The sequence below is a fragment of the Peribacillus sp. NPDC056705 genome (genome assembly GCF_043656335.1).
This window is the reverse complement of the sequence record NZ_JBHTYI010000006.1, coordinates 149,174-206,844: the sequence shown is the minus strand read 5'-3', so window position 1 is coordinate 206,844 and position 57,671 is coordinate 149,174. Positions and strand designations below refer to the sequence as shown.

57 protein-coding genes, 1 pseudogene, 2 riboswitches and 1 other annotated feature (1 of these 61 cut by a window edge) are annotated in these 57,671 nt (G+C 41.6%); of the genes and pseudogenes, 38 read left to right on the top strand and 20 right to left on the bottom strand.

Going from position 1 to position 57,671, the window contains the following annotated elements; genetic code table 11:
- From ACFRAK_RS10895 to ACFRAK_RS10885, 3 genes are all read right to left on the bottom strand, one after another.
- Positions 1-548, bottom strand: the beginning of a protein-coding gene (locus ACFRAK_RS10895) for a PAS domain S-box protein (protein ID WP_387601688.1). 1,084 nt of this gene lie to the left of the window's left edge; 548 of the gene's 1,632 nt are visible here — the first part of the coding sequence; the start codon lies at positions 546-548; its stop codon lies beyond the left edge, outside the window.
- Positions 549-663: 115 nt separating this feature from the next.
- Positions 664-1,320 carry a TVP38/TMEM64 family protein gene (locus ACFRAK_RS10890; RefSeq protein ID WP_387601691.1) on the bottom strand — a complete coding sequence of 219 codons (657 nt, stop codon included), beginning with the start codon at positions 1,318-1,320 and terminating at the stop codon, positions 664-666.
- A 121-nt stretch (positions 1,321-1,441) separates the two neighbouring features.
- The gene (locus tag ACFRAK_RS10885; RefSeq protein WP_076372803.1) at positions 1,442-1,927 is read right to left on the bottom strand and encodes a QueT transporter family protein; all 486 of its coding nucleotides are present in this window, start codon (positions 1,925-1,927) and stop codon (positions 1,442-1,444) included.
- A gap of 6 nt (positions 1,928-1,933) precedes the next feature.
- Positions 1,934-1,978: riboswitch (PreQ1 riboswitch) on the bottom strand.
- Between the two features lie 168 nt (positions 1,979-2,146).
- Between ACFRAK_RS10885 and ACFRAK_RS10880 the strand changes: the two genes are divergently transcribed.
- Both ACFRAK_RS10880 and ACFRAK_RS10875 read left to right on the top strand, forming a co-directional pair.
- On the top strand, positions 2,147-2,662 hold the full coding sequence (locus ACFRAK_RS10880) for a YbaK/EbsC family protein (protein ID WP_394571732.1): 516 nt from the start codon (positions 2,147-2,149) through the stop codon (positions 2,660-2,662).
- A gap of 141 nt (positions 2,663-2,803) precedes the next feature.
- Complete coding sequence (locus ACFRAK_RS10875) at positions 2,804-3,616, top strand: hypothetical protein (protein ID WP_387601698.1); 813 nt, start codon at positions 2,804-2,806, stop codon at positions 3,614-3,616.
- Between the two features lie 76 nt (positions 3,617-3,692).
- Here ACFRAK_RS10875 and ACFRAK_RS10870 read toward each other — a convergent pair whose 3' ends face one another.
- A complete protein-coding gene (locus ACFRAK_RS10870; RefSeq protein WP_076372809.1) occupies positions 3,693-3,989 on the bottom strand; it encodes a DUF3892 domain-containing protein in 297 nt (98 codons plus the stop codon).
- A 290-nt stretch (positions 3,990-4,279) separates the two neighbouring features.
- Here ACFRAK_RS10870 and adhP point away from each other — a divergent pair, with 290 nt between their 5' ends.
- Positions 4,280-5,293, top strand: a complete 1,014-nt coding sequence (adhP, locus tag ACFRAK_RS10865) for an alcohol dehydrogenase AdhP (RefSeq protein ID WP_192208130.1) — start codon at positions 4,280-4,282, stop codon at positions 5,291-5,293.
- A 42-nt stretch (positions 5,294-5,335) separates the two neighbouring features.
- On the opposite strand, the gene ACFRAK_RS10860 is transcribed toward adhP, so the two are convergent.
- Genes ACFRAK_RS10860 through ACFRAK_RS10850 form a run of 3 tightly spaced genes read right to left on the bottom strand, consistent with a single transcriptional unit; the run spans position 5,336 to position 9,547 of the window.
- A complete protein-coding gene (locus ACFRAK_RS10860) occupies positions 5,336-6,766 on the bottom strand; it encodes a sigma-54-dependent transcriptional regulator (protein WP_387704852.1) in 1,431 nt (476 codons plus the stop codon).
- 4 nt (positions 6,767-6,770) lie between these two features.
- Positions 6,771-8,387 carry a GAF domain-containing sensor histidine kinase gene (locus ACFRAK_RS10855; protein ID WP_394571731.1) on the bottom strand — a complete coding sequence of 539 codons (1,617 nt, stop codon included), beginning with the start codon at positions 8,385-8,387 and terminating at the stop codon, positions 6,771-6,773.
- Between the two features lie 11 nt (positions 8,388-8,398).
- Positions 8,399-9,547 (bottom strand): iron-containing alcohol dehydrogenase, encoded by a 1,149-nt coding sequence (locus ACFRAK_RS10850; RefSeq protein ID WP_387601706.1) that lies wholly within the window; start codon positions 9,545-9,547, stop codon positions 8,399-8,401.
- Between the two features lie 271 nt (positions 9,548-9,818).
- Here ACFRAK_RS10850 and ACFRAK_RS10845 point away from each other — a divergent pair.
- The 8 genes and pseudogenes from ACFRAK_RS10845 (at position 9,819) to ACFRAK_RS10810 (ending at position 15,902) form a co-directional block, all read left to right on the top strand.
- Positions 9,819-11,221, top strand: a pseudogene (locus ACFRAK_RS10845) (M28 family peptidase).
- Positions 11,222-11,455: 234 nt separating this feature from the next.
- Positions 11,456-11,881, top strand: coding sequence for a YwqH-like family protein (locus ACFRAK_RS10840; protein WP_394571730.1), 426 nt, complete (start codon positions 11,456-11,458; stop codon positions 11,879-11,881).
- The gene (locus ACFRAK_RS10835) at positions 11,881-12,171 is read left to right on the top strand and encodes a YwqI/YxiC family protein (protein ID WP_394571729.1); all 291 of its coding nucleotides are present in this window, start codon (positions 11,881-11,883) and stop codon (positions 12,169-12,171) included. The genes ACFRAK_RS10840 and ACFRAK_RS10835 overlap by 1 nt, the downstream gene beginning before the upstream one ends.
- Positions 12,168-14,093, top strand: coding sequence for a ribonuclease YeeF family protein (locus ACFRAK_RS10830; RefSeq protein ID WP_394571728.1), 1,926 nt, complete (start codon positions 12,168-12,170; stop codon positions 14,091-14,093). The genes ACFRAK_RS10835 and ACFRAK_RS10830 overlap by 4 nt, the downstream gene beginning before the upstream one ends.
- An 18-nt stretch (positions 14,094-14,111) precedes the next feature.
- On the top strand, positions 14,112-14,498 hold the full coding sequence (locus ACFRAK_RS10825; RefSeq protein ID WP_387601717.1) for a hypothetical protein: 387 nt from the start codon (positions 14,112-14,114) through the stop codon (positions 14,496-14,498).
- A gap of 340 nt (positions 14,499-14,838) precedes the next feature.
- Positions 14,839-15,081: an Imm59 family immunity protein gene (locus tag ACFRAK_RS10820; protein ID WP_387601720.1), complete on the top strand. Its 243-nt coding sequence runs from the start codon at positions 14,839-14,841 to the stop codon at positions 15,079-15,081.
- 273 nt (positions 15,082-15,354) lie between these two features.
- Positions 15,355-15,546, top strand: coding sequence for a hypothetical protein (locus ACFRAK_RS10815; protein ID WP_387705278.1), 192 nt, complete (start codon positions 15,355-15,357; stop codon positions 15,544-15,546).
- 164 nt (positions 15,547-15,710) lie between these two features.
- Positions 15,711-15,902, top strand: a complete 192-nt coding sequence (locus ACFRAK_RS10810) for a hypothetical protein (RefSeq protein ID WP_260286492.1) — start codon at positions 15,711-15,713, stop codon at positions 15,900-15,902.
- A 241-nt stretch (positions 15,903-16,143) separates the two neighbouring features.
- On the opposite strand, the gene ACFRAK_RS10805 is transcribed toward ACFRAK_RS10810, so the two are convergent.
- Both ACFRAK_RS10805 and ACFRAK_RS10800 read right to left on the bottom strand, forming a co-directional pair.
- The gene (locus tag ACFRAK_RS10805) at positions 16,144-17,400 is read right to left on the bottom strand and encodes a DUF445 domain-containing protein (protein WP_387601726.1); all 1,257 of its coding nucleotides are present in this window, start codon (positions 17,398-17,400) and stop codon (positions 16,144-16,146) included.
- 297 nt (positions 17,401-17,697) lie between these two features.
- On the bottom strand, positions 17,698-18,669 hold the full coding sequence (locus ACFRAK_RS10800) for a bile acid:sodium symporter family protein (RefSeq protein ID WP_387705280.1): 972 nt from the start codon (positions 18,667-18,669) through the stop codon (positions 17,698-17,700).
- Positions 18,670-19,021: 352 nt separating this feature from the next.
- Between ACFRAK_RS10800 and ACFRAK_RS10795 the strand changes: the two genes are divergently transcribed.
- The 4 genes from ACFRAK_RS10795 to ACFRAK_RS10780 all read left to right on the top strand — a co-directional run bounded on the left by ACFRAK_RS10795 (position 19,022) and on the right by ACFRAK_RS10780 (position 22,955).
- Entirely contained in the window at positions 19,022-19,699 is a 678-nt protein-coding gene (locus tag ACFRAK_RS10795; protein WP_076370693.1) for a response regulator transcription factor, read from the top strand.
- Entirely contained in the window at positions 19,696-21,075 is a 1,380-nt protein-coding gene (locus ACFRAK_RS10790) for a HAMP domain-containing sensor histidine kinase (RefSeq protein ID WP_387601732.1), read from the top strand. Before ACFRAK_RS10795 ends, ACFRAK_RS10790 begins: the two co-directional genes overlap by 4 nt.
- A gap of 99 nt (positions 21,076-21,174) precedes the next feature.
- Positions 21,175-22,281 (top strand): ABC transporter permease, encoded by a 1,107-nt coding sequence (locus ACFRAK_RS10785; protein WP_394571727.1) that lies wholly within the window; start codon positions 21,175-21,177, stop codon positions 22,279-22,281.
- Positions 22,278-22,955: an ABC transporter ATP-binding protein gene (locus ACFRAK_RS10780; protein WP_387601737.1), complete on the top strand. Its 678-nt coding sequence runs from the start codon at positions 22,278-22,280 to the stop codon at positions 22,953-22,955. The genes ACFRAK_RS10785 and ACFRAK_RS10780 overlap by 4 nt, the downstream gene beginning before the upstream one ends.
- Before the next feature lie 91 nt (positions 22,956-23,046).
- Here the strand turns inward: ACFRAK_RS10780 and bioC are convergent, their stop codons facing one another.
- From bioC to bioF, 3 genes are read right to left on the bottom strand one after another with little or no spacing between them, the layout of a single operon-like run.
- Positions 23,047-23,925, bottom strand: coding sequence for a malonyl-ACP O-methyltransferase BioC (bioC, locus tag ACFRAK_RS10775; protein WP_394571726.1), 879 nt, complete (start codon positions 23,923-23,925; stop codon positions 23,047-23,049).
- The gene (locus ACFRAK_RS10770; RefSeq protein WP_387601742.1) at positions 23,918-24,664 is read right to left on the bottom strand and encodes an alpha/beta fold hydrolase; all 747 of its coding nucleotides are present in this window, start codon (positions 24,662-24,664) and stop codon (positions 23,918-23,920) included. Before ACFRAK_RS10770 ends, bioC begins: the two co-directional genes overlap by 8 nt.
- On the bottom strand, positions 24,661-25,860 hold the full coding sequence (bioF, locus tag ACFRAK_RS10765; RefSeq protein ID WP_394571725.1) for an 8-amino-7-oxononanoate synthase: 1,200 nt from the start codon (positions 25,858-25,860) through the stop codon (positions 24,661-24,663). The genes ACFRAK_RS10770 and bioF overlap by 4 nt, the downstream gene beginning before the upstream one ends.
- Before the next feature lie 470 nt (positions 25,861-26,330).
- Here bioF and ACFRAK_RS10760 point away from each other — a divergent pair, with 470 nt between their 5' ends.
- The 15 genes from ACFRAK_RS10760 (at position 26,331) to ACFRAK_RS10690 (ending at position 39,233) form a co-directional block, all read left to right on the top strand.
- Positions 26,331-27,170 (top strand): YitT family protein, encoded by an 840-nt coding sequence (locus ACFRAK_RS10760; RefSeq protein WP_192207686.1) that lies wholly within the window; start codon positions 26,331-26,333, stop codon positions 27,168-27,170.
- Between the two features lie 164 nt (positions 27,171-27,334).
- Entirely contained in the window at positions 27,335-27,520 is a 186-nt protein-coding gene (locus ACFRAK_RS10755; RefSeq protein ID WP_192207687.1) for a hypothetical protein, read from the top strand.
- Positions 27,521-27,879: 359 nt separating this feature from the next.
- Complete coding sequence (locus ACFRAK_RS10750; RefSeq protein WP_387705284.1) at positions 27,880-29,169, top strand: ABC transporter substrate-binding protein; 1,290 nt, start codon at positions 27,880-27,882, stop codon at positions 29,167-29,169.
- Between the two features lie 167 nt (positions 29,170-29,336).
- Positions 29,337-30,197, top strand: a complete 861-nt coding sequence (locus ACFRAK_RS10745; RefSeq protein ID WP_076370709.1) for a carbohydrate ABC transporter permease — start codon at positions 29,337-29,339, stop codon at positions 30,195-30,197.
- Positions 30,197-31,015, top strand: coding sequence for a carbohydrate ABC transporter permease (locus ACFRAK_RS10740; protein WP_192207690.1), 819 nt, complete (start codon positions 30,197-30,199; stop codon positions 31,013-31,015). Before ACFRAK_RS10745 ends, ACFRAK_RS10740 begins: the two co-directional genes overlap by 1 nt.
- 57 nt (positions 31,016-31,072) lie before the next feature.
- On the top strand, positions 31,073-32,116 hold the full coding sequence (locus ACFRAK_RS10735) for a LacI family DNA-binding transcriptional regulator (RefSeq protein WP_387705300.1): 1,044 nt from the start codon (positions 31,073-31,075) through the stop codon (positions 32,114-32,116).
- Positions 32,117-32,332: 216 nt separating this feature from the next.
- On the top strand, positions 32,333-33,061 hold the full coding sequence (locus ACFRAK_RS10730; RefSeq protein WP_260286504.1) for a ThuA domain-containing protein: 729 nt from the start codon (positions 32,333-32,335) through the stop codon (positions 33,059-33,061).
- Positions 33,062-33,074: 13 nt separating this feature from the next.
- Positions 33,075-34,097: a Gfo/Idh/MocA family protein gene (locus ACFRAK_RS10725; protein ID WP_387601755.1), complete on the top strand. Its 1,023-nt coding sequence runs from the start codon at positions 33,075-33,077 to the stop codon at positions 34,095-34,097.
- Between the two features lie 17 nt (positions 34,098-34,114).
- A complete protein-coding gene (locus tag ACFRAK_RS10720; RefSeq protein WP_034305944.1) occupies positions 34,115-35,155 on the top strand; it encodes a Gfo/Idh/MocA family protein in 1,041 nt (346 codons plus the stop codon).
- A 21-nt stretch (positions 35,156-35,176) separates the two neighbouring features.
- Positions 35,177-36,145 (top strand): sugar phosphate isomerase/epimerase family protein, encoded by a 969-nt coding sequence (locus ACFRAK_RS10715; protein WP_387601758.1) that lies wholly within the window; start codon positions 35,177-35,179, stop codon positions 36,143-36,145.
- Between the two features lie 412 nt (positions 36,146-36,557).
- Positions 36,558-36,878 (top strand): PadR family transcriptional regulator, encoded by a 321-nt coding sequence (locus tag ACFRAK_RS10710; RefSeq protein ID WP_033796096.1) that lies wholly within the window; start codon positions 36,558-36,560, stop codon positions 36,876-36,878.
- 71 nt (positions 36,879-36,949) lie between these two features.
- Entirely contained in the window at positions 36,950-37,303 is a 354-nt protein-coding gene (locus ACFRAK_RS10705; RefSeq protein WP_260286508.1) for a DUF1048 domain-containing protein, read from the top strand.
- A 198-nt stretch (positions 37,304-37,501) separates the two neighbouring features.
- The gene (locus ACFRAK_RS10700; RefSeq protein WP_387601763.1) at positions 37,502-38,263 is read left to right on the top strand and encodes an ABC transporter ATP-binding protein; all 762 of its coding nucleotides are present in this window, start codon (positions 37,502-37,504) and stop codon (positions 38,261-38,263) included.
- Positions 38,264-39,013, top strand: coding sequence for an ABC transporter permease (locus ACFRAK_RS10695; RefSeq protein ID WP_394571724.1), 750 nt, complete (start codon positions 38,264-38,266; stop codon positions 39,011-39,013).
- 13 nt (positions 39,014-39,026) lie between these two features.
- Entirely contained in the window at positions 39,027-39,233 is a 207-nt protein-coding gene (locus ACFRAK_RS10690; protein ID WP_394571745.1) for a carboxymuconolactone decarboxylase family protein, read from the top strand.
- A 211-nt stretch (positions 39,234-39,444) separates the two neighbouring features.
- On the opposite strand, the gene rluF is transcribed toward ACFRAK_RS10690, so the two are convergent.
- The 4 genes from rluF to brnQ all read right to left on the bottom strand — a co-directional run bounded on the left by rluF (position 39,445) and on the right by brnQ (position 43,724).
- Positions 39,445-40,152 (bottom strand): 23S rRNA pseudouridine(2604) synthase RluF, encoded by a 708-nt coding sequence (rluF, locus tag ACFRAK_RS10685; protein WP_394571723.1) that lies wholly within the window; start codon positions 40,150-40,152, stop codon positions 39,445-39,447.
- Between the two features lie 114 nt (positions 40,153-40,266).
- On the bottom strand, positions 40,267-41,166 hold the full coding sequence (locus tag ACFRAK_RS10680; protein WP_394571722.1) for a DMT family transporter: 900 nt from the start codon (positions 41,164-41,166) through the stop codon (positions 40,267-40,269).
- Positions 41,167-41,338: 172 nt separating this feature from the next.
- Entirely contained in the window at positions 41,339-42,271 is a 933-nt protein-coding gene (locus tag ACFRAK_RS10675) for an aldo/keto reductase (RefSeq protein WP_394571721.1), read from the bottom strand.
- Between the two features lie 121 nt (positions 42,272-42,392).
- Positions 42,393-43,724 carry a branched-chain amino acid transport system II carrier protein gene (gene brnQ, locus ACFRAK_RS10670; protein WP_394571720.1) on the bottom strand — a complete coding sequence of 444 codons (1,332 nt, stop codon included), beginning with the start codon at positions 43,722-43,724 and terminating at the stop codon, positions 42,393-42,395.
- Between the two features lie 99 nt (positions 43,725-43,823).
- Positions 43,824-44,070 (bottom strand) — a binding site (T-box leader).
- Positions 44,071-44,276: 206 nt separating this feature from the next.
- Between brnQ and ACFRAK_RS10665 the strand changes: the two genes are divergently transcribed.
- The 7 genes from ACFRAK_RS10665 (at position 44,277) to hmpA (ending at position 55,001) form a co-directional block, all read left to right on the top strand.
- Entirely contained in the window at positions 44,277-44,450 is a 174-nt protein-coding gene (locus ACFRAK_RS10665) for a hypothetical protein (RefSeq protein WP_164468807.1), read from the top strand.
- Positions 44,451-44,924: 474 nt separating this feature from the next.
- Positions 44,925-47,666 (top strand): GTPase domain-containing protein, encoded by a 2,742-nt coding sequence (locus tag ACFRAK_RS10660; protein WP_387601781.1) that lies wholly within the window; start codon positions 44,925-44,927, stop codon positions 47,664-47,666.
- 95 nt (positions 47,667-47,761) lie between these two features.
- A riboswitch (SAM riboswitch) is annotated at positions 47,762-47,867 on the top strand.
- Between the two features lie 116 nt (positions 47,868-47,983).
- Positions 47,984-49,096, top strand: coding sequence for a sugar ABC transporter substrate-binding protein (locus ACFRAK_RS10655; protein ID WP_394571719.1), 1,113 nt, complete (start codon positions 47,984-47,986; stop codon positions 49,094-49,096).
- Positions 49,097-49,152: 56 nt separating this feature from the next.
- Positions 49,153-50,655, top strand: coding sequence for a sugar ABC transporter ATP-binding protein (locus ACFRAK_RS10650; protein WP_394571718.1), 1,503 nt, complete (start codon positions 49,153-49,155; stop codon positions 50,653-50,655).
- A gap of 1 nt (position 50,656) precedes the next feature.
- Positions 50,657-51,661, top strand: a complete 1,005-nt coding sequence (locus ACFRAK_RS10645; RefSeq protein WP_387601790.1) for an ABC transporter permease — start codon at positions 50,657-50,659, stop codon at positions 51,659-51,661.
- Between the two features lie 848 nt (positions 51,662-52,509).
- Positions 52,510-53,493: a ketoacyl-ACP synthase III gene (locus tag ACFRAK_RS10640; protein ID WP_387601793.1), complete on the top strand. Its 984-nt coding sequence runs from the start codon at positions 52,510-52,512 to the stop codon at positions 53,491-53,493.
- Between the two features lie 287 nt (positions 53,494-53,780).
- Entirely contained in the window at positions 53,781-55,001 is a 1,221-nt protein-coding gene (gene hmpA / locus ACFRAK_RS10635; protein WP_394571717.1) for an NO-inducible flavohemoprotein, read from the top strand.
- 326 nt (positions 55,002-55,327) lie between these two features.
- On the opposite strand, the gene ACFRAK_RS10625 is transcribed toward hmpA, so the two are convergent.
- Complete coding sequence (locus tag ACFRAK_RS10625) at positions 55,328-55,609, bottom strand: hypothetical protein (protein ID WP_394571716.1); 282 nt, start codon at positions 55,607-55,609, stop codon at positions 55,328-55,330.
- Between the two features lie 198 nt (positions 55,610-55,807).
- On the bottom strand, positions 55,808-55,906 hold the full coding sequence (locus tag ACFRAK_RS10620; RefSeq protein ID WP_387602112.1) for a hypothetical protein: 99 nt from the start codon (positions 55,904-55,906) through the stop codon (positions 55,808-55,810).
- Positions 55,907-56,153: 247 nt separating this feature from the next.
- Between ACFRAK_RS10620 and ACFRAK_RS10615 the strand changes: the two genes are divergently transcribed.
- Complete coding sequence (locus ACFRAK_RS10615) at positions 56,154-56,831, top strand: hypothetical protein (RefSeq protein WP_387601805.1); 678 nt, start codon at positions 56,154-56,156, stop codon at positions 56,829-56,831.
- Here the strand turns inward: ACFRAK_RS10615 and ACFRAK_RS10610 are convergent.
- Positions 56,828-57,181 carry a hypothetical protein gene (locus tag ACFRAK_RS10610; protein WP_387601808.1) on the bottom strand — a complete coding sequence of 118 codons (354 nt, stop codon included), beginning with the start codon at positions 57,179-57,181 and terminating at the stop codon, positions 56,828-56,830. The genes ACFRAK_RS10615 and ACFRAK_RS10610 overlap by 4 nt on opposite strands.
- Positions 57,182-57,246: 65 nt before the next feature.
- A partial coding sequence (locus ACFRAK_RS10605) for a hypothetical protein (protein ID WP_394571715.1) occupies positions 57,247-57,671 on the bottom strand: 425 nt, incomplete at its 5' end.

Here is a 57,671-nt window from a genome sequence, read left to right as displayed (position 1 = left end):
ACGACTAAGCCTTTTCGTGAACCATCCTCATTGAACAGAGGAACCTTGATCGTATCAAAGGTCTTGTGATTGCCATCGGGAAGAGGGACGATTTCCTCACACCTTGTGATTTCTCCTTTTACCCAAGTTTCTTCATCGGATACTTCACAGTAGATCAACGACTCTTTATAAAATTCTGAGTATTCCGCGAGCTCGCTGTCTCTTTTTCCCTTATAGTCCACATGCTCCAATTGAAATAATTGCAGGCCGAAGGTATTGGATTCAAGCCAACGGCCATCACCATCCTTAAAGTTAACGAAATCCACCATTGAATTGATGAGTGTACGCCGACGTTGCTCAGCTTCTTTTAATTGCTTGAATTCTTCCCTTTTAGCTAAATAAAGATATAAAACCAAGCCTATTGATAAAAGGAAAACAAATCCTTCCGCTCTTTGAAGTTGAATGAAGACCTCTTTGTTTTGGATATTTGTAGTTAAAAAATAGTCGAACACGACTAGTGTTAGAATCCCGGATAGGATATATATTGCTAAAATGGAGCGTTTGGACATGGAGATTCTCCCTGATTTTAAGACATTTCTAAGGTAAAATTACATACACATTTTAACAAACTATCGGAAAAAAATATATGCAGATTCCTAAATAAAAAAACAGGGGCCAAAGTGGTCACCTGTTTTTTCTGAAAAAGGTTTGTTTCCTTTTCTTTTTTGCACGCTTATAGATAATGAAAAATAGTAAGAGGACGAGTGCGAGTGCTGCTAGCGTATATTGGTTCATTTCAACAGATAATAGTCCATATGGAATGAGCGAAAGGAAGAAAAAGTAAATAAGGTTGCCAAGTGCCGTCGCTAATAAAAAATCCTTGAAAGTGACGGTGCTGACACCAGCTACCAAGTTAATTAAGCTTGTTGGGATCAGAGGGAAAATCCTGCCTGTAAAAACGTACATGAAGCCATGCTCCACTACGGTTTCTTGCCATTTTTCGCTAATTTTCTTTATGAGAAGTTCCTGAAACCAGTTTCTTGCTGCATAAAAAATGAAACCTGAGGCAACAACGCTTGTAAACCAACTCCATAGATATCCATATATGAATCCGAATATCGCGACATTGATGGTCAGGAGCAAAATTAAGGGGATGATTGTAAAAGAATTTTGTACAAACATCAATACGAATGTCACAATAAATGTAAGCAAAAGGTTTTCCTTCAAAATCCCAATAACAGAATCCAGATCACTTTTCCAAACCAAAGTGAATAACTCTGCATTATAGAAAATAAATATTGCGATTACCAATAGACCGATTATGGTCAGGATTTTTTTCAAAGGGCCACCACCATTCTTACTAGTAGTTTATCATTTTCGAGTTCATTGGTGAAAAAAGAGCTGCCGCATCATTGCAGACAGCTCTTTTCCATTATAGTGGGTTCCCGACACGAAGATTCCATTAAAGCCACTTTTCAAACTGAATTCTTTTGTTCATTCCATAAATGATTGGCGCTCCAATCAAGAGGACAACGAATTCACCGACAGCCGTGGTCATCCAGCTTAACCAGAATGGGAAGCCCAGGGCAAGATTCAGCTCAATTGCAATTAAAAACATTGTGAACGTGAAAAAGATAATCGTGGCGATCATCCGTCCTTTAATGCCTTTTATGAACCGAGAAACAAAAATGACAAGCAATAAGGCGAGCAGAGATTGCCCCACCCCGAAAATCAAGTCATATGGCACCATCGGCGAAAAGAGCAGATTCGATATGAAGACTCCGCCGACGATACCGTAGATATACTTTTTATTGAATACAATCAGATGATTCAATATTTCCGGTACACGAAATTGGAACATCTGAAATGAAATTGGTTGGAATACCAATGAGACCGCCACATACAAGGCAGCCAATAACCCGCTTATTACGAGTGTACGAACATTCATTTTACTCTCTCCCTAGTTTTTTATCGTGGGATGGTTACGAACCACGTTTAGGCATTTGCCCGATGTTTAATAGTATCCCATGTAAGCTTGTTTCGTCAATTTGTAAAGAATGGTTTTAATTTATAAGTTTCCAAGCAGGGGAAGTGGCTCAAGGATTTTGATTTATTGCAATGATGGATGATATTATTTCAATATGTACTTCAAAGGAGTGAATATAGGATGTCGATCGAAAGTGTCAAAAGCCATTTTAAACAATGGGACCGGGAAGGCGATGTAATGGAGTTCGAAACATCGAGTGCTACAGTGATTGAAGCAGCGGAAACCATCGGTGTTATCCCAGCGCGGATTGCTAAGACTCTTTCCTTTAAGGGAGAAGGTGAAAAAGCCATTTTGGTTGTTGCCGCAGGGGACTCGAAAGTGGATAATAAGAAATTTCGTCAGACGTTCGGTTTCAAAGCACGTATGCTTTCACCTGAAGAAGTGCTTGCACAGACCGGCCATGCCATCGGAGGGGTTTGCCCGTTTGGTTTGGCAAATGATCTAGCTGTTTTTCTTGATGTATCGATGAAACGCTTTGATACATTGTTCCCGGCATGCGGCAGTGCGAACTCTGCAATAGAACTTAAACTCGCTGAGTTGTTTGAATATTCAGGTGCTAAGGATTGGGTGGATGTATGCAAAGGTTGGGAAGAGAAGGGAAATGAGGAAACGCCGATAGGCAATGCATGCAGTTAATGGCCTTTGATGGTTTCAAAAAATCCACATGAATGGTATTGAGTCCACTACGGTGGACTTTATTTTAGTGGCGGCCGCATACATTTTCTATGGTTTAAGCGGAAAATCGGGCGGAAAGTGTTCCTGAGCGGAGGTTGAAAGATGTTAAATGAAAGCAAAAGAAAAAGCAATAACAGCTATCTTAGTCTTAAAACTCTTTATGAAGAGAATATAACGGTTAAGAGCATTGCCCAGGAGCTTGAGTTTTGCCATAAAAACGATCTGGCGGTGGATATCCAGAAAGCATTGGAAAAAAAGAACTTTGATATATTGGCAGTGCAAGATCAGGGGGAAATCATCGGGTATATCGAAAGGGAAGAACTCGGTGATGGAAGCATTTCTGAATATTTGAGAAACTTTTCACCAAGGGAAATGGTTTCGGATTCAACCCCTTTGATCCAGCTTCTCCAGATTTTTAAGAATAAAACAAGGGTGTTCGTATTAGAGAATAATTCGATTAAAAAGTTGATTACCCATGCCGACCTTCAAAAGCCTCCGATCAGGATGCTGATATTCGGATACATTACTTTATTGGAAATGAGGATGAGCGATATCATCCAGGATAGATTCGGCGATGGCAGCTGGTATCCAATGATCAGCGAAGACCGTTTAGAAAAGGCAACCGAATTATATAGAAGGAGAATCGATAAAAACGAGGATATCAATATAATCGAGTGCCTGCAAATCAGTGATAAATTCGATATCATACATAAAGATAAAGATTTGAGGCGCTTCTTCCAAATCCCTTCGAAAAGTAAAGGGAAGAAGGATGCAAATGCCATCCGGAAATTACGGGATAAGATTTCCCATGCTAATGAATTGGGTCTGGACATGTCATGGATGGAAATCATCGAGGTTGTCGAGTCCTGTGGCCGACTGCTCGAAATCTCTGAATCCTATCAGTATGAAAAATAAGGATCCAGCTAATCATGCTGGTTCTTTTTTAGCGCATCCAAATAGAAAAAACTGCCCATATCAGGCAGTCTCCCCCTTAAAACTCCGGCAGTTGATCCAGATTATTTTCTTTTATCCCATCGGGCTCACTCCGCAATATGTCACGTCCATATTTATGAAAGACGTCAACATTGGCCAGGTTGCCTGCTTTGGCTTCCGAAAGGGCTGTGGGGTAGTCGAGTTCGCGGCCGGAGTTCGTCTTGATGGCGATAATATTGTCCTCTTCATTTTTCCTTACAGCGATGATTTCTTCTTTTCCTGCTGAATCAGCTTGGTTTGCTTGCGGTGTTCCCTGCTGTTTATATGATTCATAGGCTTTTTCAAATTGGTCCATGTTTTAGACACCTCCTATTTATAGGGTGAGCCATTTTTTCTGCAATATACAAACCGGATTTCGTCCAACTTGAGCCGTTAATTCGTCCAAATGGGCCGATTTTTCGGCACTTTATTAAAGTGAATGCTGTCTTTTTTGCTTTTTTTCAGTGGCATGGCACTTGCATCTTGTGTAAGTAGCAGGTGTAAGTAGTAGCAAGAAATAATATCCACTGGATTAAGGGAGGAAAATGAATCATGAATGTAAAACAAGGGGCAAGCACTGTAAATGAAAAACAAAAGGTCAAGACAATGAAAGCGGCGGTCGTCAATGAATTTAACCAAAAACTTGAGATTAAAGAAGTTCCCATCCCCGAGTTGGAATATGGTGAGATATTAGTGAAAATTAAAGCCTGTGGCGTATGTCATACCGATTTGCATGCGGTACATGGTGATTGGCCGGTAAAACCCAAGCTTCCGCTTATCCCCGGACATGAGGGTGTGGGCATTATAGAAAAGGTGGCAGAAGGCGTAACTTCCTTGAAAGTAGGTGACCGTGTTGGGATCCCATGGCTTTATTCGGCCTGTGGCGATTGTGAATATTGTCTGACCGGAAGGGAAACGCTTTGCTTGGATCAATTGAATGCAGGCTATTCGGTGGACGGAGGGTATGCGGAATATTGTAAAGCACCCGCCAAATATGTGGTGAAGGTTCCAGAAGGGCTTGACTTTGCGGAGATTTCACCAATTTTCTGTGCAGGTGTTACGACTTATAAAGCGCTAAAGGTGTCAGAAGCAAAACCAGGCGATTGGGTAGCGGTTTATGGAATTGGCGGATTGGGACATGTTGCCCTGCAATATGCAAAAGCGATGGGCTTTAATGTAATTGCTGTCGATATTCAAGATGATAAGCTGGATCTGGCAACTGAACTTGGGGCGGATTATACGGTTAATGGGCTTAAGACCGATCCTGTTCAGGCTATAAAGGATAAAGTTGGCGGTGTGCAGGCATCCATTTCTGTAGCGGTTACGAAAAAAGCTTTCGAACAGGCTTACAGTTCAGTCAAGAGGGGCGGGACACTTGTCGTAGTCGGATTGCCGAATGATGAACTCCCAATCCCGATTTTTGATACAGTGCTAAATGGGGTAACTGTAAAAGGGTCAATCGTCGGCACGAGAAAAGATTTACAGGAAGCCGTTCAATTTGCTGCTGAGGGTAAAGTCAGAACGAATATAGAGACGAGGAAACTTGATGAAATAAATGATGTGTTTTCAATGATGGAAAAGGGGGAAATCAACGGACGCATCGTATTGACGCTAGAATAGGAACAGAGGAGGATGTCCTGGAACGGGGCATCCTCCTTTTTATTATGTCTGGTTCTTCTCATTTAATATATAACGTAATTTCCGTATGGATATCTGCAAGCGTTTGGCTGCCTCATTCCGGTTGCCGTAAGTTTTTTGCAGTGCCTGCATGACGAGTTCCTTTCCAATTGTAGATTGAAGCTGTTTGATTTCCGTAAGTATTTCTTCAAGCATCAGTTCATCCTTTTCATTAAAGTCGGCCACTAGCCTTTTTCGCCATTCTTCAAGAAGGTTTTCAGTTGACTGAGTCCCATTAGTGGACACGTTTTTGTCAGGCGTGATCTGGCTGTTAGTGAGAGAGATATCATTGGCGGATATTACCGACTTATGGTCTGCAAGAGTTAATGTGCGCATGACCACATTAGATAGTTCGCGTATGTTGCCTGGCCAGTTGTATTGCTGTAATTTTTCGATGGCCTCATTGGAAAAAGAGATATCTCCATGACCATTCCTCTCAATCAAGTGACGGACAAGCAAGGGAATATCCTCTTTTCGATTCCTTAAAGGCGGGATATCGAGAGTCACGACATTCAGCCGGTAAAATAGGTCTTCCCGGAATTTATTTTTGTCCACTGCCTGCTGTAGGTTTTCATTGGAGGCTGCCACTAACCGGGCGTTCGTCCGTAATGCCCCGCTGCTGCCAACCCGCATGAATTCCCTCGTTTCCAAAACTCGAAGCAATTTGACCTGGATGGCGGGACTCGCATCCGCAATTTCATCAAGAAAAAGCGTCCCGTTCCCGGCAATTTCGAAAAAACCCTTTCGCAGCTGGGTCGCTCCGGTGAAAGCGCCCTTTTCATGACCAAATAATTCGCTCTCAAGCAGGGATTCAGAGATCGCTCCACAATTGATGCCGATAAAAGGTTCATGGTTTCGGGGGCTGGCAATGTGAATGAAGCGTGAAAGCACTTCTTTACCGCTTCCGGTTTCTCCTTCGATTAATACATTGACGGATTTTTGGGCGACCTTGAAAGCCGTTTCAATCAAATTCTTCATTAAAGGACTTTCGCCGACGATGAATCCTGAATCCTCTGCCAGTTTATGGATGAAATGCTGATTCAAATCTTCATTTTCATTTAAAAGGTTGTCAATCTGCCTTTCCAGTACTTCAATGTCCACAAAGGGTTTTTCCATATAATCACTCGCGCCAAGTTTCATTGCATCAACAGCGGTCTTGACGGTGCTGTATCCGGTCATGATCAGTACCTTGCAACGCGGCTGCAGCTGTTTTAAATGCTGCAGGAGGGAAAGTCCATCACAATCCGGAAGTTTCAGGTCTATCATTGCGACATCAAAACGCTGCTGATTCCAATCCATTTCATGAAAATCCTTCCCACTATTCACAACTTGTACGAGATAACCTTTCATCGTAAAAAGGCGGGAAAGAAAAGTCCCAACCTCTTTCTCATCGTCTACCACAAGTAAATGAACCACATTATCATCCCCTTTCCTCTTCTGCTTGTAAGGGAAGCCTCAGGAAAAAAGTGCTTCCTTGTCCTGGTGTGCTCAAAACGTCGATATTCCCACCATGGTCTTTGGCGATGCCAAGGCTTACAGACAGCCCCAAACCGGTACCTTTTTCACGGTCTTTAGTCGTATGGAAGGGATGGAATATGAAGGGCAGGCGTTCTTTTTCAATCCCGGTTCCGTTATCAGTCACCCGAACCACCATGAACTTGTTATCTGTATAGGTAGTGATCGCAATCAATTTTTCCGTTTGGGCGGACTCATCCAATGCGTCCTTGGCATTCAATAGCAAGTTGATGATGATCTGTTCTATCTGCGGCTGGCTGCCCTTTATGTAAGGAAGGTCTTCCTGAAGGGTAAGATGGAGGGATATCTGCTTCTTCCCAAGTTGGAACTTCAAAAGGTTCAAAACCTGGTTAATGGCTTCGTTAATAGAGTAATAGTGGAATCTATACTCATCTTGCCTTGAAAAGGTAAGCAGGCTTTTCACTATTTGCCTGCATCGATCTCCGCAAACCTTAATATCGTTTAACAGCATATGATCCAGATTATCCTGTGGGGTTTTACGTAATAAAATTTGCGAGTTACCAAGAATGGCCGTTAATGGGCTATTCAATTCATGGGCAATCCCAGCTGCCATTTCACCGATCGCCCCAAGTTTACCGGCGTGTAATAGCTGGACTTCCATCTGTCTTCTTTCGGTGACATTTTTATAATAAGCAATGACCCCATATACTTGATGTTCCTTATTCTGAATCGGGTAGGCATGCATTTCCAGGATGGTATCATGCTGAAGGAGAATTTCCTGAAACCCTGGCTTATTACATGAAAAGGTATCTTGAATCAGATTTTGGGATTTATCAATTAAAGGAATCTGGTCGGAAAAGCCCCTGGCTGAATCATTGGATTGATAGACCGCTCCTTTCTGATCAAAGACGATGATCATGTCTTCGACTGCTTTGAATGTATCCTCCCACTCCTGTTTGGAATGAAGAACTTCCTTATAAAGCTGGGCATTCTCCAAAGTTAACGCAAGCTGATTGGATAGTTGTTCAAGAAATTCGAGTTCATCTTTATGCCATGTTTTCTTTTTCTTCCTGCCAAAAGTCCAAATTCCGATTTTTTTACTTTTTCCGTATAAAGGGACCAATAGAAGTGATTCGATCTCAAGGGATAATAGACGTTCCTTTTCTCGGAAGTCCGGTAACTGTTTAACTTCCACCTCAATGGGCTGTTTTTCTTTCAAGGCAGACGAGAAATCCTGAAAAGGGTGTAACAAATTTTTGGCATCCATTTCAAGTTCACAGTGACCATTAGGGCAGATATGAAGAAGGGCAGGTTCTTCCTCATACAATATGACAAAATGACTGTCATCGAAGGTAATGAGCTGCTTAAGTTTTGTGATAACATTTCGGAGAATCTCGTGGATGTCGATGTCCATATTCATATTTTTAGTGATGTCATTCATGATTTCAAGCTGCATATTCTTCTTCTTCAGCTGATCCACTGTTTTCTTAAGTTCCGTGTAATACGTTTTCTTTGAAGATTTAACACCTGTCATTAAGTCTATCAATTCAATTTTGTTCATGCTTTCACCTCTTAAAGGGCTGTAAGAAGCAGCTGATTAATCTGTTCTAATGACATATCACGAGGATTGGTGATCATGCAGGCATCCTCAAGAGCGGTCATCCCTATGGGGTCTATCATTTCTTTCGTAATGCCGACATCACTTAAACTCTTGGGAGCCCCTATATCCTGGGATAATTCCCTTACGAAGTGTATGGCTGCCATTCCTGCTTGCTGCTCGGTCAATGTCCGTGTATCGATGCCCATGATGTCTGCAATCTCGCTGAATCGCCTTGGTGAGGAAATTCGATTGAAATCCATGACATGGGGAAGGAGTATCGCATTGATTTCACCATGCGGAAGGAGGTATTTGCCGCCTAAGGCATGTGAAATGGCATGGGCGGCTCCCAAAATGGCGTTGGAAAAAGCCAGTCCAGCCTGAAGGCTTGCCATCGCCATCGCTTTTTTTGCTTCCTCATTATGCCTGGATGCAACAGAGGGGCGTAAGTGGCGGGAAACGATGGAAAGCGCGTTTTTGGCTTGTACATCTGTCAAAGGCGTCGCTGCGATTGAAACATAGGATTCAATGGCGTGGGTTAAAACATCCATTCCCGTAGCTGCGGTCAAATCCGGTCCCAAGGTGGTTAAGGTACCAGGGTCGACTATTGCAATATCGGGGACGAGTGATTTTGAAATGATTGTCATTTTTTTCTCGCGGAATGAATCGACGATCACCGAAAACTGAGATACTTCCGAACCCGATCCTGCAGTGGTCATGATCATCACCATGGGCGGGAGGGGTGAGTGGACTTTATCAACACCTTCATAATCACTGATGATGCCGCCATTCGTTACTAAAAGGGCTACCCCTTTGGCGACATCCAAAGCACTGCCTCCTCCCAAACCAATGATGGCATCACATTCTTGTTCTTTAAATGCCAAACAGCCGGCCTCGATCTCCCTATCCTTCGGATTGGTCGTCATTTCAATGAAGGTAGCAAAAGCAAGGCCTGCATCTTGGCAGGATGTAATGACTATATCTAACCAGCCAGCATTGGCCACCCCTGAGTCGCTGACTATCAAGGCCTTTTTGGCACCCAAACGCAAGCAGGCCTCGCCAGCTTGTTCAATTGAACCTTTTCCAAAAATCACTTCCGGCATCACGAATTTAGTTATCGACATCTTTGCGCCTTCTCCCTGTAAAAATTCTATCTCTTCTGTATTATTTTCCCGAAAAAGAGCGAAAATCCTGTTTGGGTTTCAGGTATTTTTATATAATCTGACAAAATATCGAATGAAAAGGAACTTTTGGCACGGGTCATACATCCTGTTAATTCCTTTAATTTGTAAATTTGTTACTTTAGACATGCATGAATAGGGATAAACCTACCTAGTTAGTATTTTCTGTATATTGTAAAATAATGGTGAAATCTATTAAACTGGGAGGCAATCTATGAAAAAACAATTTCTATCGGTAACCTTAATCGCAGCATTGACACTCGGGACAGCCGGGACAACTACCGCTTTAGCAACGCCACATCCATCGCCGGTGCTATCTGCTCCATCCACGGACAAGCAAATCATCAAAAAAATCGATGCCGATCGAATCTACAAGAATATTGAATACCTCTCACAAACACCTCGGGTCGCCGGTACCGATTCTGAGTATAAAGCTGTCCAATTCATCAAAAAGCAATTCAAATCTTATGGCTATAATGCCGATATCGAAGAGTTCAATTTTTTAGCTTATACAGACCCAAATCTGGTCGAACTTTCCGTTGCCGGATTTGATGGGGGAATCCAAGCGAACCATTTAACCTATTCTGTTAATGGGGACCTATCCGGTGAATTGGTATATGCCGGTTTAGGAACGAAAGAAGAGTTGGAGGAAACCGACGTTTCAGGGAAGATTGCCCTTATACAAAGAGGGAGCCTCACTTTTGCAGAGAAAGTATTGAATGCAGCAGAAAAAGGGGCAGCGGGAGTCATCCTATTCAATAATGCAGATGGGGAATTAAACGGGACACTCGGAGAGGATAATGACAAGTATATTCCATCTGTCACGATAACCAAAAAGGATGGAGAAACCCTGCTTGAAAAATTGAATGCCGGAGTTAAATTGACAGCATCATTAAAAATCGAAGGAGCTTATTCCGGAGAAAAACCTCTTATAATGTAGTGGCAACGAAAAAAGCAACAAAGAACCATAAAGCAAAAAAGAGCGATATCATTTATATTACTGGACATCATGATTCCGTCGCGGGGGCACCCGGCGCGAATGATGATGCATCAGGAACATCCGTCACCCTTGAACTTGCACGTGTTCTGAAGAATCTTCCTACAGATACGGAAATTCGCTTCGTCACCTTTGGGGCCGAGGAAAATGGATTGCTAGGTTCACGGCATTATGTGAACAATCTCCCTGATGATGATATCAAGCGAACCATTGCCAACTTCAATCTGGATATGGTGGGAAGCAGGGATGCCGGGGATTTGGTCATTTTGACTAATGATGGAGAAATGAACCTTGTAACCGATCTGGCCCAGGCATCAAGTACAAGACTGAATGGAGAGCCGACTCCATATGGACAAGGCGGGCGAAGTGACCATGTATCGTTTGCTGAAGCCGGGATTCCCGCTGCTTTATTCATCCACAGTCCATCAGAACCATGGTATCATACTCCTGATGATACCATTGATAAAATCTCAAAAGAAAAGCTTCAAGATGTTGCTGAAATTGTCGGCACCGCTGTCTATGACCAAGCTAAAATCGAAGCTGAAAAACCTGATCTCAATCATAAAAAAGGGAAAAAGGTGAAAGTTCCGCAATTATTTGACGAAAAGGAATTCAAATAATGCAGTAAATATTTAGAGGGTGCAGCCTGCACTCTCTTTTTATATTTAAAAATGGAAAACAGGGGTAAAAGGTCTAATCTGGAAATGGTGTCTATGGGAGAGATTTCCTAAATACCTAGCATAAATAGCTTATTTATCCCTATTTAACTCTAAGACTATAATCCTTATAATGGAAAATATGAAAAATATGACAGTCTACATAATGAGAATAGTATGTTTGAGGTGATTTTTTTAGTGTATGCAAATTCATTGAGTGAAATTCACTCTGCCCTCTCCAGTAAAATGTCCGATGTGAATGAAAATATCAATCGTTTGGAGCAGGCAAAAAGACAAATCAAAGAAGAACAGAATGCTTGTCTGGGGGAAATTGCTAAAATTAAAAATCCGGATTTGGGTAAAAGCTGGACGGGAAACCGTGCAGAAGACTTTCAAGATGCCCGCATTGATGCATACAAGGCAATGTCAACGATCATTCATGATGATTATGACCACTATCAAGAGAAAATCGCCGGTAAAATCATGATGCTTAATATAGAAAAAAAGGCTCTGAGTGCAGCAAGCACCATAGCCCATGAAGCCGATGTACTTTTAGATAAAGGGGAAGCCGTCATAGGTCAATTGGAAAGTAAAATATCATATTTAAAAGGGTGGTTGTTTTAATGACGACAATCAAACTGAATCATCCTGCCGTAACGAAGCAAGTCGATCAGGTGAAGACCGCACTTGGAACAGTCACGCTTGGAAATTTGCCGGCAGGCGAACTTGGCAGCAATAAATTGGAATTCACCTCGAAATGGATTGACCGGGAAACGAACCTGGAGAAGGTCTTCGAGCAATATATCAAAATCGTCCAGAAAAATGTGGAAGATACCCGTGCCAACATTGACTTATTAAAAGAACAGGATGAAGCCATTGCCCATGTGTCTTCACATGGGTATCCTACGCTATGAAAATATATGAAGCCAAGACATTGACGGCCGCAACCAAGTCGCGTGCCAAGCAATATGAAGAACTAAAGAAGGAAGTCACAGCCCTGAAAAAGGAATTTCAGGGCATCGTCGGCTTGGACAATGAGTTTCAAGGAGCCGGTGCCGCTGCCATCAAAAGCTTCTATGAAGCGCAAATCGAGGTGGCGGACGCCTGGATGGAACTATTCACGACCCAAATCAGTTTTTTGGAAGGCATTCCGGCCAGTATGGAAGAGGCGGACCTCTCCGGAAATACGGTGGTCGAGGTTCCCTTTTTAGATGGGGAAGTCTCGAACGGCATCAACCAAGCGAAGTCGCTTGTCGATGAACAAGCGAACGATCTTCAAAGAATCCTCGGCAGCATTGACGATATCCTGCCTCTTGATAGGTTCGACCAAAAGGACTTTAATGAAAAAATCACGCTGGCCGGACAAAGGCTGGATGATACCGTGACAAAGGTCGAGAATGTCGACCGGCAATTGGTCGAGGAATATGATGTGTCCGTCGGGCAGGAAAACGTCGCCGTTAGCCTCTTCCGCGCCTTGCTTGATGCCACCAGACAGGACGGCAACGTTTCGCCGCTGACGTTCAACCAATCGGCATTCAAGAATAGTGGCGTCTATCAAGTGAAGGATGAGGTCGCCGGTCAGATGAAAGACTATCAGACCTTCAAAAAGCAGCAAGCCGAAGCCCGAAAAATCGAACAAGAAATGGAAGAACTCGAAAACCGCCCATGGTACGAAAAAGCCTGGGATACGACAAAAACCTTTACAGGGGAATTCACGGGATATTATGATTCAATCAGGGCCTCAACCGGAGTCGATCCAGTAACCGGACGCAAGCTGTCCGATGCCGAACGAATCGCAGCCGGCGCCATGGCAGCAGCTGGGTTCATCCCCGTCGTCGGCTGGGCCGGCCGGGCCATCAAAGGCGGCAGCGCCATCTACAAAACCGCCAAAGGACTCAACGCAGCAGACCACGCGCTCGATGCCTATAAAACGACAAAAGGCTTTAGCCTCCTACAGAAAACCGAATACGGGATATACGGACTCCTCGCCGCCAACGGCCTCTTTGAGGGAGTCACCGGCAAAGACATGTTCGGCAACCAGCTGACCGAGGAACAGCGCCAGAACGGCCTGTTGATGGCACTTGGAATTGGCGGTGTGGCTGGTGCGGCTAAGTATGTGGATAGTCGACAGCTTAAAAATGTTAGTGAACAAACAACTAATGGTAGAAAAGTTAAAACCCAATTTGACTCAAAAAAATTAAAGGACCTACAAGGCTTTAATAGTAAAATAGATGATGTACTCAAAAATGTGGGCATGTCCTCATCAGAGTTTAAAGAATTAAAATTAAAATCGCATGATGAGTTAACGGATTTGGAAGTAGAAAAATTAAAAACAATTAGAGAAGCTGTTCCACCTATTACAAGGACAACTATTTTACAGAAAACCATTCCTGGGCAGGATATAGAAAAATACTTAGATGGCACATATTCTGAAATTGGAGGCTACGTTGCAAAAGCCGAAGATGTACATGATATAAAACTTTATGACGATTTCGTTGAAAGTTTGAGGCTAGATTATACGGATTGGAATGGGAAAAGACCATTTCCAGATGGAGGAAGTACCTACGGTGTTATAAAATTTAAGACAGATGAAGTGGATTCAATTTTTGTTCCATATGGTGAGAAATTTGATGGAATAAACACAGATGGACCCCCTTGTACACTAAATGGCTTCACAGGATCTAGAAATGATAGAGTTGTACCGGAATTTAAGTTTGATGGTAGATACTTACCTGAAAATGGAGCAGAACTATATAAGGTTGAAAATGGGCAAGAAGTATTGGTTGGAAGATATCATGCGGATTATAAAAGATTTATAGATATAACAAAAATGTAGATTTAGATGGAGGAAACTATGATAAGAAAAGGTAAGTATGCAATGTATAATGGTGACGAGTATAGCTTTAGGCTACTGGAAGATAAATCAATAAGATTAATAAGTAATAAACAATCTGACCTATCTCATGGTTTTAAACATTTAGATGAGAATATTTATATAAAAAATGTTTCTGTAGAAGAAGTAGAAAATTTATTTAAGATAAATTCAAAGGCAAAATATAAAGGTGAGTTATTTTCTGTGTCTGAAGATGGAAAAACAGGTAAAGTGCTGTTGGATACAACCAACACTGAACTTGCAAAGAAAATGGAATTTGAAAGAACAGATAAATATATGTATTCCAAATATGTAGACTGGGATGAAGTTGAGATAATTGAGGAGAGGAAGCCCTATTCATTAGATTAACTTATTCGCTTCAACCGCCTATAATATTTATTGAGCTGTTCCCCTAATATGCACAATAGAAAAAGCCCCTTATAAGGGGCTTTTTTATATCTTATAACTTATATAATTTATTTTTTTATCCACTTTGCAACCAGCTAACCGAGGAACAGCGCCAGAACGGCCTGTTGATGGCACTCGGAATCGGCGGTGTGGCTGGTGCGGCTAAGGTCAGGAGGGGGAATTCAATATGAACTTCCTTTACCTGTAGAATGGCTTAAAGGATTAGGGATGTTAAAAGAAATTAAGTAATTACTTCAAAGATATATTTTTCTAATTATTTAAATTAAAGGAGAATAAACAAATGAAACAATTGGAAGCAAAAGAAATAATCGAGCAAGAGAAATTAAAACGTTACAATTGGTTTAATGAACATCCACAAAGAGAAAATGAGGTAGGAATTACAGTTGATGGTGATCAATGGGCAGTTTATGTAACTGATGAAAGGGCTAGTGTGGTTACAGGTTCTATTACAAAATTTAATAATGAAAGTGATGCTTTAGACAACTTTATAAAAAGATTAAGAACAGAAAAATTATTGTTTTAGTCTCCAAAAATAAGTAATGAAGCGTTTAAGATGAGGTTACCTAGTGCCGATTATAACCATCTCTCAAACCTAAAACACCAACCAAGCACATTTAAATTAATCAAGGAGTACTGAAGGTGACAAAATAGTACTTAAATAAAAAGTAGGTGGAATCAATGGCAGGCAGAAGAATGGTAGACAGATGGGAAGACGATAGTAAAAGTTTTTTGAGATTTAATCTAAAACAAAGAGTGTTACCAAGTCTGTATGGCGGTATTATCGGAGACATGCTTGGTGTCCCAGTTGAATTTTAAAAAAGAGGCATCTGAAGAAAGTGAAACTGGAAAAGTATTGCTGGATACAACAAACACTGAACTTGCTAAAAAGATGGGGGTTGAACGAACCGATAAATATATGTACTCCAAATCTGTGGAATGGGATGAAGTGGAGATAATCGAGGAGAGGAATCCCTATTCATTAGATTAATTTCCTCATTTAAAGCGCCTTTAAAGTCCATTAGTTCTTTACATAAAGTAAAAGTGATTATTCGTTCGAAAAGCGGGTATAAAGTATTGAGCGGTCTTACATTTAATATCTAGCACTAAGTTTTCTTTATGTTGAATAAGGAGAATTTGGTGGGAGGTGATTAAATGAGGAAAGCCTATGGTATAAAAAGTTTAATAATTTACCTTGAGTCGGTAAATTATCCAATTACCGAAGAGGAAATCAATGATCTAATATTAAATAAAAAGATACCCCATCTCAGACCCATCGATAATTTGCTGATTTTTAATTTAGATCATATTGATGGCTGGCTTAGTGATCAGCAATTCAAACCTTAGTTAATTGAAGCCCTGCTTTAAGTGGGGCTTTGATGAATATGTTGTACAAAATGAAAAGCTAGCCAAGGTGTTTCTTGAAAACCTTGGCTACTTTTTGGTTATCTCTTCATTTTCGAAAAAAGAGGTTCCTGCATATTGGTGGCAAACTAATTGTATAAGGAATATAAAGGCAGCGAATCAGCCCCAATTGATTTAGTAATGACAGTATTCTTCCGTTACAATATCGGCGAAGGTGCCTGAATTATAACAGCTTAAGCAGAGCCTGTGCACCTGTCAGGATAAGCCCTATTATAAAACCACAGACCGCTCCGTTCACACGAATCCATTGTAAGTCTTTTCCTACACCATTTTCCATCATATCAATCAGTGTTTCATTGTCTAGCTTATCTAAATTTTCCTGTACAAGCTTACCGATCTGCGTATGATTTTTTTCAATGAGAACAGTAATTTGTTTCTGTATCCATTGATCGATGTTCGTGCTATTCTCTTTTATGTTGTCCAGTACGTGCTGAATCATTGGAGTCAGGTAAGTATCCATGAAATGTTCACCTTCTACGAAATCTAACGCATCTTGTTGAATTTGTTGTAGACTTCCCATTATTGTCGCTTCAGGTTCCCATTTTGTCAGAAGTTGTTTTTTCCATTTTTCAACTCCTTCTAACAGTTCCCGGTTATGGTTAATGCCTTGTATCTCATTTCGGATATATAAGATTAAAGCCTCTCTATTTGGTTCTTTCTCGTTTTGTAAATTATTTACGACACTTAACAAAAGGTTTTGTATGATATTCCCAAGTTTCTCTTCGTTAAGCAGACTTTGAATGGATTTGACCGCAAACTGAAGCATGCCATCCAGTTCAATCTTGCTTAGTACATCCATGGAAACAGTGCCAAGTCGACGGCTGGTTTGTTTTTTCCTTAACCAATCTTCCGCTTTTTTCAAAACATGATCCAGAGCCTTCTTATCGAATTGTTCATTAAGTAACTCTGAACTTACTAGATGAAGAATCTTGCCCATGTCTATGTTAGAAAGTGATGATTCAATTTTTTTTGCAACGAAAGGTGTAATCTTTTCTATATCTATATAACAAATCAATTGCTTGATAAGTTTAATCAGGACTTTTCTAAAAGTATCACTTTGTACCTCTTTTACTAAAATGGGAATCAATTTTTCTGTAAAAGGAACATGTTTTACTTTGTCTTGAATACTTTCCTTAGAAAGCCAGTCATTTTTTAGCATCGAAACAAGTGCATTTGTCATTCTTTTACGATTGTTGGGCAAAAGCGCTGTATGGGGGATCGGTAATCCAAGGGGGTGCCTGAATAATGCAGTGACTGCAAACCAATCTGCCAGACCACCAACTAATCCTGCCTCAAACCCTCCATGTAATAAATCCAGTGGCAACGTACCTTGAAATGGAGTGGTTGCAATATAACCCGCTCCCATGATCATTAATGAATATTTAGCAATTTTTCTTGAAGATTTTATTTTTGGTGACATTATATTCCTCATCCTTAAAATGATATCAATTACTATAACCCGAATCATTAGCAAATTCCATAACTTACTTTTATCTAGTAGTATAGCAGGTAGTTCAAAAAAATACTCCCAACAAGGGCAATCAGTTCATCTATCGGGAAATGGGAAATCGCCCTTTAAATATGAAAGATTAAAATATTCCGTAAGAATCGAACCCACAATCATTGATATTTTCCTTTGAATTTCAAAGGCGGGGATGGTTGATTCACATAAAAAAAGCCGATTATTCAATCGGCTTTTTTTATTCATCCAACAATATTATGATACGTCTGTTTTTATCGAATTATTTGTCCCTGCATTTTTTTTATCTTTCATGCGACTGAAAATAAAGGCCAGAACGGAACCTGATATATTATGCCAAACACTGAAAATGGCACTAGGTACAGCGGCCAAAGGCGAGAAGTGGGCCGTTGCTATAGCTACACCTAAACCGGAATTCTGCATACCAACCTCCATGGCAACAGCTTTCTGTTTAGCTAAATCCATCCCGCATAATCGAGCAAAGAAAAAGCCGAGAAGAAAACCAAGAACATTATGAAGAACGACAACCGCAAAAATAAGCAAACCTGTTTTAGCCAGCTGAGCTTGGCTGCCAGCCACTACGGCAGATACGATCAGAACGATAGAAATGACAGATACTAGAGGAAGAGCCTTTGCCCCAGCTTCTGCCTGTTTACCGAAAAACTTTTTAACGATGAATCCAAGCAACAAAGGGATGATTACCACTTGAATGATGGAGATGAATAATGATCCAATACTGATATCGACCCATTTACTTGCCAAGAGCAAAATAAGCAGGGGGGTTACGATAGGCGCTAGAATAGTGGAAACAGAAGCAATGGCAACTGCAAGCGCAACATTTCCTCTCGCAAGAAACACCATGACATTGGATGCTGTTCCACTAGGGCAGCATCCAACCAAAATAACCCCAACGGCCACTTCTTTCGGTAAATCGAACCCTATTGCTAATGCAAATGCCAGTAATGGCATAATGATAAAATGTCCTGCTACCCCTAATGCCACTTCTTTTGGACGCCGAAAAACTTCTCTAAAATCCGATGCTGATAGTGTAAGTCCCATGCCAAACATGACAATTCCTAATAATGGAACAATATAGGCTCCAATCCATTTAAAATGATCAGGCAAGATATAAGCGATAATGGCAAATATAATGACCCAAATGGTAAACGTTTTACCAGCAAAAGTGCTGATTTTCTCTACTACTCCCATAGTGACCCTCCTAGATGTTTTAAAATAAAACAATTATAGTTTATATTCAGAATATTTTAAACCTTTTTTTTAAATCCCTTGTGGGTATTTTCATTATGGACAGTCATATTTAAAACGATGATTTTTGGAACTATAATTCTCTTCCGCTGAAATAGTATGAATATGACATTTACTATAGAAATAGGGACCTCTGTCCGATTTTTTACTTTATCCTTTAATAAAAAATAAGAGGGTGCTGTATATTAGTGGCAAACTAGTCAATAAGGAACTGGAGATTGAATTAGTATTTGTTGTTTTACAGCATCAATTATTGCTATTGTAAGTTTATAAAAGAAGTGGAGATGTGGTTTCTTTGATACATATATTAATCGCGGATGATGATCGGCATATTCGGGAGTTGCTTAAATTTCACTTGGAAAAGGAAGGATACATGGTATCGGAAGCAAAGGACGGGAATGAGGCTTCCTTGATACTGGAGAAGGAACGGATCCATCTGGCGGTTGTCGATATTATGATGCCGTTTAAAAACGGACTGGATCTTTGTAAGGAAATCCGGGATCAATATGATCTGCCGGTCATTTTATTGACAGCTAAAGATCAACTTATCGATAAGGAAAAGGGGTATTTTGCGGGTACGGATGATTACCTCGTGAAGCCATTCGAGCCACGGGAACTTCTATTCCGGATAAAAGCGCTATTGCGAAGGTACCGTATGGTGAATTCTGAATCAATCTCATTGAATCAAACGGTCATTGACCGTAAAAGTTATGAAGTTCGAATAATGGGGAATACGCTGCTACTGCCGCTTAAGGAATTCGAGCTGCTAGCTCAGCTGGGGAGCTTTCCTGATCAAGTCTTTACGCGTGAGCAGCTTATTGAATTGGTATGGGGTGCTGATTTTGAAGGGGATGATCGGACGGTCGATGTCCATATTAAACGGTTAAGAGAACGATTTGCGGGGCGGACCGATGATTTTGTTATAACGACTGTCCGTGGCTTAGGTTATAAACTGGAGGTCAACAAGAAGTGAAAACACTTTATTTCAGGATAGTTATTCAAACCATTTTAATCATGGTGCTTGCCAGTGTCATCGCTTTTTTAATTTCCAATGTTTATTATCATCAGGTTCAAAAACCCAACAATGGTGAGAAAATAAAGAAAGTCGCAAATGATATCGTCTCCTTATATGAGGAAAATCCTGATCAGGATATTGATGCGTATTTAAATCATATTGCAGGATTGCACTATCAAATGTATCTATTTAATGAGCAAGGTGAAGGAACTTTATACGGTGAGCCGTTTCGGGAAACGGCATTGGATCCAGACACGATTTCTGCAGTTTTGAACGGGAAGACCTATCAAGGGATCGCCCATTATAATAATGGTTTATTTATTACCGGATTTTTTGAAGATGTATTGATTAATAGCATTGGGGTCCCGATGGACGTCAATGGTGAAAAACACGCATTGTTTGTAAGGCCGAATATAGAGCTGCAGTTTGGTGAATTCCGCTTTTTCCTTGCAGTTTTGCTTGTACTCACGCTCCTTCTCAGCTTTTTATTTGTAATCATTAACACGCATTTCATCGTTAAGCCGATTACGAAATTAACGGAAGCTACAAAAAGAATCGCCGATGGGGATTATAGTAGTGAATTGAATGTCAGCCGAAGCGATGAGATAGGGGATTTGGCAGAGCATTTCTCGAAAATGACTCATAGTATCCAACGGTTGGATGATATGAGGCAGGAGTTCGTATCGAATGTATCCCATGAAATTCAATCTCCGCTTGCATCCATCCAAGGTTTTTCCCAAACACTTCAATCGGAGGAATTAACAAAAGAACAAAGAAATCAGTACTTGTCCATTATTGAAAAAGAAAGCAGGCGCATGTCGTTGTTAAGCAAACAGCTGCTCATGCTTGCTTCGTTGGATAAAGTGGATGATCCGCTGCAACAGTCCCAATTCGATTTAGCGCAACAAATACGGCAAGTGTTGTTCATGCTGGAATGGAATTGGCGGGAAAAAGATATGGTGATCGAAATGGATTTGCCTTCAACCTCCATTTCTGCAGATGAGAAACTTTTAAATCAAGTATGGACGAATTTGATAACCAATAGCATTAAATACTCGGAAAGCGGCAGTTCGATCAATATTCTGATTAAAAAAATAGGCAGTGCTGTTGAAGTGATGATTGCGGATACGGGTATGGGAATTCCGGAAGAAGACCTCCCTTATATCTTTGATCGGTTTTATAAAGTCGACAAAGTGAGGAACAGGAGTGAAACAGGAAGCGGATTAGGACTTTCGATTACAAAGAAGACGGTTGAACTTCATGGGGGAACGATCGAAGTTCAAAGCGAACTCGGTAAAGGGACCACTTTTTATATACGGTTGCCCCTTATGTAATCAGTTGTTCATCTTCCATTCATATTGATTGTTTACAATCAGGTCATACCGAATCAAGTAGGACTTGATCGGTAAACAGAAGGAATGGGAGATGAAATAATGTTTTTGGCAATACGTGAACTAAAGCATTCAAAGTTACGTTATCTGCTGATTGGACTGATCATGGTGTTGGTCGCTTTGCTTGTCTTTATCATTTCAGGATTAGCTAATGGACTCTCTTCGGATAATGCTTCATCCATACAAAACATGAAGGCCGACTATTTCGTAATGGAGCATGACTCCAAAAATAAATTGAACCGATCGATCATATCCATGGAGAAGCTGGATGAAATCCGGGCTTCGGCGGATGTTAAAGCAGCCGAAGGTCTGGGGCAAATGATGATCATATTGAATAAAATCGGCTCATCGGAGAAAACGGATGTCACCATTTTTGCGACCGATGCCAGTGGCATTTTAGCACCGAAGGTCATTGAAGGAACGAACTATGACATTGAGAAACAAGGTGAAGTAGTAGCAGATCGTTCTTTAAAAGAAGTGGGGTATAAATTGGGTGATTCACTTAAAGATGACTTATCAGGTAAGGTTTTCACCATTGTTGGATTTACTGAAAAGCAGTCTTACAGCCACTCACCGGTAGTTTACATGAATGTTAAGGGGTGGCAGGAGATTAATCCTGCATTAAAAAATCAAGAGAAAGATTCAATCAGCACAATAGCCGTGCAAATGGATTCGAAGGCAGAAGAAAATGTACGTGAATCATTGCCTGAAGGACTAACGCTCATTTCAAAAGAAGAATCACTTCAGAGTATACCAGGATACAAAGAGGAACAGGGTACGTTGACGATGATGATTGCCTTCTTGTTTGTCATCGCAGCTTTCGTTTTGGCGGTATTCTTTTATGTGATTACCTTGCAGAAGACGAATCAATTTGGAGTCCTTAAAGCACTTGGGGCCAATACGGGCTACCTGGCAAAAAGTATTGTTGGTCAAGTAATGCTGCTTGCCGTGACATGCATAGCCATCAGTGCTGCCCTGACATATGGAGTCACGTTAATCATGCCAGAAGGAATGCCATTTGAATTGAGTACCGATTTGGTCGTTAAATATTCCGTGTTACTTTTGGTTGTATCCGTATTAGGTTCACTGCTATCACTATACCGAGTAGCGAAGATAGATGCGATTGAAGCGATAGGGAGGGTATCATGATGGGGGATAAACTATTATTTGAAAACGTCAGTAAGATTTATGGGGAAGGCGATAATAAGGTGACAGCCCTTGATAATATTTCCCTGAATGTGAGGGCGGGGGAGTTCGTCGCCATCGTGGGTCCTTCAGGTTCAGGAAAAAGTACTTTTCTTTCGATAGCAGGTGCCTTACTATCTCCGAGCAAAGGCCGCTTACTGCTGAATGATGAGGATATTACAACTCTATCCCCAAAAGAATTGACTAGAGTGCGCCTTGAAAAGATCGGGTTTGTATTCCAATCATCGAATCTTGTGCCATATCTCACCGTACGGGATCAGCTTTTGCTACTTTCTGAACTGATTGGCAAGCGGGATAAAAAAACCATGAAAAAAGCGGAAGAATTGCTTGGCCACCTTGGACTTGGACATCGGGCAGATCACTTGCCGGAAGCACTGTCGGGCGGTGAGCGGCAGCGTGTAGCCATCGCCCGTTCGCTGATGAATGACCCAGAAATCATTTTAGCGGATGAACCAACTGCAAGTCTTGATTCCAAAAGAGGCAGGGATGTTGTTGAAATGCTTGCACATGAGGTGAAGTCAAGAAATAAAGCGGCCATCATGGTAACGCACGATGAAAGAATGTTGGATTTATGTGATCGAGTGGTCAATATTACGGATGGCAAGGTTTTTGGATGAAGCTATAAAACACACTCTCATGAGCTGATCATTAAATAGTCGCCGCCTTTCCAAATGAGAGGCGGCAGAAATCGCTTGGATTGGAACCTGGTCAATCGGGCCTGCAATCATGTATAATATTTTGCTTGTATCCAGAGTTATCTTCTGCTTGATCATATTTTTTTATCTTTAAGAACAAACAGTGATAGGTTGCTTTCACACCTAATTCATTTCGATATTCTTTGTCGTATATGTTGATTAACTCTCGAAAAAAGGAAGGGCGCTGGCAGTAGTTTTCTTTGTTGCTGTTAGCCGCACCAATCTTTTTAATTGAAGTGAAAAATTCACGTACTGTCTGAAAGTACTCCAGTTCAAACTCTTCCATTTTTGTTATCTCGATTGGAACTGCTGTTGAAAAAGAGATTGCTTCTTCACAAACTTTGGATAATTCTTCTAGAGAATAAAACACTTGACCTGGTGAACTATCAATGGCTAGCTGAAGCTTGTCCTTCGCCTGTTCATATGACATATGAAGCTCTTGAAAGGTATCTATTCCGAACGTTGAAAATGTGAGGCTTCCTTCAGCCGTTAATCGTGTAAACAGTTTTTCAAGGGTTGCAGGAAGATCATTCAGCCATTGAAACGTTGCATTGGAAATAATCAAGTCGTAATGTTCATTAAGCGCCATTTCTTCGATATCCGTACATAAAAATGTAACACGTTCTTCATCTGTCATTCCTTTCGCCACTTCGACCATTCCTTGTGCCAAATCAACAGCCGTAATAGCAGCATTAGGGAATATTTTGACGAGTAACCTGGTTAAGTAACCAGTTCCGCAGCCAATTTCAAGAATATTGGTTACATGGTTGGTGTTTATTTCAGGAAGAAAATCCACTAATTGTTTTGCCATGTTTTTTTGAACATTGGCATACGCGTCATATGTTTTCGCATGTTCACTGAACCGCTTACTTAACAATCGCTTATCAATCATGAGTGTACTCCTTTTGAATAAATGTTTTTATCTGCTGCATACATTCCTGTGGTCTTGTGAAAAACGGAGTATGGCCAGCGCCTTCGATAATATGAAACTCGGCTTTCCCACCGAGGTTTTCTTTAATGAAAGATGAGGCTTCGAGTGGGCAAATGTTGTCTTCCCTCCCATGAAGCAGTAAAAAGGGGGCTTCAATCCTGTTGAGGCTTGCTCTAGCATCTTTCTGAAGTAAATAATTCAAGCCAATAAGAAGCGAAAACACATCATCTCCATAAAACTCGCTTTGAATGGTCTTGATGAATTGATGATATAAACCTTCTTCTTTTTCAGCTTTGGAAAACATCGCTTCATAGAAAGAAGCCAAAGTCTTCTCTTTATTGCGTTGTAGCTGTTTCTTCATGCGCTCGATCATTCGTGGATCCCAGCCAAATGAATAATTCTCTCCTGTTATAAACCGACTTGTTGCACCAAAAAGGATAAAACCTTTTATTTTTTCTCGATACGAACTTGCAAGTTCAAGTGATACTAGTGATCCTAATGACCAGCTCAGTATATAAACTGGACCATCGATGGAAGCGATTGTGTCTATGACTCTTTCTTCAAAGTCATTTAGTGCTTTCATATCTCTCCATTCTATAAATGAAAGGTGGAATACATCTGCCAGCGGTTTGATTAACGGTTCAAACGCGCCTTTTTCCATTCCCCACCCAGGAAGCATGACTAAATTCGGCTGTTTCATTCAATAACACCCATTTCCTTTCCAATGATTGAAATCTTTTCAACTGCCCAATCAAGCTCTTTTTTATCGTGGAGAGCTGTTACGGTAAACCGGATTCTCGCCTCATTTTCAGGAACGGTCGGCGGCCTGACAGCAATAGCTGCAATGGCTTCTTTCTGTAAACGTGCGGCAAATTCCATCGCTTTTTCGTTTTCCCCGATGACGATAGGAACAATTTGTGATCGGCTTCCGCAAATATTAAACCCGTTATATGTGAGTTCTTCTCTAAAATGTTCTGAATGTGTTTGGAGCAGTGAGCGGCGTTCTGGTTCTTGCTGTACAAGTTCAATCGCTGTTTTTATGGCACCGAGAATGGCCGGGGGAAGTGCAGTTGAATAAATGAATCCGCGCATGCGATTTTTTAAATAGTCGATTAGCCATTTCTTTCCGACGACATAGGCACCGAATGAACCGAGCGCTTTACTGAATGTTCCCATTTGGATATCTATTTTATTTTGAAGTTGGAGATGACCGGCATAACCTTCACCGTTTTTACCGTAGATGCCGCTTCCGTGCGCTTCATCTGTCATTAACATTGCGTTATAACGTTCCTTTAACCGAACGAGGTCTTCGAGATAAGCAAAGTCACCGTCCATGCTGAAGACAGTATCCGTCACGATTAATTTACGTGCTTCAATTGGTGCTTTTTTCAAAAATGCTTCTAAATGATCTAAATCATTATGACGATAGCGTATATGCTTTGCACGGCTTAAAAGAGCTCCATCGACAATGCTTGCATGATTCAATTTATCGCTATAAATAATATCGTTTCGGGACAGCAGGGTGGATATTATTCCAAGGTTCGCGTTATATCCACTGTTGATAATGAGTCCCGCCTCGGCTTTCTTCCAATCGGCAAGAGCTTGTTCGGCTTGCTCATAAAGGGGATGATTGCCAATAATTAAACGTGAAGCCGTTGCTCCTGCACCATATGTATGTACTGCATCCACCATCGCCTTTTTCAGCCGATCATCCCCTGCATATCCTAAATAGTTATTAGAAGCTAGATTCAGCATCCTGCACCCATTGATCATAAGCCATGCCTGCTCGGCGAATGCCGTCGATACGAGTTCACGCTTTTGCGATATCTCTTCTAAATAAGCCAGTTCCTTCTTTATTTTTTCTTCCCAACAAGGTAATTGTTTTTCACTGAGCATGCCCATTCTCCTTTTTATATGTTAACTAAAATAAAAACAGGTTAACATATAAAATATTCTAATCATGACCCAATGAAACTGTCAAGCCTTGAAAAAGGACTGATAATAAATTAAAAATCCAATCTGGGAGTAATCAAAGGTCAAAAAAAGACACAAATCAAAAGCGTGCGGTTGGTTATTTGAACCAAGTCGAGAAACATGAAACTAACATAAAAATAAATTTTGGGTGAAGGAGGCTAATGATGTTTGAATGGGCAGCGGCTTTGTTAAGCTAATGTATAAAAGAGCTTAGTGAAAATTAGTCCCATTTGTATGTATTAAGCCCGTTCATTGAAGATAATCTAACTTCCAAGGTAGTCTTTTTGTTAAACCTTCAAATCTTTGAAGGATTAAATGGAATTCCATGTTACTATAGAGCAGTGAAATTACCGAATTCACATTAACCATTACATAAAGGAAGGGTAATAAATATGAAAAAGATTTCTTTAGATGTTTTCTTTATCTTAATAGGAGCTTTTATTTTCGCTTTGGCAATAAATCTTTTCGTCATTCCCAATGAACTTGGTGAGGGGGGAGTCACGGGGATAACCATCATTTTATTTTATCTTTTTGAATGGTCACCAGGGCTGTTAAGTTTGATCATTAACGCTTTCCTGCTGATCGTCGGTTATAAATATTTGTCGAAAATGACAACGGTATATACAATCATAGCCGTTGCATTTAATTCACTTTTCCTTCATTTAACCGAAAGTTGGACGATTTCTTCAGATGAATTGGTTATCAATGCGATATTTGGCGGAGTTTTTGCCGGTGCAGGAATTGGCATGATCATTCGTGTCGGAGGCACTACTGCCGGTACGACGATTCTGGCCCGAATTACGAATAAGTATTTGGGATGGAGCTTAAGCTATGGACTTCTGTTTTTCGATTTGATCGTTGCGTTCTCCTCTTATTTCATCATTGGTGCAGAAGGCCTGATGCTCACTATCCTTATGCTTTATATTGGAACAAAAACGATGGAATTCATCATTGAGGGATTGAACCCGAAAAAAGCGATTACCATCATTTCAAATGAAGCGGACCAGATTGCAAAACAAGTAACCGAATTGATGGACCGGGGGGTCACTGTTTTTAGCGGTCATGGATACTATACAAAGGCATCCAAGGATATTTTATATATCGTTATAAGTAAGCAAGAGGTACTAAAGTTAAAGAGAATAGTGCAGTCGACGGATAGCAATGCTTTTATAGCGATACATGATGTTAGGGACGTATTTGGTGAAGGATTCCTGGATATCTCGAAGTCCTGATGCGATTTGTGAGGCGGATATGGTATATGCGAATGAAAAGGCCTAATAGGCTTTTTTATTTTGCAATGCGAAAAATCTGTAAATTCCTAATATTTTGTTATATTATGTAAGTAAGAAACCACACACCCTGAGGAGTGCAGCCATTAAATGTGGAGGTGTCCAAGATGATCCTTTTAAAAGTGGATGACAGAAAGTTCGGAAAAAGCAAGATCAAGTACAGTGTCGTTGATAAGGAAACGAATGAATTGATCATTAGCGGTGTGTTTAAAGAATTTGGACAAGCAAGCGATAAATATTATGAATTGAAGGATGAATACGGTTCATCCAATGTGAAGATGATATTGAAGTGAAAAGAGGGGAACCGACGGGTTTCCCTTTTTTCGTAGGCAATGCCATGAATGAAAATGCCCGTACAATAAATAATCGGATAAAGGAATAATCATAGGTTTCTGAATCATATAATTAGGTTAAGAGAGTTCTTGATATCCTTTTTTTACAATATACTACAATTTTATTGTAAAGTATGGAATTTGGTGGTAATATAAAGCGCATAAATGTAAACGTTTGCAAAAATTTCTGTGAGGAGGTGATGTAAAAGAAGTACGATAGACCATGATCTTTATAGAATGAAAGGCTTTTATTTTACTATTTTATGCAAACGTTTTCTTAAAATTGCATGAATCTTATGAAAAAGGGAGAGTCGGTAGGCATGAAGCGTAAAAAATGGTACGGGGGAATTCTTACTGTTTTATTAGTTTTTAGTGTGATTTTGGCTGGATGCTCCTCTTCAACTGGTGGAAATAGCGACTCAAAGGATGTCGTGACGCTGGATATATTTCAATTCAAGGTAGAATTCAAGTCGCAATTCGAGTCATTGGCAAAACAATACGAAAAAGAGAATCCAGATGTAAAGATCAAGGTATCGACGGTTGGCGGCGGAAATGATTATAAATCAGCCATTACGGCAAAGTTCGCTTCAGGTGAGGAGCCGGCGGTCTTTAACATTGGCGGACCGGTGGATGTTGAACAATATAAAGATAGATTAACGGATTTAAAGGATACGAAGGCTGCTGCTGCAGCACTTGATGGCACTTTGGATGGCGTGGAAGAGGACGGGCAAGTCCTTGGACTTCCATTTAACCAGGAAGGATACGGCTTGATTTATAACAAGCGGATATTTAAAGAAGCCGGAATTAATCCTGATGAAATTACAAGTTATGAAGCCTTAGAGGCGGCAGTCAAGAAAATGGATTCGCAAAAAGACAAATTGAAAATCGATGCAGTTTTCGCTTATCCGGTCAAAGAGAAGTGGGTGACAGGAAACCATTTATCCAATGTTTTCTTAGCACCGGAGTTTGATGGGAATGTGTTAGAGGCAAGTAAGGCTCCAACGGTTAAATTCACGGATGGTGACAAGTTTAAACAAATGGTCGATATCCAAAATAAATATTCCGTCCAGCCGACAGCAAGTCTCGATTACTCCCAACAAGTGGAAGAGCTGTTCTCACTTGAAAAGGTTGCGATCATTCAGCAAGGCAACTGGGTGTATAACACAGTATATGATATGGACCCTGAGTTAGCTGAAAAGGGAATTGGCATCATCCCGATTCCAAATGGAGACTCTGCAGGCATGCCGGTCGGCGTACCGAACTATTGGGCAGTGAACAAGAAATCGGATGAAAAGGTACAAGAAGCAGCGAAGAAGTTCCTCGACTGGATGTATACATCCGAGGAAGGGAAAAAGGCCGTTTTGGAAGACTTTAAATTCATTCCTGCATATGAAGGATATGATGTCGAAAAAATTGCCGATCCAATTTCAAAAGAAATTTATAAATACTCCCAAGAAGGAAACACGATTGGCTGGGTGTTTAATGGATATCCGGTTGGTTGGAACGATGATCTTGGGGCAAGTGTCCAAAAATACGTAACCGGTAAATTGACTTGGGAGGAACTTGTCCAACAGAACATTGAAAATTGGGAGAAGATTCATAGCAAATAAGTATTGGGAAATGCAAGTGACCGATCGGCATGAAAACTGTGCCGATTGGTTGTTCCTTGTTATAGAAAAGTCACCTAGGGAAATTGCCTCGACAAGGGATTCATCAAATAACCCAGTCATGATCTAAAACCATTAACTATTAAATCATTTCAAGGAGGTCGGTTTCGTTGAGAAATCGGGATGCCGCATATTGGCTGTTTTTGACACCTGTTCTTGCTGCACTCATTTTGGTTGTGATCGTGCCACTCATCTACGGATTTTATTATTCCTTTACGAATTGGAACGGTTTAGGGACGCCGGATTTCATCGGTCTTAAGAATTATATGGACTTGTTTACGGATAAAGGGTTCCTTGATACATTTTGGTTCACCATTAAATTTTCCGTAGCGGCAATTGTGGTAATCAATATCATCGGATTAAGTTTGGCTCTCATCGTGACTTCGAAAATTAAATCAAGCAACATATTGCGGACGGTTTTCTTTATGCCCAATTTAATAGGCGGTTTGATTCTGGGCTTTATTTGGCAGTTCATTTTTATTAAGGTCTTCGGTGCGATTGGTGATTTGACTGGGATCGAAGCATTTAATGGATGGTTATCAACGACTGATACAGGTTTTTGGGGATTGATCATTTTAACATCATGGCAAATGGCCGGATATATCATGATCATTTATATTGCCTATTTGCAGGCTGTACCTGAAGACTTGATCGAAGCGGCAAAAATTGATGGAGCTAACAGCTTCCAGCGTTTTCGCCATATAACTTTTCCACTAGTGGCACCCGCTTTTACCGTCAGTTTGTTTTTGACGCTTTCCCACTCGTTCAAGATCTATGATCAAAATCTTTCTTTGACGAATGGAGCTCCCTATAATTCAACTGAAATGGTTGCGATGAACATTGTAAAATCGGCCTTCACCGAAAACGATATGGCATATGCACAGGCAAAAGCCGTTATCTTTTTCGTGATCGTGGCGGTTGTTTCGCTGACACAGGTCTATTTCAATAAAAAACGGGAGGTTGAGCTGTGATGAGGGGAAAATGGAAATTGTGGCTGATTGGATTCATCGGATTCATTTTGGCCGTATTATGGCTCACTCCGTTTTATTTAATGCTTGTAAATGCTTTCAAAATGAAACGGGATATATTTGCCGATACGCTGGGACTGCCTGAAACCTGGACATTCGAAAACTTCATTCAAGCTTTCGAGCAATTGGATTTCCTCCGGACTTTATTCAATTCCTTATTGATATCGGGCGTCAGTGTAGTCATCATCATCATTTTTTCTGCGATGGCAGCATACGCCCTTTCCCGAAACAAAAGTAAAATAAGTTCCCTGCTTTTCTTCGTGTTTGTAGCAGCCATGCTAATTCCGTTTCAGTCTGTGATGATACCGCTCGTTGCCCAATTCGGACAGCTAGGGATGTTGAACAAGGCCGGACTGATTTTCATGTATTTAGGTTTTGGCTGCAGTCTTTCCATATTCTTATATCATGGTACCTTAAAAGGGATTCCCATCTCACTTGATGAGGCAGCAAAGATTGATGGTGCTAACCGGTTTCAGGTATTTTGGTATATCATCTTTCCATTATTAAAACCGATGTCGATTACAGTTGGCATCTTAAATGTCATTTGGATATGGAATGACTATTTGCTGCCATCCCTTGTTATTGGCGGAGCGGGATCGGAGACCATTCCGCTTAAATTATTCTTCTTTTTCGGTCAATATACGAAGCAATGGCATCTTGCCTTGGCTGGACTTACTTTATCCATCATTCCAGTCATCATTGCGTACTTTTTTGCTCAGAGGCAAATTATCAAAGGAATTGCAGATGGAGCCGTTAAATAACTATTTAAATATAGGGAATATTAAACCATGTGCGGTGAACGGGGAGTGTTGATGAATTTGTCTGTTACTATTAAAGACGTTGCCAAAAAAGCGAATGTCGCACCATCAACGGTATCGCGTGTAATCCATAACAGCCCGACAATCAGTGAAAAGACAAAGCGTAAAGTACGCAAGGTATTAAAGGAAATGGGCTATCATATGAATGAAAATGCCCGGAACTTAGTCACGAAGTCAACTAAGGCTATTGGGATCGTCATGAAAAGTTCGGCAAGGGAATCACTTTATAATCCCTTTTTTCCAGAAGTGATCCGAGGCATCGGCGATTTCTGTAATAAAGAAGGGTACAGTCTTTCTCTGACAACCGGGGAGACGGAGGATGCCATCTTTGAGGATGTCGTGAAGATGGTTCAGGGCAGAAGAGTTGATGGGATGATTGTTTTGTATTCTAAAAAGGACGATAAAGTGGTGCCATACTTATTAAAGCAGGGCTTCCCGTTCGTTTTGATAGGGAAGCCAAGCACGAACATGAGCGGTATCACATTCATTGATAACGATAATGTTCAAGCGGCCAGGGAAGTATCGGAGTTTGTAATCAGTCTTGGACATGAGCGAATTGCCTTTTTAGGAGGCAGTCCCGAGTTTGAGGTGATCCAGGACCGCTTGACAGGCTTTCAACAAGCGATGGAACAGGCCGGGTTGGATGTACGGCAGGAATATATCAAATTGATTCCTTTAAATCGAACGGATGGAATAAAGGCGATTGACGAATTGCTGGAATTGAAAGAGGCACCAACCGCTTTTTTGGTTATGGATCTTTTATTGGGTGTTCTCTTGCTTGGAGTGTTGGCTGAAAAGAACTTGAAAGTGCCACAGCAAATAAGCGTCGTCTGTTTTAACCACTCGGAATTCATAGAATTTTTAAGTACGCCGCTGACAACGGTTGATATCCATACGTATCAGTTAGGGTATGAGGCGGCAAAATGCGTGTTCGATCTAATTGCAAATCCGGAAATGATGGAAAAGAGTATCAGCATTCCTACCAAAATCATAAAACGGGAGTCGCATTTTGGTGCCGAAAAGGAAATTAAAAGAAAAATGTAGAAATGTTTTACCAATTAAGGCTTGATTTTTGCTAACATAAATTTACAATATAGATTATCACTATTATTTTTGAAAATTCATACTTTAAAGGGATAAAGTGTGTTCTTATATTTTGATCTACTCTAACGCAAACGTTTGCGTTATGAATAAAGAGGTAATAGTTAAACATGCAAAGCAAGTTGCCGTGAAATGAATCTTGAATGGAGGAGGTTGTTCATGAGAGTCCTGGTATGGAATGAGTTTCGCCACGAGAAAACAAAGCCTGAAGTAGCAAAAGTATATCCGGATGGTATCCATGGTGCAATTGCCGGCTTTTTACAAAGCGGGCAGGTCGAGGTGAGAACCGCCACTCTCGATGAAGAAGAGCATGGATTAACCGAAGAAGCACTGAAACAAACCGATGTACTTCTTTGGTGGGGGCATGTTGCACATGATGAAGTTCAGGATGAAATCATTGCAAGGGTTCACAAGCGAGTACTCGAGGGAATGGGACTCATCGTCCTCCATTCCGGTCATTTTTCAAAGATCTTCAAACGATTAATGGGCACGACTTGCGATTTGAAATGGCGGGTGGCGGATGAAAGGGAACGGCTCTGGGTTGTCGAACCAAGTCATCCTATCGTTGATGGAATCGGAGAATATATAGAGCTAGAAAAGGAAGAGATGTACGGGGAACATTTTGATATTCCTGCTCCAGATCAATTGATATTCGTCAGTTGGTTTGAAGGCGGGGAGGTATTTAGAAGCGGTTGCACGTATCAGCGGGGAAAAGGGAGGATTTTCTATTTCCGTCCAGGTCATGAAACATATCCTACCTACCATAATCCCGAGATTCAACGAGTGATTAAGAATGCCGTTAATTGGGTCAAGCCGGAATTTGGAATCGTAACGAACTACGGGAAAGCCGAACCGTTGGAATCCATCTCAGGCAAAGAGCTGAAGTGAAGGAGAGAACAAAATGGGCAAAGTGAAGGTAGGAGTCATTGGATGCGGGAGTATTGCAAAAAACAGGCATTTTCCGGAGTATGCTGCACATCAGGAAACGGAGATCATTGCCGTTTGTGATATTGTACCGGACCGGGCGAATGCAGCGGCACAAAGGTATGGCGCGCAAGCATATACTGATTATATAGAACTTTTGAAGAATGAGGAGATTGAAGCGATCAGTGTATGTACCCCGAATTACCTGCATGCACGCATCACAATTGCGGCCTTGGAAGCTGGTAAGCATGTCCTTTGTGAGAAACCAATGGCTACTTCTTTAGTAGACGCTGAAAAAATGAATGCAGCAGCATCGAAAAGCGGCAAAATACTAATGATTGGTCATAATCAGCGTTTTGTTCCCTCTCATCAAAAAGCGAAGCAGCTTATCGATAGCGGGGAGGTAGGGAAGGTCTATAGCTTCCGTACGGCTTTTGGACATTCCGGGCCGGAAACCTGGAGCGTGGACGGACGGGAAAGCTGGTTTTTTAAAAAGGATCAGGCAGTCATTGGTGCAATGGGCGATTTAGGCGTTCATAAAGCTGATTTATTAAGGTATATCCTTGGAGAAGAATTTGTTGAAGTGGGAGCCTTTGTGGAAACGACTGCCAAGAAAAATACAGACGTTGATGACAGTGCGGCCTGTATCCTCCGGACGGAGAGCGGAATCATCGGAACGCTTACCGCCAGCTGGTCTTATGCAAAAGAAGACAATGCTACGGTCATTTATGCGGAAAAAGCGGTATTGCGCCTTGAAGACGATCCGAAATACTCACTGATCATCCATCATGATAATGGAAAGACAGAAACCATCCAATTAGGAAGCATCCAGACTAATGACTCAGAAGGACAGCATGATTCCGAAGTGATCAGCCACTTTGTAAAATGTGTGGTGGACAATGAGGAGCCACTTGTCTCAGGAGTTGAAGGATTAAAATCATTAAAAGTCATTCTTGGCGCGATGGAATCAAATGCATCCCGAAAAATCATCCGCTTATAAAGGGGTTAAAAGTCATCATGTACAAATTAAAAATGGGTATTATCGGTGCTGGCGGAATTGCCCAAAAAAGGCATATCCCAGCTTTTCAAAAATTTCAAGATAAAGTGGTTTTATACGCCATTCAGGATATAGATGAAATGAAGGCGCGAGAAGTGGCGCGTGAATTTCATATCGAGAAGGTTTTCACCAATTATGAAGAAATGTTTGCTGAAGTGGATGCTGTTACGATTGCAACGCCAAACAAGTTCCATGCGGAGATTTCCATTGCTGCTCTGCAAGCGGGTGTACATGTGTTATGCGAAAAGCCAATGGCCATTACAACTGAGGAATGTTTAGCAATAACCGAGGCTGCAAATATATCGGGTAAAGTTTTATCGACCGCTTATCATTACCGCTTCATGAAGGAAGCCCAGGCTGCAAAGAAAATGATTCAGGCGGGTGAAATCGGTGAACCATATGTAGCGCGTGTACAGGCAATCAGACGACGAAAAGTCCCTGGCTGGGGAGTGTTTACAAGCAAGGAATTGCAAGGCGGGGGAAGTGTGATCGATTACGGCTGCCATTTGCTTGATTTGGCTTTATGGCTGATGGATGACCCAGAACCGATTGAAATCGTAGGTTCGACATATAATTATGTCAGTAAGGGTGTCGATCAAGTCAATTTGTGGGGGAATTTCGATGCCTCTGTATTTGAAGTGGATGACCATGCCACGGCATATATCAAATTTGCCAACGGAGCATCTTTATTATTCGAAACATCTTGGGCCGCTAATATACGTGAAGAAGCAACTGTTTTAAGTTTATCCGGAACGCAGGGCGGACTTGATGTGTTCCCGCTGGTCTTGAACCAGGCTAAGCACGGCATGCTTTTAAATAGTGAGGCCGTATGGATGCCAGGTGAGGATACACCAGACCTTCAGCAGGCAGAGAACTTTATTAATAGCTGTCTGGGGCTGGCAGAACCATTGGTGAAACCATCGGAAGCCATGAAAGTTTCGAAAATAATCGAAGCCATTTATCAAAGCTCGGCAAGTGGGAAGGTCATGAGCATAAATTAATGAAAAGGTGAGGTGGGGCTTGTGAAATTAGGGATTTTTACAGTGCTATTTGCTCAAAAATCATTCGAAGATATGCTTGATTATGTCGCAGATTCCGGATTAAAAACAGTTGAAATCGGTACAGGCGGGTATCCAGGCAATATCCACTGTCCGCTCGATGAACTGCTGGAAAGTGAAGAAAAACGCCAAAAATACCTCGAAGACGTTCAAACAAGAGGACTAACGATCAGTGCATTCAGCTGCCACGGCAATCCAATCTCTCCAGATGAAGCATTCGCTAAAGAAAGTGATGAAACACTGATTAAAACAATCAAGCTTGCATCCTTACTGAACGTCCCGGTAGTCAATACCTTTTCTGGTACAGCCGGTGATCACGAAGGAGCCAAATATCCAAACTGGCCTGTCGCCCCATGGCCGAATGAATATACAGATGTGCTGAAATGGCAATGGGAAGAAAAATTGATCCCCTATTGGAAAAAAGCAGCTGCCATTGCCGATGAGCACAATATAAAAATCGGACTTGAACTGCATGGGGGCTTTCTCGTCCACACACCCTACACCTTGTTAAAACTACGGGAAGCTACATCTGATGCAATAGGCGCCAACCTTGACCCAAGCCATCTTTGGTGGCAGGGCATCGAACCAGTCGGGGCCATCAAAATCCTAGGGAAAGCGGGAGCAATCTACCACTTCCACGCAAAAGACACATACTTGGATCAGGATAACATCAATATGTATGGTTTAACCGACATGCAGCCATATGGAAATATTCAGAGCCGTGCCTGGAACTTTCGCTCTGTAGGTTGCGGCCACAGCCTGCAAGAATGGTCCGACATCATGAGCGCCCTTCGCACATACGGTTACGATTACGTCGTCAGCATCGAACATGAAGATCCGCTGATGTCAGTTGAAGAAGGATTCCAACGGGCTGTTACCAATCTGAAAACTGTACTCATCAACGAAAGCCCAACTGATTTATGGTGGGTATAATTTGTAGACCATAACGAGCAGCCTGTTGCAGGTTGCTTTTTATTTTGGCCCTTACTCTTGAAAAAGTGAATCTCACGAGTAAAAGCGTGGAACTCACCAGTAAAAGTGCAACTCACGATGGCTGTATCCAAGGGGATAACTGGTTTTAAAAAATAATAAATCAAGTTGACAGTCACCCTACTGCGTGTTACAGCATACCTTGTAGTAAGTAACACTTGATACCGACAGCACTGAATAGTGAAGTGGCAAAAATATTTTTAAGAAAAAGTTGACACCCCTGCTACTCGGTGTTACTGTTTAGGTGTAATAAGTAATACTAAATAGCGTGATTTCCCAAAAGCTATTCAGTAAAAATTCCCCTCAGAACTAAGTTTTACTTAATTTAAGTCACAAAATAGAGGAGGCGCTGAACATGGAAAATTTAACTGAAATGCTGAAGGGTTCGCTGGAAGGCTGCGTGCTGGAAATCATCAGCCGCCATGAAACCTATGGGTACGAGATTACCCGCCGCCTGAACGAGCTTGGGTTTACTGAAGTCGTGGAAGGGACGGTCTACACCATCCTCGTGCGATTAGAAAAGAAAAAACTGGTGAACATAGAGAAGAAACCGTCAGATATGGGGCCTCCCCGCAAGTTTTACTCACTTAATGAAGCTGGCCGCCAGGAACTTGAATTGTTTTGGGAAAAATGGGATTTTGTATCGTCGAAAATCAACGTCTTAAAGTCAATCTAGCTTCATAAGATATTCCGTACGATATTTTTGGAGTGTCTTGTTCAGCTGTAGAAAAGAGGAGGAAAAATAACATGATGGAATTGTTCAAAAAAATGATGGGTGATAAAAAAGAGTATAAAATGATGATGGCACGGGTTGAAGCCCTGCCAGAGGACTACCAGTTTGTATTTAAGAAAATTCAAAACTACATGTGGAATTTCTCGGCGGGCAACGGGATGGATATGCTGCACATGCAGTATGAATTAATCGATTTGTTCGAAGCCGGTGCGGCGGAAGGCAGACAAGTGCTGGAAATCACTGGGGACGACGTGGCGTCCTTTGCCGACGAACTAGTGGCAAATGCAAAAACCTATTTCGCCAAGTATCGTGAAGATTTGAATGAAAGTATCATGAAGCGGTTGGGGAAAAATAAATTCAATAAATAATTCCGACTGAATAGCTGGTTACAAATGTGAAATGCCACCTACGCTATTCAGTTATATTTTAACCCGGTAATAAGTTATACTGATTATCAGTCTGACTAAATAGAGGAGTATAGGCAATATAGTTCCGCAGGGCGCTCGGAAGGATAATTAGGGTTCTTACAAGCGGCTTTGCTGCGCAATTAAAAGGAGGAAAAAAGTATGAGCAATGCAGCGATTTCTGTAAAAGGGTTAATAAAAAACTTTAAAGACAATGAAGTCTTAAAGGGGGTGGATTTTGAGGTACGGCGTGGCGAAATTTTCGCACTGCTGGGCTCAAATGGAGCGGGCAAGACGACGACGGTCAACATCCTCTCGACCCTGATGAAGGCCGATGGCGGCAAAGTCGGTATTTGCGGCTTTGACGTCCAGCGTCAACCGGATCATGTTCGCCAGAGCATCAGCCTGACAGGGCAGTTTGCAGCTTTAGACGGCATGCTTACCGGGCGGGAAAACCTGCTGATGATCGCCAAGTTGCGGGGAGTTTCCAATCCCGCTCAAGTCGCCGACAATCTGCTTGCGAGATTCAGCCTGACCGATGCGGCCAACCGTCGGGCGGATAAATATTCCGGCGGGATGAAGCGCCGGCTTGACATTGCCATGAGCCTGATTGGGACGCCAGCAATCATTTTTCTCGACGAACCGACGACAGGGCTTGACCCCGAAGCGCGGATTGAAGTCTGGGATACCGTCAAGGAGCTTGCCGGCGGCGGCACGACAATCTTGCTGACGACCCAGTACCTGGAGGAAGCCGAACAACTGGCGGATCGTATCGCCATCCTGCATGGCGGAAAAGTCATCTCGACCGGGACCCTTACCGAACTCAAGGAGATGTTCCCGCCAGCGAAAGTGGAGTACATCGAGAAGCAGCCGACATTGGAGGAAATTTTCCTCGCGATCATCGGCAAAAAGGAGGAGATGTAAATGAATAGCAAAACAGGGGTATTACTAGGGCGTTTAATGCGCAATATCATGCGCAGCCCGGATACAATTATCACGGTTGCGATAACGCCGATTATGATGATGCTGCTGTTTGTCTACGTGTTTGGTGGCGCCATAGAGGCAGGCACGGACAACTACGTCAATTATTTATTGCCGGGAATATTGCTGATGGCTATCGCATCCGGCGTGGCTTACACCTCCGTGCGGCTGTTTACGGATGTAAAGAGCGGGCTGATGGCGCGTTTCATTACCATGCCCATCAAGCGCTCGTCGGTATTGTGGGCTCATGTGTTGACCTCGCTTGTATCCAATGCGCTTACTGTCGTCGTGGTGATCCTCGTCGCGTTCTTGATGGGCTTCCGTTCCAGCGCTGATATCATGGATTGGCTCGCAGTAGCTGGAATACTCGGGCTGTTTACGTTGGCGCTGACATGGCTGGCGGTCATTCCTGGATTGACAGCGGGTTCAATGGAAGGGGCGACAGCCTACTCGTACCCGCTGATTTTCCTCCCATTTATCAGTTCGGCCTTTGTCCCCACCGAAACCATGCCTAAAATTGTCCGTGCGTTCGCTGAGAACCAGCCAGTGACTTCAATCGTGAATGCGATTCGTGCCTTCTTGTATGAAGAGTCAGTTGGCAACGATATCTGGATCGCGCTTGCCTGGTGCGTCGGCATCATGGTCATCGCTTACTTCTTCGCCAGTAAAGTATTTAAACGCCAGTTAGGGTAAGTACAGATTAGCCATATCAATAGTCAGCCGTTGCGATGAATGCATTTGCTATCACATGGAAGGCTGCTTAAATGCCGGGGCAACCATCGATGAAATCATGGAAACCTTTAAAATTGGTGTGATTGGTGGCGGCCGCTTATCCCAACATGAGATTTGCCATTGGAAGAATTTACAGCGAACGAGTAGTGGTCTTTCGCAGAAGGAGGAATTAAAAGAATAAAGCCCATAGATGTAATTGACAGGAAAAGAGTAGATTCAGAAACAAAACAGCTTTGGTTATCAATGTCTTTAAGGAAAAATAGATTTCTTTCACTATCATTAAAAGCATGAAGCTCACGAGTATATCCGCAAAACTTAAAGCAAATGATTGCTGAAAATTCTTTTGAAATTAAAAAAGCGATGCCCCCGAGAATTTGGAGGCATCATCATTATTATCTTTGCCTTGGAGTATAGTCCAATTCCTTAAATAGTTCCGTCAATTCATCCTCTGTCAGGTCGCGCCATTGTCCAATCGCCAGTCCGTCCAGATGGATGTTCATGATCCGGATTCGATGTAAATCACGGACTTCATATCCTAATGCGGAGCACATTCGGCGGATTTGTCTGTTCAGTCCTTGCATCAAAGTGATGTTAAATGTATATTTGGTCAACTGTTCAACCTTACATGGAAGTGTTTTTGTATCCAAAATCTCCACTCCGGATGCCATATCTTTAATGAAGGAAGAGGTAAGTGGTTTATCCACAGTTACGATGTATTCTTTTTCATGTTTGTTTTCTGCACGAAGGATTTCATTTACGATGTCTCCATCATTTGTAAGAAGGATCAGACCGCTTGAGTCTTTGTCCAGCCGTCCGATATGAAAAATGCGAAGCGGATGATTTACAAAATCAACGATATTCCCTTTTATGTGTTTTTCCGTCGTACTTGTAATCCCTATCGGTTTATTCAGTGCAATATAGACATTTTGCTGTTCCACTTTTATCGGCTTGCCATCGACACGAACATCATCACCGGTTTCAGCTTGACTGCCGAGCTCAGCTACAGTGCCATTTATCGTCACACGGCCCTCGGCTATCCATTTGTCTGCGCCTCGTCTCGAGGTAATTCCGGATTCACTGATAAATTTATTGATCCTCAACTAAAGCACACCTTTACATTCAGATTTTCTTCTTTAAAGGATAACGTAAATCATGGTGCATAGACAAGGGGAAAAGACAAGAAAGCATAGTTGGTGTGAATTACTGGATGTTCTTTACATGTTCTTCGTGACAGCTGCCGGATATTCCTTTTTCTTTTTGCTTGTCAGGTAGACGCCAATGAAGACAAAAAGACCTCCCAGGATTTGGACGATGGTAATGGTATGACCCAAAATCAGGCTAAGAATGGCGGTAAATACAGCAATCAGATTTAGATAAATTCCAGCCTGGCTAGCGTTGATATGTCGAAGGGAAATATTCCAGAAAATAAAGGAACCGACAGACGGGAAGATTCCAATATATAAGAGACCCGTGATGGCTTCATCGCTTAAATCAAGGTTCATTCCCGAGCCAATGGCGAATGGAGCGACGAGAATCAATCCGAGAAATACGGAAACGGCAGTGGCTGAGATGATCGGAATGTTTTTCAGTTTTTTAGCGATTATTGAATAGAAGGTCCAAACGAGAATCGCCAGGATCATCAATAAGTCGCCTTTATTGTAAGTGAGCTGGAAAATATCCAGAAGGTGCCCTTTTGTCAAGACCAATAAAACGCCGAATAAAGATATGATAAGTCCGAGCGCATGGAGGGCTGAAATTTTCTCCTTTAACAGCAAAGCGGAAAAAAGCACAATTAAGGCAGGGTTCATGGAATTGACAAGAGCGGCATTCATGGAAGTTGTATAGGTCAGAGCCCAATAAAGGAAAAAATTATAACTGACGATTCCGAGCACCCCCATGACTAACAGCAATCTCCATTCTTTCCATACACTCTTCCAATTTGGCTTTTCGATCCATTGGGCTAGAGGAAACAATAAGAAAACGGCTATTAGCCATCGCGTAAATGTTAGTTGAATCGGGGAAAGTTCGGTCACAACGTATTTTCCGAAAATGTAATTACCGGCCCAAAACAAATTTGCCAAGATAAGAAATATAAGAACAATGGATTTTTTCATCAGACAGCCTCTTCCTTAATTGGTGGAATATTCACTAAATATATCAAAACAGGAGTACCTAAGCAATATAGCGAGCCTAGTAGTCAATTTTTTTTACAAGGATGAACCAAAGAGCAGGATAAATAGAAAAGGCCGTTCAACATGAGCTGAACAGCCTTTTTTCACATATAGGTTAAGCAAAAATGGCACTGATTTCGGCGATTTCATCCATGGTTAAATCGACATCCAATGCTTGTAAGTTGCGTGTGACCTGATCTGGCTTTTTCGCCCCGGGAATCAGTACATCTATCGAGTGCCGAGTTAAATACCAAGCTAGTACGACATCGGCGACATCTGTATGCTTCCTGCTGGCAATCGTCCGGATTTCTTCCACTTTTTGCAGGTTGCTTACATAGGCTTGTCCTTGGAAAAGCGGACTTTTTGCCCGGCCGTCCTCGAATGTTGATTCCTGATTATATTTGCCGCCGAGCAGACCGGAAGCAAGGGGGAAATAAGGAATGAAGGAAATATTATTTTCGGCTGTATATGGCAGCAGGTCTTGTTCTGCCTCCCGTTTGAATAGATTGTACTCGGATTGCAACACATCGACATAGCCGTCTTTATTCGCTTCCTTCAATTGTTCGAACGAAAAGTTCGAGACGCCGATCGACTTGATCTTGCCTGCATCCTTCAATTCCTTTAAGGCACCTACCGCTTCATCTTTAGGGGTATCCTCATCAGGGAAATGGATATAGAATAAGTCGATGTAGTCCGTTTGGAGCCTTTTTAGACTCGATTCCACAGCATTTTTCAGAAAAGCCGGAGAGTTATCAAAGACGATGTTGCCATTGGAAAATTTATGTGCGCCTTTAGTGGCAAGGACTATCTCCTCGCGTTTGCGACTCTCTTTAAGGATTTCACCGATAAGTTCTTCTGAACGCTCAGGGCCGTAAATGTAAGCTGTATCCCAAAAGTTGATCCCCTCTTCCAATGCCGTTCTCAAAACATCCCTTCCTGTATCCTCACTTAGATTAGGGAAAAGGTTATGTCCGCCAATTGCATTCGTGCCAAGGCCAATCGGATTTACATACAGATCTGTTTTACCAATACGGGTTTGCTTAGACATATTACTTATCATCTCCTTTGACCCCATCATAACAAAAAATGTGTGTTGATTTCCAAAATAAAGCAGTGCATACGTGTACAAATAAGCAGATGACCCGTAAAATCACCTGCTTACTTCATTATTATAGTGTTTCGATTTCCAACTCTTCAGCTCGATCCGTTTGTCCAAATTGACTGAGAAGCAGGCCGAAGGCTGTACCGACGAGAGCAGGGATGATCCACTCCATGCCGTAGGCGGAAAGGGGAAGGACATCACTCAATGTTTGCACGGGTCCTAATTGTAAGCCGAAGGCATTCAGTCCGTCCATCAAGGCGAAAACTCCTGTGAAAATCATTGCACTGCGATAAACCTTCTTCGGGTTTTTGAAATGACGGCTGAAGAATGTCAGGACAATCAGGACGATCGTTAACGGATAAGCCATCACAAGGAATGGTACAGATACTTTCAAAATTTGATTCAGACCCATATTTGAAAGAATGAAACCGATGATTGTTACAATCAGAATGACGGTTTTATAGTTCAGCTTGGGGAAAAGTTTCGAGAAATACTGTCCGCAAGCAGTCGTCAACCCGACGACGGTGGTGAAGCATGCCAAAGTGAAAATGATTCCTAGAAGGACCTTCCCGCCAGTTCCAAGTAAAAGGGTGGATGCGACAGTGAGGATATCCGTTCCGTTTTCGAATGACCCATCGGCTGCCATGCGTGCTCCCATTACACCTAAGGAGATATAAACTAAAGAAAGCAAAACACCAGCGATGAGACCCGCTTTTACTGTATATCTCGTCAATTGTTTTCGTTCGGAAATCCCCCTTTGCTGGATTGAGGTCAGGATGACGATCCCAAAAGCCAAGGCAGCTAGTGCATCCATCGTGTTGTAACCTTCAATGAATCCTTTCGAAAATGCTCCTGCAGCATATGCTTCGGTCGGAGCTTGGAATGGAGCATCAAGCTTTACGAACCCAACGACACAGAGAATGACCATGGACAGAAGTAGAACGGGTGTAATCCAGCGTCCCATGAAGGTTTCCATTTTTTCTGGATTCAATGAAATGGCATAAACGATGATGAAAAATATGGTTGTGAAAATGAATAGGAATAGTGATTGGTTCATTGAGTCGTCGAAATACGGCTTGAAGCCCATTTCATAGGCAACATTCGCATTTCTTGGAATGGCCAGAAATGGCCCGATGCTTAAATAGATGACCACCATGAACAACGTACTGAATAGTGGATGTACACGGGCCCCGATGGTTTGTGCCCCGCCTTTAACAAGTGAGACTGCAAGAAGCACCAAAATTGGCAGGCCGACTCCGGTTACAACAAAACCGGCAATGGCTGGCCAGAAGGTGGTTCCGGAAGATGCACCCAAAAATGGAGGGAATATGAGATTCCCCGCCCCGAAGAACATTGAGAAAAGCATAAGGCCGATAAATAATGTGTCTGTTTTTTTCATGGTGAATTCTCCTTTTTAAATAAATTGATAACTCTCGTCGACTGGCCTGAAAAAGGCTGATTGAAGTGTTTTGTGCAAATAAAAAACTCGCCCCTGAAAATCAGGGACGAGTTTGTGCTCGCGTTACCACCCATATTCCGCGCTTCAAAAGAGCTGCGGCACTCAGTCAACGTACGTATTCATACGTGATCCATTGTAACGGCGGAAACCCGTCAAAGCCTACTGGATTTTCGGCTTTGCATCTCAGAGATGATTTTCGGATAGGCCTTGGACATCGACTTCCACCACATGTCGACTCTCTGTGGAACAGGGTTCTCATCTTACTCTTTCTCTTCATAGATTTTTAATATATAGATAATTTAGCAAATTCTGATTATGAAGTCAATATAATTTCTCATTAATCCTTTTAAAGGAGCAGGAAATTAGTCCCCCGTTGGCGAAACTTCCTATATCCAGAGGATATTTTCAAGAAGAATAGGATATTACTCCCTATTATCTTTCTAATCGCAACTATATTATAATAGAAGGCAGAACACTAAAGGAGACAACAGTATGTCTGAAAATAAAAAATTAAGCCTGGCGGATGCAGTCAAACAAAAACTGGCTCAAAAGCAAGCAGGATCAAGTAAAGATAAACTGGAAACAGGCGTTGTGAAGAAAACGAAACAGCTTAAAAGCCAGTTGACCAAAAAGCCGAATAACCAGCGTAAGCGTACAGGGGTATAATCCTAATTTGTCAAAGGACAACGACTGTTCAGAGCTTATCAGAGAGCAGTTACCTTTTATGAATGAGGGTACTGCTTTTTTATATGAATGGAAAAATGGGGATTTAGTAATGGACGGGGCAGGGGGGTTTTGCTTTTAGGGCCGGGCCTCTGGTAATTTGGAGGTATAAAGAATGATTCGTCCACCTCTAGCTGGTATGTGGTAAAACGGGAAAAAACATTTTTTCTCGAATATGGAAATGACATTTCTATATCGTTTTATTAAAAACATTACAGTTCCATTTGTTTCTGTTTTAAAATTGTAAGAGTGGTGACATGTTGTTACCATATTGTTTTGCTAAAATAATATTTTAAGGTTTTGTAAATGATTTTTTAACTAAAGGAATCTATAGATTGAAGTTAGGTCCACTAGAAGGCTTATGGAATCAGTGATTTTCCTTTAATTGAAAATATGAAATATATCGGGGGAATAAAGATGGACGAACGGCTGATCGGAAAAAAATACTATGAAACGATGGTTGAGGATACAAGGAAGCACCCGATTCAAGCTTTGGGTGAAATGTTTCTCGTGGAACAAAAAAAGGAAAGAGCGGATTTAACCGCCATTCGATTTGCTCAAGGAGAAGTATATTTTCAGCATCATGACTATGAAGCAGCCATTTTTAAATGGGAGAACATAGAAGGGGAACTTGGTCCATGGGCGAAGAAAAACATCGCTGATGCTTATTTTGAACTGGAAATGTACTCAACCGCAGAGGATATCTATAAATCCGTCGATACGGAAGAAGCGGTCTTGAAAACAGAGGTTCTTTTGCAACTTTTTTCCCTGTACATAGTGGAATCGAGAAATGACCTAGCTTCCAAAGTCGTGAAAGAAGCAGTCGAGTTTCAACCGGATTACCCGAATGTCACGGAAATCGCACGCGCCTTTTTTGAAGAACAAAAGGATTGGAACAGTGCGGTGGTATTAGCGGCTAATGAAAGTATCCGTACAGAATCAATGGGCTGGTTCGATGTGCTGAAGACGTATATCCAGCAGGGGGTTGCCCAATCGATGGATCCGGATTATTTTTCAACTGTCCTTGGTTCGCTATACACACTTGACCAGGAACGTTTCGAAAAGGTGACGGTTGCCCTTTGGAAAAATTATAAATATACGGATTCTTATTTCGAATGGCTAAGAGTGATTAATAATTTGATAGATACCATTGAATTGAACCATGCTGATGTATGGGATGAGCTTTCCGTCTATTACAGGGATGCATATGCAGGTCTTTTAGAAGGAACGCACCTAATCAAAGATTTAAGTCCTGTCGTGCCAAGGTTACTGGAAAACTGGCTCAAAATCGCAGATGGGGAGCTCTCGTTGTTTGCGGCGGCATCCGCGTTGTCCTGGAATGAAATCTTCCCGGATACGATCAATGCGCTGGTCATTCAGGATGCAGAAAGCCTGTTGGTGAAATCGCCTAAATTAGGAGGCGGACTGGAAGCGGGAGAGAAACTGTTCAATTCCATTATCCAGTGGGCTGAAGATAATGACCTAAAGGTTGGCAATAAGCTTAAATGGATGGTTGAGGGGCTTAAGGATACCGGAAATTTCAATCTTCTTCTTGTAGGAAGTACAGGAAATGGCAAGACATCCTTCATTCAGTCAATTGTTGGCGAGAGCATTGCCGCTGAAGATCATTCATCCTTAGTCAGTGTCAAAGACGGGGATGATTTGGAAATCCTTGAAATTACCGATACAGATAGAAAGGTTGTCATGGAGCTAGCTGAATTGGATGAAACACGCCGCCAGCGCGGGACTATTGTTGATGTGACAATCATAAGTGACTACCTAAGAAATAATGGTCTGCGATTATTGGATACACCGGGGTTCAATGGGGAAAAAAGCGTGGAATCCGATTTCCAAGGCTATTTACATGGCAGTGATGGACTGATGTTCGTCCTGGACGCCCGGGCGCCTTTCACCGGCAGCGAACGGGATCTGTTATTGGAAATTCAAATGATGGCTCCGAAACTGCCGATTCATTTCTTATTAAATAAAATGGATACGATATACAGTGATCAGGTCGCAGTCCGGATGGAAGACGAAACATGGGATAAAGTGAATGCATATTTCCCGAATGCAAAAGTATTCGCTTTCTCCAAACTTTATGATAGCAAGCAGCAATTGAAGGACCTTTCAGCCTTCCTTCAATCGAATTACCAAGATGAGAATTGGAAGGAAAGAAGATCTGAGAAAATCCTTGCATTCATTCGTAAAACTTTATCTTATCTGTTAGAAAAACGGGCAGCCAATGAGCGGAAATGCGAGCATTCCATCTCTTGGAATGAACAGATGGAAGTCAAACTGAATGGGGCGGTCAATCAACTGGCTGATTTGGAAAAAGAAAAAAGTGAAAATATCATAAGGTCGTATCGTCTGCTTAAGGATGAAGTGAAAAATCAGCTTTCTACTAAAATTCCTGAATTACTGAAGGATTGCTCTAAATCATTAACGGAAAGCAGTGATTTCAGTCAGGTCCATGTACAGTTAAACCAAGAAATGAATGAGCGGATTCAAAACTTCATTTCTGATAAGATCATGCCTCAATATTATCGTTCTCTACAAGACTGGATTGCCAGTTCCCAAATGGAGTTCTCACAAAGCCAGCAGTTTATGGATGAGATGAGTGCCGGATTCAATGAATTATACAAAGAAGAACGGATTACGCTTGCAGGAGACTTCAGGGTATTGGATGACTGGCGCCGTGATGCCGATCGGATGACAAGCAGTATCCGCATCGAAAACGTTAATATCCTTTTGCGCAGGACTCCATCACAATTGCTGCTTAAAGGAGCAGGGAAGCTGTTTGGGGCGATACCGCAAAATAAAGCCAATATGTACAATCGTTATAAGAAATATCTGGAAAGTGAAGATTACCTGGATGTTGCGGAAATGATCACGGAACGTTTCCTTACCCAATTTGGATTGTTTGAAAAATCTTTGGATCGGGACATCTCACTTTTCTATCGCAGTTCATTTGCTTTACTTCAAAAAACGATTGAACAAACGCAGACCGAGATTAAAGACTACCAGGCTGCATTGGAGCATATGAAAGAAAATCCGGAAGTTTACCGTGACCCGATCACTTTGTTCGAAGTGAAATTAAGGCAGTTGGAGAGGCTTGAAAAAATCGAGAAAAAGCGTCTAGCCCAGCTTCAAAGAAAATAAAAAATAACAAGGAACATTTCAAATATTCAAAAATCTATTGACTTTACGACTATATCCCTATAAAGTGATAATTACGAAAACGTAACACAATATATCTCTTATCAAGAGTGGCGGAGGGACTGGCCCTAAGATGCCCAGCAACCGTTCCATTAGGAATTGGTGCTAAATCCTGCAAAACAGAAATGTTTTGACAGATAAGAGAGGGACAAGTCTGCAAAACAGCTGATTAAACCTCTCTATATTAGAGAGGTTTTTATTTTGGGATTTACACCAACTAAACTGATAAGACTAAATTGAAAATATGGAGGGAAAACAAGATGAGAAGGTCTATTAAAGGAATATTCATTTCAGCCATCGCTTCGGCTTTGCTTTTAACAGGGTGCTCCACTGGGCAGAGTTCCACAGAATCGAAGAAAGAAGAAAAAGTATCATTTGAAAATGTACCGGAAAGATTTGCAGATGGGGATGGAGCCAAGATCAAAGTGATCCGAAAAATTGGCGGTGATGATCATACGGCCCAATACCTGGCGGGGGCGAAGGAAGAAGGGGAAGCACTGGGATTTCAAGTGGATACATATACAGCCAATGGTGATACGGCTAAATTTCATGATGCGATAGCGCAGGCTTTGGAGGAAGATTACGACGGGTATATCATTTCCCATGGTGATGATGCAGCAACTGTGAATGACGTTCAGAAGTTGGTAGATGCAGGTAAAAGCGTTGTCACGTTCGATTCAATAAGCGAACTATCTAAAATTGATGGCGTGACATTAACCTCACAGGATGATGAAGCGTTGGCCACACTGGCTTTTGATAAACTGTTAAAAGAGCAGAAAGGTGAAGCGGCAATTGCCTATCTTTGGGTGGATGGTTTCCCGCCAATGGTAAGAAGAAATGCAGTCTATCAGGAAAAACTAAAAGAAAATCCTGGGATTAAAGAAGTCGAAAGATTCGGGGTGGCATCTGCTGATACTTCGGTTCAGACACAAAATGCTGTAGCCGCAATGTTGAATAAATACCCTAAAGGTAAATTGGATGCCATTTTCGCAACTTGGGATGCCTTTGCCATCGGTGCAGCCCGGGCGATTAAAGAAGCGGGCCGCGATGAAGTGAAGATATATGGTGTTGATGTATCTAATGCAGATCTCCAGGAAATCCAATCGGCTGATAGCTCATGGTCCTACACGGCAGCGGTCGATCCCAAGCTGATCGGTGCAGTGAATATGAGGATATTGGCTAAAAAATTAGCGGGCGAAGATACTCCGCAAACCTATGACTTAGAGGCTTCACTTATTTCACAAAAGCAAGTCCAGGCTTCAAAAGAAGCGGTAAACATGGCAAATCTGTCTGGTATTGTCGATGGTTGGGGTGAATCTACGGAATTTGAAGAAGATTGGATGAAAGTTTTAAAAGACCATTATAAAAAGTAAAAAGAGACACTCTCTTTCCAGTGAAGGGAGTGTCTGTTCAATAAGGGGGAATGGACATGGGCACGCAACTAGAAATGAAGAAGATTTCGATTGAATTTCCAGGGGTGAAGGCGCTGAGTGAAGTTGACTTTTCCGTTCAATCAGGGACAGCCCACGCATTGGTCGGTGCAAACGGAGCAGGAAAATCGACGTTAATGAAAGTTTTATCGGGAGCCCATGTTCATTATTCAGGTAACATTTTCATTGATGGGATGAGGCGGGATATCCGCTCGCCAAAAGCGGCTCAGGAACAAGGCATTCAAATTGTTTATCAGGAAGTGGATACAGCCCTCATCCCTTACTTAACGGTTGGGGAAAATGTAATGTTGAATGATATGGTCCAAAACATGGGAAAAAAACAGAGGGTCCAATGGAAAGAGCTGCACAAACAAGCCTCTTATATTCTTGAAGATATGAAAATTCGTGTCCCTTCGAAAAAGCTGGTAAGAGATCTTACCTTGGCTGAAAAACAAATGGTCCTGATAGCAAGGGCCGTTTCGACAGAATGCAAATTCCTGATTCTCGATGAGCCAACTGCTCCGTTAAGTCATACGGAGACGACAGAACTTTTTCGAATTGTAAATGAATTAAAGCAAAAAGGCGTGGGAATCATTTTCATTTCACATCGTCTGCCTGAGATTTTTGAAATCTGTGAGGAAATTACGATCATGAGGAATGGGGAGCGTGTCACTTGTCGAAAGAAGGAGGACATGACCCGTAACGAAGTGGTAGAGAATATGCTCGGTAAAACCATGGATGACCAATTTCCAGAAGTGAATGCTTCGATCGGAGACGTCATTCTGGAAGTGAGCGGATTGTCAGATGCCGAGAAAGTCAAGAATGTTAATTTGAATGTTAAAGCAGGCGAGATAATCGGCTTGGCAGGGTTAGTCGGAGCGGGAAAAACGGAGCTCTGTAAAACCCTTTTCGGTCATACTTCGATCACAGCGGGAGAAGTATTCCTGAATGGTCGTAAGCTTTCTTTGAAATCACCGCACGAAGCAGTAAAAAGCGGTCTGGCACTTGTACCTGAGGAACGCAGGAAAGAAGGGGTCCTCGTTCAGGAATCAGTCTCGGCGAATTTGACTGCAGCCAGCCTCGGCAAATTCTGCAAGACGTTCAGTTTCGTGAATCGTAAGGCGGAAAAGGAAAAGGCGAAGGAAATAATCGCAAGTCTCGGCATTAAAACTCCTTCAGGGGAAGCGATTGTCGAAAACCTTTCAGGTGGTAACCAGCAAAAAGTTGCCATCGGAAAATGGCTTATGGCCGATGCGGAAGTATACATATTCGATGAACCAACGAAAGGGGTCGATGTTGGAGCCAAGAAGGATATATTCGAATTGATTGCAAAGCTTGCAAGGAATGGGAAAGCGGTCATTTATGCATCATCCGAGCTTTCCGAAATCATCGGCATTACCAACCGGACATATGTGTTATATGACGGGAGCACTGTCATCGAATTAGAAACGAGCAAAACGAATGAAGAAGAACTACTATTCTATTCAACAGGAGGAAAATAGGATGAGCATACCCATTCCTGTTACGCAGACAGCGAAAGCGAAGAAAAGGCCGGAACTATTCGACTTTTTATATAAATACGGCACAATATTGACGATTATCATTCTGATTGGAATTTTTGCCGTGTCCAATCCAGCTTTCATTCAAACGAATAATCTGATCAACATCCTGCGTTCCATTTCAATCGTGACCATCATTGCGATCGGCATTACGATATCCCTGACCGTGGATGGCTTCGACCTTTCCGTAGGATCCGTCGCATCATTGGCAAATGCCATCGTCATATCAATGTTCGTCTGGTTTTCGCAGGATACATTAATCGCCATCTTAGCTGCGATCGGCGCCTCACTTGTCGTAGGGGCTTTGAATTCATTCATGATCGTTAAATTGAGAATTCCCGACATGCTGATGACATTGGCTACCATGTTCATTATCCAGGGAATTGCCCTTACTTATACAAAAGGGGCAACGGTTTCGCAAAATATGGTCATGCCCGACGGAACATTCGCAACAGGTCTGATCAGTCCATTTTTCGCCAAAATTGGCCAGGTACCATGGATAATCCTGATCATGGCAGTCATTGTGATTGCGACCCATATCTTTTTGACTTATACGAAGCATGGTCGTTATATGTACATTATTGGGGGAAATAAGGAAGCGGCGAGACTTTCCGGGATATCGGTCAAAAAATATAAAATCCTTGCCTATCTGCTTTCAGCTCTATTAGCTGCAGTCGGGGGGATTGTCCTAGCTTCAAGGGTCATGACATCGGAAATCAATTCAGGGTCCCCCTATTTAATGGATGCCGTTGCGGCTGCCTTCATTGGTTCCTCCGTTTTAGGAGCGGGAAAACCGAATGCATTTGGAACCTTTGTCGGTGCAGTCTTGATTGGAATCCTTCAAAACGGTTTGATCATGATGTCCGTTCCGTATTATGCGATGGATATCGTCAAAGGAACAGTGCTGGCCCTTGCGCTCGCGGTAACCTATTACAAACAAAAACACTAAAATGGTTTCGTCCCGTTAATCTACAGAAATCCTATAATTGTGAATTTTTGAAGATTGATTAAAATCCTGTTGGAATGCAACAGGATTTTTTCCTTATTAAAAAGGGACGGTTCATGGAATTTTCGCATCTTCATCATTTTATTTAATAATAATGATCTTTTTTATTACGCTAAAATGGGGACAGGAGGACTTTTTGATCCCTCATTGTTGGAGTATAAACATTGACCGCAGTTGTAAATTTTTACAGGGCCCTTATTTTCCTTTTAATAACATTATAAACGATTACATATTGGGTGGATTCTGGCATTTACTTTATTTAATCTATTGGGATATTTGGTATATTATTTATTCGGAAAAAGATACGAATATTAAAAACTTCTATTGTTACCGTTACGGTTAGGAAATTAAAAGTGGTAATACCGGATTTCTCTTTAGATAACTGAGTTTGTAGACAAAAGGGGTCCATCTAAAAAAAAGCAAAGTTGATTGGAGCGGAAGGCGCGAGACTCCTGCTTAGAAAAGCGAGTGCTTGAAGAGGAAATCAACGTTCCCATTATACAACCCCACAAAAAAACTGTTGGCAAACTATGATTATCTAGTTTGTCTGCCCTTGTGGTTCACCCGTCACTTCCGCGTAACAGGATGTTCTGGCTACGATATACGTTCCTATTTTGGAGCAGAATCTTCTTAATTATCAGTAGCGATCGTTCTTTGTCGTTCAGCTTTTTTTCTCTTATGGGTTTAAAGTGACCGGTAGTTGCATAAGATTTTTTTTACTTTATAATTAGTACCAGGTATTAATATCAGTTATAAAATTGATGCAATTCATAACACGAGGTGGTTATTTTATGTTCAAATCCAAAGCACGTATTACAGCGATAGGTTCTTATGTTCCAGATAAAAGGCTAACAAATAAGGACTTAGAAAGAATGGTTGAAACCAATGATGAATGGATTGTTAAACGGACTGGTATTAAAGAGCGAAGAATTGCACATGAAGAAGAGTTTACTAGTGAAATAAGTTATAAAGCTGTAAAGGATTTAATGAAACGGTATGATAAATCTGTCGAAGATGTTGATATGATTATTGTCTGTACATTCACACCTGATTTCAACACTCCTAGCGTAGCTTCTTTAGTCCAAGCAAAGCTAGGTATTAAGAATACTGGAGCTATTGATTTAAACGCTGCTTGTGCAGGCTTTACTTATGGGCTGCATGTAGCTAATGGATTAGTAACATCTGGTTTAAACAAGAAAGTTCTTGTTATTGCAGCCGATACTTTATCCAAAATTATGGACTATGAAGATCGAGCCACTTGTATTTTATTTGGAGATGGTGGAGGAGCGGTTCTTGTAGAATATGATGAAAAACAGCCAAGTTTTATTTCGTCACATTTATATTCGGAAGGAGAAGGCGGAAAATATTTATATAGTACAAACCTATCGACACGTATAAATGGTGAAGACTTGAATAATAGTGGTAACCTTGTTCAAAATGGACGTGAGGTTTATAAATGGGCTGTTACTACTGTTCCAAAAGGAATGCAAACTGTGATGAAAAATACTGATTTTCATTTGAATGATGTGGATTGGTTTGTTCCGCATAGTGCAAATTTAAGAATGATTGAGTCAATATGCGATAGAAGCGGTTTTCCAATTGAGCGTACATTATATAGCTTAGTGGAGTATGGAAATACTTCCTCAGCAACAATACCATTAGCTTTAGATCAAGGAGTAAGCGAAGGAAAGCTCAATCATGGTGAGAAGATTTTATTATATGGTTTCGGTGGTGGGTTAGCACAAGCAGGATTGCTTATCAATTGGACCCTATAACACTTTTTTCTGCTACTGGTCAGCAGCTTTGTTCTTATTGATATAAAGGGTCAGTTTAAGTTAACAAGGATACTAAAATAACAAAAGACACCGTACTAATAGGTATGGTGTCTTTGAATTATCTTAAGGGATTTCAAAACCTCCAAATGGGCGGAAGTTACCTTTAGTAAGAAGTTTGGGTTGGTTAATGATAAGTGAACAGTGCCAAAATATCATGTTTACTCCAATATTTATCGGGAATGCTATTTAATGTAAATATTCCTGGAATTTGAGGAGGAAATTTCAACATGCTTGATGCTAAGACCATAGAAATCGTTCAGTCAACAGCACCAGTTCTCAAGGAACATAGTAAACCAATTGGAAAGAGATTTTATGAATTACTATTTTCCAAAGCTCCTGATTTGTATAATCTTTTTAACCAAACGAACCAAAAAAGAGGAATTCAACAAGAGGCCTTGGGATATGCTGTCTATGCTGCAGGAGAACATATTACGAACCTTGAAGCGATAAAACCGGTAATTAAAAGAGTTACTGAGAAACATCGTGCCATAGGAGTCAAGCCTGAACAGTATCCGGTTGTAGGTGAAACGTTGCTTCAAGCAGTTAAAGATGTATTGGGTGACGCAGCTACAGCTGAAATCATAGAGGCATGGGGAAAGGCCTATGGCTATATTGCAGATGCCTTTATTGATATTGAAAAAAACCTATATGAGGAAACAGAACATCAGCCTGGTGGATGGGAAGGATATCGAAGCTTCAATATCGAAAAAAAGATAAAAGAAAGTGATATGGTAACCTCCTTTTATCTAAAGCCTAGAGATGGAAAACCCATTGCCTCCTATCATGCTGGGCAATACTTAACACTTAAGGCTGAAATTCCTGGCGAGAAATATACGCACATACGCCATTACAGTCTTTCGGATTCACCTGGTAAGGATTACTACCGAATTAGTGTTAAACGTGAAGATGCACATGGAGATGCTCCATCTGGAATTGTATCTAACTATTTACATAAACAGCTGGAAGTTGGAGATGTGCTGCAATTTTCTGCTCCTGCAGGTGACTTCGAACTGGATAACACCGATTTACCCGTTGTTCTGATTAGTGGGGGTATTGGAATTACACCTTTACTTAGCATGTTAAACACCATTATAGAAAAGCAACCACAACGTCAGGTTACGTTTATCCATGCAACAAGCAATAGTCAAACACATGCTTTTAAAGATCATCTGCAACAAATAGTGAATGAACACCAACATATAAAATCATATGTAGTCTATGGTACACCAACAGAAGCTGACCGAACCTCTGGACATTTTGATAAAGAAGGATACGTGGGTTTAGACTTCCTGCAATCTATCGTTCCATCAAAAGAAGCTGATTTTTATTTCTGCGGACCTATTCCTTTTATGGAAGCAATCAATGAGGCCCTGAATAAATGGAGTGTATCGAAAGACCATATTCATTATGAAGTATTTAGTCCACTCGCTATTTTAGGAGAAAAATAAGTAAAAAGTGAACCCAAAAAGTTAGGCACTTTATTTAATTATGCAGCCTTGAGGGCATGAACCCGGTAATCTACCGGGCTCATGCCTTTTAATTTTATCTTGATTCGTAGAAAATTGCAGTGATGTTTGAAATGCTCCATGCTTTCAAATTCAGAGGGGAGTACTCTAATGCAGCATGTAATTTTTCATTAGTATAAAGTCAAAAAACTGCACCTCAAATTGTTAATGGGGGTCCTCCAACAAAACGCGGAAAACATACGCTAAGAGAATTTTGGCAGGAAAAAAGCCGATTTTCCCTACGCTAAGGAATCATCGGCCTTTAAGTATTATTGAATAAGAGGGCGTAGTGAATGAAAACTTGCTACTTTATTTGCATCAAAGTTGTATTCACCGAACTTACCTTTTTGAATACTGTTATCAGCATAAGACTCCGCCGCAAAGTGAACAATTGGTTCTTGAGCAACCACAGCTCCAATGATTTTCTCATATACAATGCTTCCCCTATTAAAGCTTAATCTAGGATCAGACGTTAAGGTACGTATCTCTTTAGGAAGACTAGCATAGGTAAGGGAATCTAAATATTCATTTTTCTCTAATAGTTTAGCCAAGGTAATAAGTTTTTGGGGAGTAATAAATCCTTTGCGAAATGCTATTTCTTCTACCTATGTTATTCGAATATTTTGCTGATTTTGAATGGTGTGGATAGAGAAAGAAGCACCCAGTAGTGATTCATGAGTGCCGGTATCTATCCAACTAAATCCTCTTCCCAATAACTCGACATTCAGTTGATTATTCTTGAGATGACACTAATTGACCGAAGTGATTTCATATTCTCCACGATTGGATTTCTTAATATTCTTTGCAATTTTCATTACATTATTATCATAAAAGTAAAGTCCTGTAATGGCATAGTTAAGTTTGGATTGATTTTTATTCGTAGAAGAATTGTCCCCATATCATTCATTACTTGCCTATTTTTTCAGTACTTCATTAAGTTGAGGATGTATCGACAGGGTTCTGGCGATTGTTACCAAGTGGATGACGGACGATTGCGGTTTGCTGTACGAGCTGTTCATAATACATGTTAATCATAAATCCTTGCTTAGTGCATAGATTCATTACTAATGATAGTTCTAAGAAAGGTGATAGCCTATGATCAACATAAAGTTCAATCAGCTGCTGGACTTTGCAATACTGCCTGCTAAAGAAAAAATAGTAGATCCAAGGTGGCCTGATGACAGCTCTAGATGGATCAAAACGAAGCGCGTCAAAGGTGTTTGTTGGCCATACCGGATGGCGAAGGAATTGGGCTGGACCATTCACTGCCCTGTCGACATTGATATTCAGCCCGTAAAGGAAATTCAAACTTCCACTGAGAATCTAACAGAGTTTGCCCGTCTCAAGCATATGGTTCCAATGGAAGATTGGGTACAAAAACAAGAAGTCATGATCGGCCTTTCCCCCGCTGGTTGGTATAAAATCCACGAGTACGAGTACGACGGATTATATTATCCGATGCTGCTTCCGAATGGAGAAGGAACATTTGAATGGAGGCAAGGCTGGAGCATAGAGATTCCCAAAAATCATTTCATCCTAATACAACCAATCGAAATGCAAGACGGGCGATTTATCGTATACCCCGGCATGCTGCACGGGCCTACGTTAGCAAGAGTTCAGGAGAGATTAGGATTGCCGCTTGCTTTTGAACCCTTGAAGGAATGTCGAATCCGAAGAGGGGAGCCGCTAGCCAAGCTTTTAGTGCTCCCCATGTCGGTTCTTTCTATCAAGAGTGGAATATCTATACCAAGTGCAGATGAAAATCCAGATTAAGTGATCGCTACGATTGTGAACGTTACTCCTAGGTTATTTATTGGGAAAGTAGAAGTATTAACCAGATTCAGCACGCTATCCGGTCCTGGCGGGGTGGTAACAATCATCGTCCCTGACGTATGGATACCAACCGGCGAATTCGGAGCGGCTGAAACAAAGCTGAATTGGATTTCGGTGCCGTTCAATGTCAATATGAATTGTATTGATGCAGATTGTGGTAATGTTATTGTTATTTCCGATGCTTCCCAATTGACTAGATAGCTATGTCCACCTGCAAGAAAGATGTCTGTCGAAGGCGGCGTTTGATGGATCAATGTCCCGCTAATAACTGGCCCCATGTTAAATGGCACACTTCCTCCTGGAGGAATTGGAGCCGGTTCAAATCCCCCGTCGATTATGGCAAAATTTGAAGTGATCAGCTCTTCAGGTCCTCGAGGTCCTTGGAATCCTTGCGGCCCTTGAGGTCCTTGAGGTCCTTGAGGTCCTTGAGGTCCTTGGAATCCTCGCGGTCCTTGGAATCCTTGAGGTCCTTGGAATCCTTGAGGTCCTTGGAATCCTTGAGGTCCCTGGAATCCTTGCGGCCCTTGGAATCCTTGAGGTCCTTGGAATCCTTGAGGCCCTTGGAATCCTTGAGGTCCTTGGAATCCTTGAGGTCCTTGGAATCCTTGAGGTCCTTGGAATCCTTGCGGTCCTTGGAACCCTTGCGGTCCTTGGAATCCTTGAGGTCCTTGTGCTCCTTGAGGCCCTTGAGGTCCTTGTGCTCCTTGAGGTCCTTGTGCTCCTTGAGGTCCTTGTGCTCCTTGAGGTCCTTGTGCTCCTTGAGGTCCTTGTGCTCCTTGA

Coding starts and splice junctions, on each gene's coding strand:
- ACFRAK_RS10695 (WP_394571724.1), top strand. CDS start 38,264: ATGAATAGCAAAACAGGGGTATTACTAGGGCGTTTAATGCGCAATATC.
- ACFRAK_RS10770 (WP_387601742.1), bottom strand. CDS start 24,664: ATGAAACAGCCGAATTTAGTCATGCTTCCTGGGTGGGGAATGGAAAAA.
- ACFRAK_RS10780 (WP_387601737.1), top strand. CDS start 22,278: ATGATGGGGGATAAACTATTATTTGAAAACGTCAGTAAGATTTATGGG.
- ACFRAK_RS10640 (WP_387601793.1), top strand. CDS start 52,510: ATGTTCAAATCCAAAGCACGTATTACAGCGATAGGTTCTTATGTTCCA.
- ACFRAK_RS10705 (WP_260286508.1), top strand. CDS start 36,950: ATGATGGAATTGTTCAAAAAAATGATGGGTGATAAAAAAGAGTATAAA.
- brnQ (WP_394571720.1), bottom strand. CDS start 43,724: ATGAAAAAAACAGACACATTATTTATCGGCCTTATGCTTTTCTCAATG.
- ACFRAK_RS10825 (WP_387601717.1), top strand. CDS start 14,112: ATGATAAGAAAAGGTAAGTATGCAATGTATAATGGTGACGAGTATAGC.
- ACFRAK_RS10665 (WP_164468807.1), top strand. CDS start 44,277: ATGTCTGAAAATAAAAAATTAAGCCTGGCGGATGCAGTCAAACAAAAA.
- ACFRAK_RS10880 (WP_394571732.1), top strand. CDS start 2,147: ATGTCGATCGAAAGTGTCAAAAGCCATTTTAAACAATGGGACCGGGAA.
- ACFRAK_RS10800 (WP_387705280.1), bottom strand. CDS start 18,669: ATGGGAGTAGTAGAGAAAATCAGCACTTTTGCTGGTAAAACGTTTACC.
- ACFRAK_RS10805 (WP_387601726.1), bottom strand. CDS start 17,400: ATGTCACCAAAAATAAAATCTTCAAGAAAAATTGCTAAATATTCATTA.
- ACFRAK_RS10655 (WP_394571719.1), top strand. CDS start 47,984: ATGAGAAGGTCTATTAAAGGAATATTCATTTCAGCCATCGCTTCGGCT.
- ACFRAK_RS10730 (WP_260286504.1), top strand. CDS start 32,333: ATGAGAGTCCTGGTATGGAATGAGTTTCGCCACGAGAAAACAAAGCCT.
- ACFRAK_RS10870 (WP_076372809.1), bottom strand. CDS start 3,989: ATGGACCAATTTGAAAAAGCCTATGAATCATATAAACAGCAGGGAACA.
- ACFRAK_RS10875 (WP_387601698.1), top strand. CDS start 2,804: ATGTTAAATGAAAGCAAAAGAAAAAGCAATAACAGCTATCTTAGTCTT.
- ACFRAK_RS10725 (WP_387601755.1), top strand. CDS start 33,075: ATGGGCAAAGTGAAGGTAGGAGTCATTGGATGCGGGAGTATTGCAAAA.
- ACFRAK_RS10785 (WP_394571727.1), top strand. CDS start 21,175: ATGTTTTTGGCAATACGTGAACTAAAGCATTCAAAGTTACGTTATCTG.
- ACFRAK_RS10615 (WP_387601805.1), top strand. CDS start 56,154: ATGATCAACATAAAGTTCAATCAGCTGCTGGACTTTGCAATACTGCCT.
- ACFRAK_RS10835 (WP_394571729.1), top strand. CDS start 11,881: ATGACGACAATCAAACTGAATCATCCTGCCGTAACGAAGCAAGTCGAT.
- ACFRAK_RS10830 (WP_394571728.1), top strand. CDS start 12,168: ATGAAAATATATGAAGCCAAGACATTGACGGCCGCAACCAAGTCGCGT.
- ACFRAK_RS10810 (WP_260286492.1), top strand. CDS start 15,711: ATGAGGAAAGCCTATGGTATAAAAAGTTTAATAATTTACCTTGAGTCG.
- hmpA (WP_394571717.1), top strand. CDS start 53,781: ATGCTTGATGCTAAGACCATAGAAATCGTTCAGTCAACAGCACCAGTT.
- ACFRAK_RS10650 (WP_394571718.1), top strand. CDS start 49,153: ATGGGCACGCAACTAGAAATGAAGAAGATTTCGATTGAATTTCCAGGG.
- adhP (WP_192208130.1), top strand. CDS start 4,280: ATGAAAGCGGCGGTCGTCAATGAATTTAACCAAAAACTTGAGATTAAA.
- ACFRAK_RS10855 (WP_394571731.1), bottom strand. CDS start 8,387: ATGAACAAAATTGAATTGATAGACTTAATGACAGGTGTTAAATCTTCA.
- ACFRAK_RS10750 (WP_387705284.1), top strand. CDS start 27,880: ATGAAGCGTAAAAAATGGTACGGGGGAATTCTTACTGTTTTATTAGTT.
- ACFRAK_RS10680 (WP_394571722.1), bottom strand. CDS start 41,166: ATGAAAAAATCCATTGTTCTTATATTTCTTATCTTGGCAAATTTGTTT.
- ACFRAK_RS10820 (WP_387601720.1), top strand. CDS start 14,839: ATGAAACAATTGGAAGCAAAAGAAATAATCGAGCAAGAGAAATTAAAA.
- ACFRAK_RS10850 (WP_387601706.1), bottom strand. CDS start 9,547: ATGTCGATAACTAAATTCGTGATGCCGGAAGTGATTTTTGGAAAAGGT.
- ACFRAK_RS10675 (WP_394571721.1), bottom strand. CDS start 42,271: ATGTCTAAGCAAACCCGTATTGGTAAAACAGATCTGTATGTAAATCCG.
- ACFRAK_RS10645 (WP_387601790.1), top strand. CDS start 50,657: ATGAGCATACCCATTCCTGTTACGCAGACAGCGAAAGCGAAGAAAAGG.
- ACFRAK_RS10760 (WP_192207686.1), top strand. CDS start 26,331: ATGAAAAAGATTTCTTTAGATGTTTTCTTTATCTTAATAGGAGCTTTT.
- ACFRAK_RS10700 (WP_387601763.1), top strand. CDS start 37,502: ATGAGCAATGCAGCGATTTCTGTAAAAGGGTTAATAAAAAACTTTAAA.
- ACFRAK_RS10755 (WP_192207687.1), top strand. CDS start 27,335: ATGATCCTTTTAAAAGTGGATGACAGAAAGTTCGGAAAAAGCAAGATC.
- bioC (WP_394571726.1), bottom strand. CDS start 23,925: ATGATTGATAAGCGATTGTTAAGTAAGCGGTTCAGTGAACATGCGAAA.
- bioF (WP_394571725.1), bottom strand. CDS start 25,860: ATGCTCAGTGAAAAACAATTACCTTGTTGGGAAGAAAAAATAAAGAAG.
- ACFRAK_RS10660 (WP_387601781.1), top strand. CDS start 44,925: ATGGACGAACGGCTGATCGGAAAAAAATACTATGAAACGATGGTTGAG.
- ACFRAK_RS10710 (WP_033796096.1), top strand. CDS start 36,558: ATGGAAAATTTAACTGAAATGCTGAAGGGTTCGCTGGAAGGCTGCGTG.
- ACFRAK_RS10885 (WP_076372803.1), bottom strand. CDS start 1,927: ATGAATGTTCGTACACTCGTAATAAGCGGGTTATTGGCTGCCTTGTAT.
- ACFRAK_RS10720 (WP_034305944.1), top strand. CDS start 34,115: ATGTACAAATTAAAAATGGGTATTATCGGTGCTGGCGGAATTGCCCAA.
- ACFRAK_RS10740 (WP_192207690.1), top strand. CDS start 30,197: ATGAGGGGAAAATGGAAATTGTGGCTGATTGGATTCATCGGATTCATT.